This window comes from Pseudogemmobacter sp. TB195 (assembly GCF_058313095.1).
The window spans coordinates 54,219-97,816 of record NZ_JBZEGG010000022.1 but is presented as its reverse complement, the minus strand read 5'-3'; the positions used below and the strand labels follow the sequence as shown (position 1 = coordinate 97,816).

Sequence of the window (43,598 nt, the reverse complement as noted above, 5' to 3'; positions counted from 1 at the left end):
GGAAATCACCCGTGGCCTTCGAACAATGGGCCGCCTAACATGAGCATCTCACCGGAACAGAACCGGAGCAGGTCCAGTTTGTAGCTGAAACTCTTATAGAACAAGGGGTCTGAGCAAATTCAACGCTGTAGGGGTATAATGGCGGATGAGGTGGGATTCGAACCCACGGAGGGTTGCCCCTCGCTGGTTTTCAAGACCAGTGCCTTAAACCACTCGGCCACTCATCCGCAGGCGCGCTTCCGGGGTTTTCACCCCGACGCGACGGTTGCCCGCCCGGTCACGCAGGTCTTGCTTACTGACTGATGAAACAATTTCCAAGCTGATAATGTGAACTCTGCCTCCGGCCTTTTGCCTTAAGGCGCGCCCCCCTGGTGCATCGCCGGGGCGGGCAGCTATGGCCTGAAGGTGCAGCCATCACTCGCGGATAAGCAGAGCCGGCAGGACAGTGTCAGAATATCCGCATCTGAGATACCATGTAAGCATCTGTATTTTATACACAAAACTCAGAAAATCCATCACCATGCCAATCTCCGCCAATCGTGAAAGGCGGGGCCGCCTCGGCTCTTTCCATACTGGGGGGCTCTGGGTATACTGACGAGCAAAAGAGCAGACAGGCAAAGCAGACAGACATTCCCGCAAGCGGGGCGGCCGGCGATACGACCGGCCCGTTCCGAATGCGGGATGAGGGATCCCCGCAGGGTGGTGCCCGGTTTTTTTGTGAACGCCTGAAAAACAATTTAAAAGCGCGGCATTCGAGACCGCGTATGGCGCGAATGAGGGCGGACATGAGCAGATCTGAACAGCCAGCCGATCCGGAGTTGAAGGCTCCCGTCGGTTTTCCGGCCCTGCATGGCGCAGGCCACCTGTCCGGTGCCCCGGCAAATAGCGCTCTGGCCGCGATGGGGCGACTGCGCAACGCCTTGCTTGCCACTGGTGCCTTGCTGGCGCTTGCGGCCTGCGAGCCCGGAACCGGACCCTTCACATCATCGCCCGGCAGCAGCACTGCGACAGCAACCGCGACGAATGCCGCGAAACCGAAACGCTCAACCACGATCGTCGAACGCGATGTCGAAGCCCCTCAGGTCTTCCAGGTCACCGAGGAGGCACTCTGGGACGGGCGGCCATCCCTGGGTGGTGTCTGGGTCGCTTCGCCGAATGTGACCGACCCCGAGCGGGTGATCATGCGCAATCAGGCCAATGGAAAATTCGTCATCGGCGCGCTTTTCAAGCGCGAGGCGGACAATCCGGGGCCGAAACTGCAGATCTCATCAGATGCGGCTGATGCGCTCGGGCTCCTGGCCGGGCAACCGGCAAAGCTTTCGGTGACGGCGCTGCGCCGCGAAGAGGCGCCGCAGACAGCGCCCGGTCAGCCGGTGCTCGACAGCAATGAAAGCCTCGCTGTTGCGGCAGCTCCGGTCACGACGGGTCCGCTGGATGGGGGAGGCGTCACCTCGACCGCCCTGCCCGCCACCGGCGCAACGGTGGCGACCACAGCTGCGGTGGCAGCCCCCGCGCAGCCCGGCAAGAAAAAGACCAAAAGCCAGTTGAAACGCGAGGCGGAAGAGGCCGCGAAACAGGCCGAAGCCAGGCTTGCAGCCGCAGAAACCACTGCCGCAGCAGGTGCCGCCCCGGCAGCGGCGGCGAGCGCCGCGGGTGCGGCCGCCGCAAAACCGGCAGAACCGGCAACATCCCCTGCCCCCGCGCTGGCCGCCGCCAAAGGCCGGTCGATCCAGATCGGCTTCTTCTCGCTAGAGGCCAATGCCACCCGCGCCCAGGGTCAGCTTGCAAAGGCCGGCGTCACCGCCCAGGTTCGCAAGGAAAGCTCGCAGGGCAAGGATTACTGGTCGGTCTTCACAAAAGGCGATGCCGCCACGCTGAAGAAAATCAAAACCGCCGGCTTTGCCGATGCCTATATGCTGAAATAGGATACAGATATGTCCCTGAGACGGCTTTTCTCTTCGCTCAAATACGCCATGGCGGCGCTTGCGACCACCCTGGTGCCGGCTCAGGCCTTTGAGACCCAGGCGCGTGCCGCCTGGGTATATGACGTGACGACGCATACGGTCCTGCTGGACAAGCATGCGTCCGAGCCGCTGCCGCCGGCCTCGATGTCAAAGCTGATGACCATCAATATGGTGTTCGAAGCGCTGAAATCTGGCCGGATGCAGATGACCGACACTTTCCCGGTCTCGGAAAAGGCCTGGAAGATGGGCGGGTCGAAAATGTTCGTCAAACCTGACGACCGGCCCAGTATCGAAGACCTCCTGCACGGGATCATCATCAATTCCGGCAATGATGCCTGTGTGGTTGTGGCCGAAGGCATGGCGGGATCCGAGGAGAATTTCTCCCGCCTGATGACCGAGCGCGCGCGCGAGCTGGGCATGGCGCAGTCGCATTTCGCCAATTCCTCGGGCTGGCCGGACCCGGGCCAGCGGATGAGCGTGCAGGATCTGGGCATCCTCGCGGTGCGATTGATCGAGGAATTTCCCGAATATTATCCGATGTTTGGCATGACGGGCTTTGTCTATAAAGACCGCGTGCCCTCAAACAGCGAGAACCGCAATCCGCTGCTGAGGATCAAGGGCGGCGACTGGAAGGCCGACGGGCTGAAGACCGGTCACACCCAGGAGGCGGGCTTTGGCCTTGTCGGCTCGGCGGTCCATGATGACGGGCGCCGCGTGGTCTTTGTGATCACCGGGCTCGAAACCGATGCGGCACGCGCCCAGGAATCCGAGGCCATCGTCAACTGGGCCTTCCGCCAGTTCGCCGCGAAAACCGTGGTGAAACAGGGCAGCCGGGTTGCCGAGGCCGAGGTCTTCATGGGCGAGGCCGCGACCGTCGGGCTGACCCCGGCAAAGGATCTGACGCTGCTGGTGCCGACCATGGGCCAGACAAATATCAACGCCTCTGTGGTCTATAACGGGCCGATCCCCGCCCCGGTCGAAGCCGGCACCGAACTTGCCGAACTTATCATCCGCGTCCCCGGCCTGCCCGATCACCGCGTGCCGCTGGTGGCTGAGGCACCGGTCGCGAAAGCCGGTTTTGTGCGGCGGCTGACGGTCACCTCGGGCATCCTGTGGAACACATATGTCGCGCCTCCGCCCGCGCCCGCTCCGGCCAGCTGAGGCCGATTTGACGGGACTGTTCCTCTCCTTTGAAGGGATCGACGGATCCGGCAAAAGCACCCAGGCCCGGCGCCTCGCCGAGAGCCTGCGTGCCGAGGGCCGCACGGTCACCCTGACCCGCGAACCCGGTGGCTCGCCTGGGGCCGAAGAAATCCGCCGCCTCGTGCTTGAGGGCGCCACCGACCGCTGGTCGGCCGAGACCGAGATCCTCCTCTTCACCGCCGCCCGCCGTGACCATGTAGAGAAGACCATCCGCCCGGCGCTTGCGCGCGGCGAGGTGGTGATCTGCGACCGGTTTGCCGACAGCACCCGCATCTTCCAGGGCCTGACCCGGGGTGATCTGACGGCAACCGTCGACCGGCTCCATGACCTGATGATCGGGATCGAGCCCGATCTCACCGTGCTCATCGATCTTGCGCCCGAGACCGGCCTCGCCCGTGCTACTGCCCGCCAGGGCCATGAGATGCGGTTCGAGGATATGGGCCTCGCCTTCCAGACCGCCGCCCGCAACGGCTTTCTCGCCCTCGCCGATGCCCATCCGGGCCGGTTCCGGGTGATCAGCGGCGATGCCTCGCCCGACCAGATCGCCGCGCGCATCCGCGAGACCGTGGCGCCGGAACTGCCCCCTTCCTCCTGACCGACATCCTCCGGAAGGGCTTTGTACGGATTGGCCCGCGCAAAGCAGGGGCACTGCGCCTGCCCGCAGCCCCTTTCCCCAGGCTCCCCGACATGCAATGAAAGCCCATGGCTGACGATCCTGATCTTCCGGAACCCGACCGCACCGAAGGTGCGCCCCATCCGCGCGAGACTGCTGCGGTGTTTGGCCAGCAGGCCGCCGAGGCCGGTTTCCTTGATGCCTGGAACCATGGCCGGCTGCATCACGCCTGGATGCTCACCGGCCCCAAAGGCGTCGGCAAGGCCACTCTAGCCTGGAAGATCGCCCGTTTCCTTCTGACCACCCCGGATCCCGGCACGGATGGCGGCCTTTTCGGCGCGCCGGAACCGCCCACCTCGCTCGACACCGATCCCGAAAGTCCGGTCGCGCGGCGGATGCGCGCTTTGGCCGAGCCGCGGCTTTTCCTCTTGCGTCGCGCCCCGAATGACAAACGCAATGCCATCTCGCAGGTGATCACCGTCGATGAGGTCCGGCGGATGAAGAGCTTTTTCGCCCTCTCCGCAGCCGATGGCGGTCGCCGCGTCGCCATTGTCGACAGCGTCGACGAGATGAACCCCAATGCCGCCAATGCGCTTCTGAAACTGCTTGAAGAGCCGCCACCTGGCACCACTTTCCTCATGGTCTCGCATCAGCCGGCGCGACTTTTGCCGACGATCCGTTCGCGCTGCCGCGAGCTGCGCCTGACACCGCTGGCCCCGGATGCGCTTTCCGATGCGCTGACCCAGGCCGGCGGCGTGGCCCAGCCGCATGAGATCGCGGCCCTGAGCGAACTCGCTGGCGGCTCGGCGGGCGAGGCCTTTCGCCTGACCAATCTCGAAGGGCTCGAAACCTATGCCGCGCTGGTGACGCTGTTTTCCACCCTGCCGCGCCTTGACCGCCCGCGCGCGCTTGCGCTGAGCGAGGCCGCCGGGGCCCGGGGCCAGGCTGACCGGTTCGACCTCGTCCTGACCCAGATCGAGCTTTTCCTCTCGCGCCTCGCCCGCGCTGCCGCCAAACGCGAAACCCCGCCCGAGGCCGCGCCGGGCGAAGCGGCGCTCTTTGCCCGGCTCGCGCCCGGAACCGCCGCCGCCCGCCCCTGGGCCGAACTTGCGCAAAGCCTGACGCTGCGCGCCCGGCGCGGCAAGTCGGTCAACCTTGACCCTGCCGCGCTTCTCATGGATATCCTCCTGAGGATCGACGCCATGGCGGGAAGCCTCGCCTCCGGCTGACATGCCGGCCAGAACCGAGACCGGAATACGATGCCCCCCAAAACGCACTCCGAAACACGCCACGATACGCCCGCCGATATGCCCTCTCTGCCGCTGCTGGTTGACAGCCATTGCCATCTCGATTTCCCGGATTTCGAAGGGCAGACTGATGAGCTGATCGCCCGTGCGGCCGCAGCCGGTGTCACGCGGATGGTGACGATCTGCACCAGGATCGCGCGGCTGCCCTTGTGCCAGAGCCTGGCCGAGGCCCATCCCGGCGTCTTCTACACCTATGGCGTCCACCCGCTGCATGTGACCGAGGAACCGGCAATCACCGCGCCGGAGCTGATCGCGCTGAGCCAGCATCCCAAATTCGTGGCCCTTGGCGAAACCGGGCTCGATTTCCACTATACGCCCGAGACCCGCGACGCGCAGCTCGCCTCGCTCCAGGTCCATATCGAGGCCGCGCAGCTCTCTCGCCTGCCGCTGGTAATCCATTCCCGCGATGCCGATGAGGATATGGAGCGTCTGCTGACAGATGGTATGAAGACCGCGCCCTTCAGCTGCGTGATGCATTGCTACACCTCCGGCGCAAGGCTGGCGGAAGTGGCGCTGGATCTGGGCTTTTACCTCTCAATGTCGGGGATCGCCGCTTTCCCGAAAAGCCAGGAGATCCGCGATATCTTCGCCCGCGCGCCGATTGACCGCGTGCTGGTCGAGACCGACAGCCCCTATCTCGCGCCGCCGCCCTATCGCGGCAAGCGCAACGAGCCGGCCTATGTCGCCTATACCGCCCGTGTGGGCGCGGGTCTTTTCGGGCTAAGCGAGGCCGAATTCGCCCGCGCCACCAGCGCGAATTTCGACCGGCTGTTTCCCCGGGCTGCCGCGTTCGGGGCTTTGCCGGGCGACGGCCAGCCCCCCGCCGGGGTCCCGTCGCCAGCCAGCGCCCCGTCGGCGACCGGAGGCCAGCCATGAGCCTCCTGCGCTTTACCATTCTCGGCTGCGGCTCTTCCGGTGGCGTGCCGCGGATCGGCAATAACTGGGGCGATTGCGATCCTTCCAATCCGAAAAACCGGCGCCGCCGCTGTTCGATGCTGGTCGAACGGATCAGTGCCGGGGGCACCACCCGTGTGCTGATCGATACCGGCCCGGATATGCGTGATCAGTTGCTCGATGCCGGCATCGGCACGCTGGATGCGGTGATCTACACTCATTCCCATGCCGATCATGTCCATGGGCTGGATGATCTGCGCCAGATCGTTCTGAACATGCAGCGCCGGCTGCCGGTCTGGGCCGATGGCCCGACCCAGGAGGCACTGTTTTCGCGCTTTGCCTATGCTTTCATCCAGGCCGCCGGCAGCAGCTATCCGCCCATCCTCGAGATGAACACGATCGAGGACGCGGTGGTGATCGAAGGCGCCGGCGGCGCAATCGAATTCATCCCCTTCCTGGCAGAGCATGGCACGATTGACGCACTCGGTTTCCGGATCGGTCCGCTCGCCTATCTGCCCGATGCCGTCGCCCTGCCCGATGCAGCATGGCAGCATTTGCAGGGCCTCGACTGCTGGGTGGTTGATGCGCTGCGCAGGAAGCCACATCCGACCCATGCCCATCTGGCGATGACGCTGGACTGGATTTCCCGTGCGGCGCCGAAGCGGGCCGTTCTGACCAATATGCATCTCGATCTGGATTATGACACGCTGTGCGGCGAATTGCCCCGGCATATCCGCCCCGCCTTTGACGGCATGGTCATAGAATACGACATCCCGGGCTGAGGCCCTGCAAGAGTAGCTGCCATGTCCGCGCTGTTAGACGTTATCCTGCCGGTCTTCATTGTCATCGGATTCGGCTGGCTGGCGGCAAGAACGGGCAAGTTCAGCGAGAGCCATGTCGACGGGCTGATGAAATTCGCCCAGAGCTACGCGCTGCCCTGTGTGCTGTTTCGGGGCGTGGCCGGGCTGGATCTGTCGCTCGCCTACGATCCGGGGATGATGCTCTCTTTCTATATCGGCGCCTTTTCGGGCTTTGCGATCTGCTTTGCCGGAGCGCTGTGGCTGTTCCACCGGCCGCTGACCGATTCCATCGCCATCGGCTTTGCGGGGATGTTCTCGAACTCATTGCTTCTGGGCCTGCCGATCACCGAACGCGCCTATGGGACCGCAGCGCTGGCGGGGAATTTCGCGATCATCTCGGTGCATTCGCCGCTGTTCTACGGGCTCGGCATCTCGCTGATGGAATGGGCGCGTTCACGCGGACAGGGCCTCTCGGCATTTCGACTGTCACGCCAGATCGCGGGCGCGATCCTGCATCAGCCGCTGGTGCTGGGGATCATCTTTGGCTTTGCGGTCAATCTGAGCGGGGTCGCCCTGCCCGGTCCGGTCTGGTCGGCGGTGGATATGCTGGCACTGGCCGCGCTGCCGGCGGCGCTGTTTGGGTTGGGGGGCGTCTTGTTTCGCTACCGCCCCGAGGGGGATCGCTGGACGATTGTGTGGATTTGCTTCACGTCACTGGTGATCCATCCGGCCATCGCCTGGGGGGTCGGGCGCGGAATCTTCGGGATCAGCGATGCGGCTTTGCGCTCGGTGATCCTGACGGCAGCCATGGCGCCTGGCGCCAATGCCTATCTGTTCGCGCATATGTATGGCGTGGCCAAGCGGGTGAATGCCTCGGCGGTGCTGTTTGGTACCGCTTTCTCGATCCTCTCGGTCTGGATCTGGTTGCAAATCCTGCCCTGACGCGGTGAGCCGGAGTTTTAAGGAAAACTCCGGCCCGATTTCTTTCTCAAGAAATCGTCGACGCTTTCAGCGTCCCGTGACACCGCGCATCGCATCCGAGCGGCGGCGCAGTATTTCGATCGTGGTCAGCAACGCGATGGAAATCACAACGAGAATCGTTGCCACGGCAAGGATCGCGGGCGAGATCGCTTCGCGGATGCCATTCCACATCTGGCGGGGAATGGTCTGTTGTTCCGGACCAGCGACCAGCAGGACAGCCACCACCTCGTCGAAAGACGTGACGAAGGCGAACAGAGCGCCCGAGATGACGCCGGGCAGGATCAGCGGCATGATCACCTTGAAAAATGTCGTGCGCGGGTTGGCGCCAAGGCTTGCGGCTGCACGGATCAGCGACTGGTCAAAACCCGACAGGGTAGCCGTCACTGTGATGATTACAAAGGGAATGCCAAGCGCTGCATGGGCGAGGATCACACCGGTATAGGTCGAAGTCAGCCGCCAGGGCTGGTCCTCGGTGCCACAGGTCACGCCGATGACCGAACAGGGGTTCGAATAGAAAAAGAACATCCCCGTCGCCACGATGATGATCGGCACAATCATCGGCGAGATCAGCACCGCCATGATCAGCCGGCGATATGGCATCTCGGGGCGCGACAGGCCAAGGGCTGCGAGCGTGCCCAGCACCGTTGAGAGAATCGTCGCCCAGAAGCCGATGATCACCGAGTTTTTCGCCGCTTTCACCCAGACCGAGTTCTGCCACATATCCGACCACCAGGCCGCGCCGGTGGCGCCGGTCGTTTGCATCCCCTTGACCACCAGCTCGTCATACCAGCGCAGGGAATAGCCCTCCGGATCGAAGCTCAGCATCTTTGAGGTAAAGGTGAAATAGGGCTCTGCGTTGAAAGAGAGCGGCATGATGACAAGGATTGGCGCGATCAGGAAGATGAAGATCAGCGTGCAGATCACGATATAGGCGTAATACCAGGCGCGCTCGAGCGGGTCGGCATAGGTCGGAAGGGCCATGGCTGTCTCCTGACAGGTGGTGTCTTATCTGGCTGCCGCGGGGAGAAAGACGCCGTGGGCGCTTCGCCCCCCGGACCACCAGAGGATATTTAAGGACAGATGAAAGGGACCGGGCTTTTGCCCCTTTCATCGGATTGACGTCAGCCGAGCTTGAGCTTGTCGATGCCGATCAGGCGGTCATAGAGCCAGTAAAGGACCAGCACCCCTGCGAGCAGCATCGCGGCGAGGGCAGCGGCCTGGCTCCAGTTCGATTTGGTCATATGGAACTGGATCTGGTTTGAGAAGAGCTGGCCATCGGCGCCGCCCACAAGCGCGGGCGTGATGTAATAGCCGACCGCCAGAATGAAGACGAGCAGAACCCCTGCGCCGATCCCCGGCAGGGTCTGCGGCAGATAGATCCGGCGGAAGGTGGTCCAGGAGGTGGCGCCAAGCGAGCGCGCCGCGCGGGCATAGCTTGGCGGGATCACCCGCATCACCGAATAAAGCGGCAGCACCATGAAGGGCAGCAGGATATGCACCATCACGATGATCGTACCGGTCTGGTTATAGATCAGCGCGAGCCGCCCGCTGTCATCGATCACCCCCATCGTGACCAGCAGGGAGTTGATCACCCCCTGGCCCTGCAACAACACAATCCAGGACGTCGTCCGCACCAGAAGCGAGGTCCAGAACGGCAGCAGCACGAGGATCATCAGCAGATTGGCCTTCGCCATCGGCAGCGTCGCCAGCATATGGGCAATCGGGAAAGCCAGCAGCAGGCAGATGCCGGTGATCACCGCCGAAAGCAGGAAGGTCCGGACATAGAGCCAGATATAGACGCGGTTCACTTCGGCCACGCGCTCGATACCGCCATCCGCAGAGCGCTGCATATCGATGCCGGAGAGGTAGAAGTCGGTGGTCCAGGGCGATGCCGCCTCCCGCATCGCGACCCACAAAAGCGGCTCGCCCCATTTCCTGTCCTGCTCCAGCAGGGCCTCGCGGTAAGGCGGCTGCAGATCATCCGCCCCGCGCGCAGCCGAGGTGATCAGCGAGCGTGTCCCGGGCACGGAATAGTTGATCCGCGTGCCCGCCTCACCTGCAAGCCGGCTTTCCTTCATAAAAAGCAGGTCGGAGGCGAGTGCGGCATAGGCTGCCTCATCGGGTACGGTGCCGGCCGGATTGGCGGCGAACCAGGCGCCGAGGGCGGGCGAGGCCTTGGAAAACCCGTCATGATAGAAGGAGCGTTGGAGCATCTGCCCGATCGGCAGCGCGAAGGTGATCACGATGAACAGCAAGAGCGGCAGGACCAGCAGGAAGGCCCGCCGTTTCGCCCGCGACTGTGCGGCGGCCAGCGCCACCTTCAGCGGGCGGCCATCGGCTGTCGTCAGCCCGGCGGCGGTGGGATCCATGGTGGTTTCTGCCATAATTCTGTCCTGAAACTTCTGCCCCGCATGTGCAGGGACGCTTATTCTTCTGGTTTGTCCGGCCCGGATCGCGTCTCAGGGCCGGGCGGTCATGGTCCGGTCCTCGAGAGGGCCCGTCGCGGAGTAGGGTCGTCCACGGGCGAGGCCGGTCAGTTGCCGGCGCTGATTTTCAGACCGGCGCGCGCGGCGGGCAGTGCAGCGAATTCGACATCATAAGAGGCGCGTTCTTCCTCACTCATCTGGCTGATCATCACGCGGGTCGTATAGCCGCCTTCGATCACCCCATCGGGCCGAAACCGCATCCAGTCTGAGATCTCGCTTGCGGGGAAAGTCACCGGATCGCCGGCCTTGCCGTGAAAGCCCTGCGGCTGAGCGGCGAGTGTCCCTTCGACAAGACCACCGTGAACACCCGTCAGCACGACCCAGCTGTGTTCGGTGCCAGCATCACCCAGATCAACCGGATGCGCCCATTTCACCATATAGCTGTGATCGGAGAGATCGGATTTCGCAGCCGTCGCCAACACTGATGGCAGGCTCGCACGTGCGGCCTCTATTGCGGCATTCATCGCGATGTCGGCGGTGAGAAAGGCCATCGCCCCCGATTTCGCACCCGTCTCTGCCCCGGTATCTCTGGCCTGCAGCTCGGGCGGAATGGCGAGCACAAGCCCGAGACCAAGAAACAGGGCAGCGGCGATCCGGCTCGGTTGGGCAAAGGTCATCACAGCACTCTGGCGACAGGGAGGGAAATGGCGGCGGTGCGGGAGGATTTGCCCCCCGCACCCCCGTTTCAGCTCAGTTCGACACGAGCCAGGCGTTATAGCGCTCGCCCAGTTCGGTATCGCGGTCGACCCAGAAATCCTGCGACGAGGCCAGCGCATTGCCAAGGTTTTGCGGCGCGGTCGGCAGGTTCGGCAGCATCGGCTTGTCGGTGCCATCGATATTGCCGACGAAAGCTGCGGCCGATTTGCGGGGCGGGCCGTAAGAGATATAAGACGCCGCTTTCGCCGAAACCTCGCTTGAGGTCGCATATTTGATCAGCTCAAGGGCCGCCTCCTCATTGGGGGCGCCTTTCGGGATCGAGAAACCTTCCCATTCATAGACCTGGCCGTCCCAGACGATATCGAAGGGCTTGTTCTCGCCATGGGCCGCGTTGAAGATCCGGCCGTTATAGGCCATGGTCATCACCACCTCGCCATCCGCCAGAAGCTGTGGCGGCTGTGCGCCGGCATCCCAGAACACGGCATCTTTCTTGATCGTATCGAGCTTTGCGAAGGCGCGATCGACGCCTTCCGGGGTCTCGAGCACGGCATAGACCTCGGCCGCCGGAACACCATCCGCCATCAGCGCCATTTCAAGCGTGACTTTAGGGTTCTTGCGAACGCCACGTTTGCCGGGGAATTTCTCGATATCGAAGAAATCGGCGATCGTCTTCGGCCCGGCGCCTTCGGCGAATTTCGTGGTGTCATAGCCGATGATGGTCGCAAAAATATCAGCTGCAACCATGCATTCGGTCACGGTGCCGGGAAGGAAATCGTCCATCGCCTTGGTGCCATCGGCGCCATCAGGCAGATCGGCGCCATCGATCTGGACCAGCTGGCCTTCGTCGCACAGACGCACGGCATCGGCAATTTCAAGCACAGCGACATCAACGGTCACATTGCCCGCATCGACCTGCGCCTTGACCGGGATCGCCGGATTGTCTGAATCGATTGAATTGACCTTGATGCCGGTCTTTTCGGTGAAGGGTTTGAAATAGGCTTCGATCTGGCTGTTGGCATAGGCGCCGCCCCAGCCCATGACCGTGACCTCCTGCGCCAGTGCTGGCAGCGCGAACCCGCCAAGTGCGGTGGAGAGGACGAGCAGTTTTTTCATTATCAGTCTCCCGTGTTGAAAATGGTCCCCTTGCGGGGAAAACAGTGACCCCGGAGCCGCGCGGGTCTTATGCCCGTTTTCGCAGCCTCTGAGGCAAGGCCCCGGTATACCGGGGGGCGCTTACACGCGGCGGTTCTCAGACCGCGTCAAGCGCGCGGGCATCCTGCGGATGCCAGCCAACCTTGATCTTTTCGCCCGGGCTCAGCCGGGTCTGATCCAGGGTATTGCGGCATTTGACCACAAAATCGTCGGTCCCGGCGACGCGCATCCGGGTGCGCAGGATGTCGCCCATATAGATGACCTCCAGCACTTCGGCATCCAGCGTCAGCGCGCCTGGCGGCATCAGCGAGGGCTTGAACTCGATCCGTTCCGGCCGGATCGAGACCAGCGTCTTCTGACCGCTGGCGTTGACATTCACCGGCGTCGCGTCGATCAGCTCGCCGGTCGAAAGCCGCACCCGTGCCTTGCCGCCGCCGATCTCTTCAATCGTGCCCGGCAGCTTGTTGTTCTCGCCGATGAACTGCGCGACAAAACTGTTTTCGGGGCGTTCATACAGATCGGCGGGCGGGGCAAGCTGCTGGATGCGGCCATCATTGAACACCGCGACCCGGTCGGACATGGTCAATGCCTCGCCCTGGTCATGGGTCACATAGACGACCGTGATGCCGAGGGATTCGTGCAGGCGCTTGATTTCAAACTGCATATGCTCGCGCAGCTGTTTGTCGAGCGCGCCGAGCGGCTCGTCCATCAGCACCAGTTTCGGGTCGAACACCAATGCCCGCGCAAGCGCGATACGTTGCTGCTGCCCGCCTGACAATTGCGCCGGGCGCCGCGCGATAAAGGCCCCCATCTGCACCATATCCAGCGCGCGTTTCACCCGCGTCTCGCGATCATCCTTACCCATGCCGCGCACTTCCAGCGGGAAGGAGAGGTTCTCCCCCACCGTCATATGCGGGAAAAGCGCGTAATTCTGGAACACCATCCCGATGCCGCGCTTATGCGGCGGCACCTGATTGATCGGGCGGCCATCCAGAAGGATCTCGCCATGGGTCGCCGTCTCGAACCCCGCCAGCATCATCAGGCAGGTGGTCTTACCCGATCCCGATGGCCCGAGCATGGTCAGAAATTCGCCCTTGGCGATATGGAGGTTCAGATCCTTAACGACCAGCGAGACACCGTCATAGCTTTTTTGAACATGCTCGAAAGCGACGAAAGCGTCGTTCTTCGGATCAACCGTCACTCAGTTCTCCCTGACTTCAGTGCTGGCATTGCCAGCCGAATTCTGCGGCGGATTAACCGCTCTCTTGCCACAGACGTAAGCAAATGCGGCAGCGCAATGCAACGGGCAATAAAAGATCCCGACCGCCAAAGCGATGCAACCGGGGCGCGCAGGAAATCTGCCTGAAAAAGCGCCTGAGAAAAGGAACTCCGCCGCAATGAGGGCCGGTCTTCGGGCCAGGGCAGCACAGTGCAGCAGCCAGGCGTCGAGAGAGGTGCTTACAGACGCCGTGATTTTCCGCAGAGGAAAGGTTGATTCTCGATGCAGCGCCGGCCGATCGGAGAGTTTTCGCCTTAAAACGAGGCAGAATCCGCCCTAACTGATCAGGAAGCGCGCGGCCACTCCGCTATGATCCTGACTGAAGGATCAGTTCGACAGAGCGACCTGCGCGGCCCGTATGTCTCAGACCCGGCTGAACCAGGCCTGCAAGAACCGCACCGGGATATCCAGGCCCGGCTGACAGGCTTCTGGCGGCTTACTCTGCCGCCACCCGCCGCGGCTTCAGCATCGGGCCCAGATAGCGCCCGGTATGGCTGGCCGCGACCTTGGCCACCGCTTCGGGCGTGCCACTGGCAACGATCTGCCCCCCGCCATCACCGCCCTCGGGGCCGATATCAATGACCCAGTCGGCGGTCTTGATGACGTCGAGATTATGCTCGATCACCACCACGGTATTCCCCTGATCAACCAGAGAATGCAGCACCTCGAGAAGCTTCCTCACATCCTCGAAATGGAGGCCCGTGGTCGGCTCGTCGAGGATATAGAGTGTGCGGCCCGTCGCGCGACGGCTGAGTTCCTTCGACAGCTTTACCCGCTGCGCCTCGCCGCCGGAAAGCGTCGTCGCCTGCTGGCCGACCTTGATATAGCCAAGGCCCACCTCACAAAGCGCATCCATCTTTTCCCGGATCGAAGGCACAGCCTGGAAGAAATCGCGCGCATCTTCGCAGGTCATATCAAGAACATCGGCGATGCTTTTGGTCTTGAACTTGATTTCCAGCGTCTCGCGATTGTAGCGCTGCCCTTTGCAAGTCTCGCAGGTGACATAGACATCGGGGAGGAAATGCATCTCGATCTTGATGACGCCGTCGCCCTGACAGGCCTCACATCGCCCGCCTTTGACGTTGAACGAGAACCGCCCCGGCCCATAGCCGCGCGCTTTCGCCTCGGGCAGGCCGGAAAACCAGTCGCGAATATGGGTAAAGGCGCCGGTATAAGTCGCCGGATTGGACCGCGGCGTTCGCCCAATGGGGCGCTGGTCGATATCGATGACCTTGTCGAGATGCTCGAACCCTTTGATCGTCTCGCAGGGCGCCGGTGTCTCATGCGCGCCATTCAGCTTGATCGCAGCGGTTTTGTAGAGTGTCTCGATGGTCAGGGTCGATTTTCCGCCCCCCGAAACCCCCGCGACACAGACAAACTCGCCCAGCGGGAATTCGGCGGTCACGTCTTTGAGGTTATTCCCGGAAGCCTTTACAACGGTGAGCTTTTTCCCGTTCCCCTTGCGACGCTCCTTGGGCACTGCAATCTCGCGCTGCCCCGAAAGATACTGGCCGGTCAGGCTGTCGGGATTGGCCGCGATCTCGGCCGGAGTGCCGCGCGCGATGATCTGGCCACCATGGACGCCAGCCCCCGGGCCGATGTCGAAAACATAATCCGCCTCGCGGATTGCATCCTCGTCATGTTCGACCACCAGCACGGAATTGCCCTGATCGCGCAGCCCTTTCAGGGTCGTCAGCAAGCGGTCATTGTCGCGCTGATGCAGCCCGATCGAGGGCTCGTCCAACACGTAAAGCACCCCCGTCAGCCCCGAGCCGATCTGTGAGGCGAGCCGGATCCGCTGGCTCTCGCCGCCGGAAAGCGTGCCGGCATTCCTTGCCATCGTCAGGTAATTCAGCCCGACATTCACAAGGAATCCAAGACGTTCGCGGATTTCCTTCAGAATTGCCTTTGCGATTTCATTCTGCTGCCCGGTCAGCGATTCATGCGCGGTCGAGATCCAGTCAAACGCCTCCTGGATCGATTTCTGCACCACCTGGCCGATATGCAACCCGGCGATCTTCACTGCCAGCGCCTCGGGTTTCAGCCGGTAGCCATTGCAGGAAGAACAGGGGCGATTATTCTGATACCGCTCCATTTCCTCACGCGACCAGGAACTGTCGGTCTCGCGGTAGCGGCGTTCCATATTGGGGATGATGCCTTCGAAAAGACGGCGCACCTTATAGACGCGACCATTCTCATCATAGGTGAAGTCAATCTCCTCCCCCTTTGATCCGTAAAGGAAAAGCTGGCGGATCTGCTCCGGCAGGTCGCGCCATTTGGTCTTTTTGTCAAAGCCGTAATGCTTCGCCAGACAATCGACGGTCTGGGTAAAATAGGCTGATTTCGATTTCGCCCAGGGGGCTATCGCGCCCTGCAGGATCGAAAGGCCCTGATCGGGCACAACGAGACGCTCGTCAAAAAACAGCTCGACACCGAGACCGTCGCAGGAGGGACAGGCCCCGAAGGGCGCGTTGAAGGAAAACAGCCGCGGCTCAATCTCGGCAATGGTAAAGCCGGAAACCGGGCAGGCGAATTTCTCGGAATAGGTTTTGCGCTCGGCGCCCTCGTCGGCCATTTCGATGACCGCTATGCCATCGGCGAGGTTCAGCGCGGTGCGGAAACTGTCGGCAAGCCGCACCTCCAGCCCCTCGCGCACCACGATGCGGTCGACCACCACGTCGATATTATGGCGGAATTTCTTGTCGAGTGTCGGCGGTTCTTCCAGCTCGTGGAATTCGCCATTCACCTTGACCCGCTGGAAGCCCTGTTTACGAAGTTCCAGGAATTCCTTTTTATATTCGCCCTTACGGTCGCGCACGATGGGGGCCAGAAGATAGGCGCGAGTGCCTTCCGGCATTGCCATCACCGCATCGACCATATCCTGCACCTGCATCGCGGTGATCGGCAGCCCGGTCGCCGGGGAATAGGGCACGCCGACACGCGCGAACAACAGACGGAGGTAGTCGTAAATTTCGGTAACCGTCCCCACCGTCGAACGCGGGTTCTTCGACGTGGTCTTCTGTTCGATGGAGATCGCCGGGCTCAGACCCGAGATATGGTCAACATCGGGCTTTCCGGCCATGTCGAGGAACTGGCGCGCATAGGCCGAGAGGCTCTCGACATAGCGGCGCTGCCCTTCGGCATAGATCGTGTCAAAGGCCAGCGATGATTTACCCGAGCCCGACAGCCCGGTGATCACCACGAACTGATCGCGCGGAATATCAAGATCGACGTTCTTCAGATTATGTTCGCGCGCGCCGCGCACTTCGATAAACTTATGCTCGGCCATCATCACACCGCCATCTCGACACTCAGGGGATAAACGCGAAAGAGAGATAGGGTAAAAACTGCGCCGCGCCAACTGCAATTCGTGAACGAAATATGAACATTATTCAACTTAGCGGGGCCTGCGCATTTTGTCGCCGGCGCCCACGCAGGCGATGCCCCCTCAGACTGCACAGGCCGGCCTGGCTGTGAAACCTGCACAACAAGCGGACCGTGACAGATGTATCGCGGAGTCTCTGCACAGGCCCGGTCCTGTGGGACATTATCGGGCGCAGCCTGGCGATGATGCAGCAGGGCTCGGATGAGCCTGGTCATATCACCAGTCTGCCGACCTCCATCGCGACGGGTCTCGCGCGATTTGGCCTCGGCCCCGTGATGCTGCCGCTGCTCGACCGCGACGCCGAGGGTGATGACCTGATCCGTGCCTGGCGTCAGCACCCGGTTCGCGCTGCGATCAGAAGAATTGCCGACCGACCGCTATCTGGCGGTCGAAGGCGCGAACGGGCTGATCGCGCCGGACGGCGAACTGATCTAAGCGCTGCTCGCGGGAATCGCCGTTTCACAGCTGTTTCGCGCGACCGATCTCATGATCGTGCCGGCCAGCCCCGGCAAGGCCGGCAGACTGCGCCCGTTCCTCGCCCATCCCGGCGCGACGCCATATCTCAATTTCTAAGAGGCCGGACTCCTGGCAGGTGGCGCTTTTGAGAACGCGGCGCTATGCGGGCTCTGGTCACCGATGGCGGCCGCCCGGCGGCCGAGGCCTGCCGTTTGAGACCCAGCGATTCCGGCTGCCCGCCGCAGATCCTTGTGACCCGGGTGATCCCCGCCAGTGACACTTTCATGGCCGCCCATATCGCAGACGAACTGCGCGCGCGGCCCCGCGAGGCGGCTTTGCACGCCGCCCTCCTGGCCGCCTCCACCTGTGTTTCCGAAGATATCAACTGATGACTCAATCCTGCGGACCTACTCGCGCGAGGTAGCCCTGTCCCGCAAAAACGGTACGCCCATGGTTGCCCTGCAATCGACCATCCTCACCCATGGCATGCGCTGGCCGGAAAATGTCGGAATTGCCGCCAGGGTCGGGGCTGAAATCCGCGCCGCCGGAGCCGTGCCCGCGACCATGGCGGTGCTACAGGTCCGCATCCATATCGGGCTGTCTGATTCAGAGCTGAACACCCCAGGCCAGTTCACCGATCTGGCGAAGCTTTCGCGTGCCGATCTTGCGGCCTGCCTGGTCCGGGGCGGCAATGGCGCGACGACGGTGGCGGCGACGATGATCTGCACACGGCCTGCGGGGATCTCCACTTTCGCGACCGGCGGCATCGGCGGCGTGCATCGTGGCGCCGAGGCCTCGTTCGATTTCTCTGCCAATCTCCAGGAGCTCCCCCAGACCCCGGTAAAGGTGGTGGCGGCGGGTTGCCAAGGCGATTCCAGACCTGCCGAAGCCCCTGCGCTATCCTGAAACCGCCGGCGTGCCGGCGATCGCTTGCGGCCAGGACGATCTGCCGGCCTTCTGGTCGCGCGACACGGCCCTGAAGGCGCCCCCGCGAATTGATGATCCGGCGCAAATCGCGGCAGCGGCGGCCATGCGCGCGGTCCTCGCGCATTCCCGGCGGCCAGCTGGCTGTCAACCCGATCCCCCAGGAACGTGAGATCCCGCTGACCGAAATCATGCCCATCTCGAGGCCGCGCTGGTCGAGGTCGCGGCGGGTCACATCAAAGCAAAACAGGTGATGCCCTGCCCTCTCGAGCGGATCTGTGAGCTGACCGGCGACCACGGACTGGCCGCGAACATCGCACTGGTGCTGAACAATGCCCGGTTCGCCGCCCGGATCGCGACGGGTTCGGTAAAACATGCCTGATCTCTATGGATTTTCCCTGATCGCCCATTGCGCGGGGGGCATCCCCCCCCCTAGATTAGCGCTATCAGGGAGTTAGTATGTCCGATCCGATCCTGCCCGTTCCGCCCCAAAAGCGCGGCTTCTTCGCAAGCCTGAGGGCCAGCTTTCTCACCGGCCTCGTCGTCGTCTTGCCGGTCGGGCTGACGCTCTACCTCGTCTGGGCGGTGATCGGCTGGATCGACGGCTGGATCCTGCCGTTGATCCCGGCCTATTGGCAGCCCGATGCGGTGCTTTTGCGCTATCTCGGGCCGGAATATGAATTCCCGGTGCGCGGTGTCGGTGTGCTGGTGTTCCTGATTTTCACCATCCTCGTCGGCTGGATCGCCAAGGGGCTGATCGGGCGTTCGATCATCCGCAAGGCCGAGACGATGGTCGACCGGATGCCGGTGGTACGATCTGTTTACGGTGCGATCAAACAGGTGGCAGAAACCTTCTTCAACAAGAAGGAAACCAGTTTCGACAAGGCCTGCCTGGTCGAGTTTCCCCGCCCCGGCTCCTGGGCGCTTGGTTTCATCTCAACGCGCCCGAAAGGCGAGATCGCGGAACGCCTCGCCACGCTCGGCGGCGAGATGTCGGCGGTGTTTGTCGGGCTGACGCCCTTCACCAGCGGCATGCTGATCTTTGTTCCGACGCGCGAGCTGGTGATCCTTGATGAGACCGGCGTCGATGATGCGGCCAAGCTGATCGTCTCGGGCGGGCTGGTCTATCCGACCCCGAAAGAGCCGGCCTGATCACGGTAAAGCAGTCTCAGCCGAAAAGAGCCGCCAGGTCCACGGAAGATTCGCGCCCGATCTTATCCGCACACTTGCTCACAAACCCCTCGGCAGAGGCGCGGCCAGCTTCGAACAACCGTTCAATCAGCGCAGCGGAGGGCTGCAGTTTTGAACTTGCCGAAAGCTCATTCATCAGCAGATCGTCAAGAACCATATGGAGGCGCAGATCCTTCATCTGGTCCGGCTGGACCCGTCCCTCGGCAATCAGCCGTCTGACAAAAGCAATCGAGCGCAGTTCTGACAGAAGCGTCGCATTGAAGCTGATCTCATTGATCCGGTTCTGGATCTCGAGCGGCGTCTCGGGCAGATCCTCGCGCCGCAGCGGGTTGACATGCACGATCAGAATATCGTCGGGCAGCGCCCGGTCATAAAGCGGCCAGAGCGAGGGATTGCCGGCGAAACCGCCATCCCAATAGGCCTCGCCACCGATCTCGACCGCCTGGAAAACCGAGGGCAGGCAGGCCGAGGCCATCAGCGCCTCGGGCGTAATCTCGTCGCCCCGGAAGACGCGAGCCTTGCCGGTACGGACATTGGTGGCGCCGATGAAAAGCGCGGGGCCGGCATTGGCACAGACATGGCTGAAATCGAGATCACGGATGACCGGCTCTAACGGATTGCGCCAGGCGGCGCCCCAGGAATAGGGGCTGTAGATCTGTGCCGCCATTCCCTGCGGGCTGACGGGCATCAGCGCCTCGGTCACATCCTGGACCATGCGCATCATCGGCAGGAAGGGCTGAAACAAGGGCAGCAAAATACGAAAGTCACCGATATCAGCGATATCGTCCCAGAGCCGGCGCAGCCGCTTGCGCGCCGCCTCGCGGCCGCCCGCAACCAGACCGGCCTTCAGGGCCGCGCCATTCAGCGCCCCCGCAGAGGTGCCGCTGATGGCGGCGAACTCCAAGTCCCGCTCCTCGAGAAGCCGGTCAAGAACCCCCCAGGTATAGGCGCCATGCGCGCCTCCCCCCTGCAATGCAAGGCTGATGGCCGTCATAGATCTACCTCTTTTGCTGCCCTGACGTCCCGCCGCCGCGTCAGCGCCGTTTCCTGCACAGGAAACGGTCCGGATCCTGTGCAGGATCCGGGGCGCGCGCGCCCCGCGTCGTGCTGTCGTAACCTCCTAAAGCGCGGTCCAGCCTCCGTCGACAGAGATCGTCGTCCCGGTCACCTGGGACGCATAATCCGAGCACAACCAGACCACGGTGCCGCCGATCTGTTCGGTGGTGACGAACTGACGCGAGGGCTGGCGGTCGAGCATTACCTCACGGATCACGGTGTCGCGATCCATATTGTGAACCTTCATCTGATCGGGGATCTGCGCCTCGACCAGCGGTGTCAGCACATAGCCCGGGCAGACCGCGTTACAGGTGATTCCCTGGCCCGCCGTCTCCAGCCCGACGGTCTTTGTCATGCCCACCACCCCGTGTTTCGCAGTGACATAGGCCGATTTGAACGGGCTCGCCGTCAGCCCATGCGCCGAAGCGATATTGACCACCCTGCCCCAGCCCTTTGCCCGCATCCCCGGCAGCGCCACTGCCGTGGTATGGAAGGCCGAGTTCATGTTGATCGCGATGATCCGGTCCCAGGTCTCGACCGGAAACTCATCGATCGGGGCCACATGCTGGATGCCCGCATTGTTGATGAGGATGTCGCACCCGCCGGCCTCTTCCACCAGCGCCCGCGCCTGCGCGCCCGAGGAAAGATCGGCCTGGATATAGCGCGCCTTCACGCCGAATCTTTTGGTGAAACTCTTCGCGAGATCGTGATCCTCCGCGCGATCGGTAAAGCTGTTGAGGATAATTTCGGCCCCCGCCTTCGCAAGTTCCTCAGCGATTCCGAGACCGATTCCCGAATTCGAACCGGTGATCACCGCGCGTTTTTCCCTCAGATCCATGACCCGATACTCCATGCTGCACCTGCAAGGAACTCTAGCGTCTGAACCCGGGAATTCCAGCAAGGATTGGTAAATCTATGGTGTTCTCAGGCTGCCTGCTCTTGCATCACATATGGCCTTTGGGCCAAAAAAAACGCCGGCGCTAGGCCGGCGTTAAGTCGTTGAGGCAGGTTTCATACAGGCAAGAAACCTATCGAGCAGTGAGTCTTATATAGTCCTCTCTGCGCCGATGGCCAAGCTAAAAGTTTGAAAACCCTGGCCCCTCGGCTTAGGGTCACGCCAATACACCATGACGGCCCAGGGATTGTTTCCACTATGTCGACCGAATCTCCCCTGCGACCGATGCGCCGCAACCCGGCTCTTATGGGGGCTCTTGCAGGCCTGGTTCTGGCGGCTTTGCTGCCGCACCCTGCAGTTGCAGAACCAAAGCATGGCATAGCTATGTATGGAGAGCCCGGGCTCCCCCCGGATTTTGTGTCACTCCCCCAGGTCAACGCCGATGCGCCCAAGGGCGGCGCGATCACCATTGCGCTTCCTGGCACCTTTGACAGCCTCAATCCTTTCATCACTTCGGGCCAGCCGGTGGTCAGCGTCTCTCCCCTGGTGACCGAGACGCTGCTGGGTCGAAATTACGACGAACCCTTCTCGCTTTACGGGCTGCTGGCCGAATCGGTTGAGACGGATGCGGCACGGACATACGCAGAATTTACCCTTCGTGAGGCGGCCCGATTCTCTGACGGATCGCCGGTGACCCCTGAAGATGTGCTCTGGTCTTTCGAGACGCTCGGGACCGATGGCGCGCCGCGCTATCACACCGCCTGGAAAAAGATCGCCAAAGCCGAACAGACCGGCCCGCGCAAGGTGCGATTCACCTTCACCACCGAAGACCGTGAATTGCCGCTGATCCTCGGCCTGCGCCCGATCCTGAAAAAGGCCAGCTGGGACGGGCGCGATTTTACCGCGACCAGCTTTGATCCCCCGCTTGGCTCCGGCCCCTATCTTGTCGAAAAAGTCGAACGCGGCACCAGCGTCATCTATCGCCGCAATCCCGACTGGTGGGGCAAGGATCTGCCCTTCAACCGGGGTCAGTGGAACTTTGATGAGATCCGCTATGAGTATTTCGCCAATCCCCAGGCGATTTTCGAGGCGTTCAAATCCGGCTTCATCACCAGTTTCCGCGAGACCAACCCGTCGAAATGGGCGACCGCCTATGACTTTCCGGCGCGGCTTGCGGGCGATGTGGTGAAATCGGAAATCCCGCATCACCGGCCCTCGGGAATCGAAGGCTTCGTGTTCAATACCCGCAACCCGCTGTTTCAGGACTGGCGGGTGCGCGAGGCGCTGATCCAGGCCTTCCATTTCGAATTCGTCAATCAGGTGATCAATGGCGGTGTGCAGCCCCGGATCGAAAGCTATTTCTCGAACTCGCCGCTTGGCATGATCCCCGGCACACCGGCCGTGGGGCTGGAACGCGCGTTGCTGGAGCCTTTTGCCGACAGCCTCATCCCCGGCACGCTGGAAGGGTATCGGCTGCCCTTTGCCAGTGATGAGCGCGATTACCGCCGCAAACTCAGGGGTTCGGCGCGGCTCATGGAAGAGGCCGGCTGGCTGGTCGATGACCGGGGCGTGCTGCGCGATGCCGACGGCACACCGTTCCGCTTCGAGATCCTTCTGAGCGTCGGCCAGGACGAGCTGATCGCGGTCGCCTCGATCTGGGTCGAGGCGCTGAAACAGCTGGGCGTCGAGGCGCGGGTCTCGATCATCGACGCGGCCCAGATGCGCGAACGCACCAAGGATTACAATTTCGAAGTCACCCATTACATCCGCTCGCTCTCGCTCTCGCCCGGGAATGAGCTGGTGCTTTATTGGGGTTCGGGGGGCGTCACGAGCCCGGGCAGCGGCAACTGGATGGGGATGAACTCGCCCGCCGCCGATGCAATGATCGCGGCCCTGTTGCGCGCCGACAATCCGGAGGCCTTTCAGGCCGCCGTCCGGGCGCTGGACAGGATCCTGACCGCCGGGCGCTATGTCATGCCGATCTGGTATTCCGACCGCGCCCGCATCGCGCATCGCAAAGAGCTGCGCTATCCGGCAAAAATCCCACTCTATGGCGACTGGAACGGGTTCCAGCCGGATACATGGTGGTATCAGGCCGATTGAGTGGCTATATTCTCGCGCATAAAATCGGGTTCGGGACCGCGCAGATGGTCCGGCCTTTGGGCAGAAAGGCAGTAAGATCATGAAAAAGCTTCTTCTTCTTGGTGCGCTTGTCGCAGGGCTTGCAGGCTGCAACACGGTTGCGGGCGTGGGCGACGATGTCTCTGGCGGCGCGCGCACCGTGCAGGGCTGGTTCTGAGGCGCTTTCGGTCAAGGCCTTCCGGCTCTGACCTGAGCGCATCTGCGACGACCGCGCCCTTTGGGAGAGCAGTTTCCTGACTTTCCCGAAGCCACGGTGACCATCCCCTTCATGCGCTGTCAGACTGCGTACCGGCCACAGGGCTGTGGCATGACGTCGGGGCTGAATTCCTTGCGGGGACGCTAAGTCCCCATGCCTGTGACAACCCGCTCCCTGGCTTGTGCCGGGCCGGGCTGCGGATTATGCCGGACGCAGCCGCCCTGCCCCTGCATCCCGCGCCCGGAGGCCGTCGCAATGATGGACTTTACCGACCCCAGCCGTTTCAACCTCGCCGGACATGTGCTGCGCGCCGGGGCGGCAACGCCCGACAAAGTTGCACTGGCGGTTCTGAGCCTGACGGGTGCGACTCGCTGGAGCTATGCGCGGCTGATCGCCTCGGTCCGGGGGCTTGCGGGCTGGCTGCTGGATGAAGGGCTGCGGCCCGGCGACCGGCTGCTCCTGCGGCTGGGGAATACGCCGGATTACCCGCTTTGCTATCTTGGTGCGATGGCGGCCGGGATCGTGCCCGTCGCGACCTCGCCCCTTCTGACCGGGCCTGAAATCACCCGCATGGCCGCGCAGGTCAGCCCGAAAGCGGTGATCGCCGGTGAAGGCATCGCCTGCCCCGAGGGGCTGCGCTGCCTGACCGTGCCGCCCGCGCCCGAGACCCTGCCCCCCGCCGACTGGCACCCCGGCCCGGCCGGGCGCGAGGCTTATATCGTTTTCACCTCCGGCACCTCAGGCACGCCGCTGGCGGTGCGCCACGCCCATCGCGCCATTCTCGGCCGCCAGCCGATGCATGACGGCTGGGAGGGACTGCGGCAAGAGGACCGGCTTTTGCATTCGGGCGCTTTCAACTGGACCTATACGATGGGAACCGGTCTGATGGACCCCTGGACGGTCGGGGCGACCGCGCTGATTGCCGCGCCCGATATCGCGCCGGAACAGCTCGCCCTGGTGCTCAGACGCCATGATGCGACGATCTTCGCCTCGGTGCCCGCGATCTTCCGCCGTCTGCTGCGGGGGCCGCTGCCCGCGCTCCCGCGCCTGCGCCACGCGCTTTGCGCCGGTGAGGCACTGCCCCCCGCTTTGCGCAGCGACTGGCAGGCGAAGACCGGAACCGACATCCATGAAGCCCTGGGGATGAGCGAGATCTCGACCTTTCTCTCGGGCAGTCCCGCCCGCCCCGCGCCCCCGGGAAGCTGCGGCTTTCCGCAACCCGGCCGCCGCATCGCAGTGCTGGATGATGCCGGCCAGCCGGTCGCCCCGGGCGAGACCGGCCATCTGGCCATCGCAACCGATGATCCGGGGCTCATGCTGTCTTATGAGGGATCCGCTGCCCCCTCAGGGCCGTGGTTCACCACCGGCGATCTTGTCGCGACCGATGCAAGCGGCGCCTTCCATTACCAGGGCCGCGCCGACGAGATGATGAATGCAGGCGGCATCCGCGTCAGCCCGCGCGAAGTCGAAATCGCATTGGCAGGCCTCCCCGGGATCACCGAACTGGCCGTGGCTGAAATCGAGCCGCCAGGCGCCACCCCGGACAGCGGCACCCGCATCATTGCGTGTTTTTACGCAGGCGAGGCTGTGTCTGATCGCACCGCAAATGGCTTTGCAGCCGCGCGCCTCGCGCGCTATAAGTGCCCGCGCGCCTGGATACCGCTCTCAACCCTCGGGCTGACGGAATTGCCGCGTGGTCCGACCGGCAAAGTGCTCCGCCGCCGTCTCGTGGCCTTGTATATGGAGACGGGTTGTCATCCCCCCCGAGCCGGAAAGCCTCACAATGACCATCGACGCAACCCGGCCTGACGTCAGGCTGGACATCTTTATCGACCCCGTCTGCCCCTGGTGCCATATCGGGATGCAGAACCTTGAACGTGCGCTTGCCGCCGCGCCAGGGCATCCGTTTCGCCTGCAATGGCATCCGTTCCGGCTGAACCCCGATATCCCCGCCGAGGGTGTCGACAAGCGCAGCTATCTCGCCGCCCGTTTCGGGGGCGAGGAGAAAGTCAGTGAGGTCAATGAACGTCTGCGCCAGGTGGCCCGTGACGCCGGCGGCGAAATCGACCCTGACCGTCCGTCCCGCATTCCCAATACGCTTGACGCGCATCGGCTGATCGACTGGGCCGGGATCGAAGGCGTGCAGCATGAGGTTGTCACCCTCATCCTCCAGGCCTATTGGGACGAAGGCCGTGACATCGGGGATGCCGAAGTGCTGGCCGATATCGCCGCCAGTGCCGGCATGAACCGAGAGGCGACGCTGCGGCTTTTGCAGTCGGATGCCGATAAATCAGAGCTGATTGCCCGAGAGACCGAGGCCCGCCGCAAAGGTGTGAATGCGGTGCCCACCTTCCTCGTTGCACAGCAATATGTCGTAAACGGAGCACAACCCCCTGAATTCTGGGGGAATGTGATCCAGGAAATAACAAAGACCTGAAATATGAAAACTCCGAACAGCCCGCATGCGCCGGGCCCCAATCACGCGAAACCGGCGCTGAGCCAGCCCGAATTCATCGCGCTGATTGCCATGCTTTTCGCGACCATCGCGCTTTCCATCGACGCGATGCTGCCCGCGATCACCGATATCGGCAAGCTCCTCTCCCCCGAGGCGCCCAACCGCGCCATGCTGATCATCGGCGCCTTCTTCCTCGGGATGGGGCTGGGCACCTTTGTCTCCGGCCCCCTCTCTGATGCCTGGGGCCGCAAACCGGTGATGATGATCGGCGGCGCGGTCTATTGCGCGGCCTCGCTGGTCTGCTACTTCGCAGGTTCACTCGAAATGCTGATCGTGGCCCGCGTGGTCCAGGGCATCGGCGCCGCGGGCCCGCGCACGGTGTCGCTTGCCATGGTGCGCGACATGTATAGCGGCCGCGAAATGGCCCGGATCATGTCCTTTGCGATGATGATCTTCATGGTCGCCCCCGCCATTGCCCCGCTGATGGGTCAGGCCGTGATCCATCTTGCCGACTGGCACGCGATCTTCCTCGTCTTCGTGGTGTTTTCGCTGGTCAGCCTTGTCTGGCTCGGCCTGCGGCAGCCCGAAACCCTGCCGGTGCGCGACCGCATCCCGCTGAATGTGCCCCGTCTGATCGCTTCGGCAAAGGATATGTTCTCGCATCGCGTCGTGGTGGTGACGATCCTGATCCAGACGCTGGTGATGGCGGTGCTGGTCGCGCTGCTCTCCTCGATCTCGCCGGTCTTCGAACAGCATTTCGAACGCGGCGCGGAATTTCCGCTCTGGTTCGCCCTGGCGGCCGGGTTCTCGGCGATGGGCTCGCTTGCCAATGCGCGCCTCGTGATGACCGTGGGCATGCGCCGCGTGATCACGCTGACCTTTGCGGCGGTTTTGCTGGTCTCGGTCCTCGTGCTGGCCTCGCTGCTCTGGATCGCGCTGCCGCAGGAGCTGGAATTTGCCCTGTTCATGATCTGGATCATCAGCCTCTTTTGCATGATGAGCCTGACCATGGGCAATCTCAACGCCCTTGCGATGGAACCGGTGGGCCATATCGCAGGCTTCGCCGCCTCGATCATGGCGGGGGTCTCGACCGTCCTGTCGGTGGTCATCTCGCTGCCGGTCACCCAGAGCTTTTCCGGCAGCCATCTGCCGCTGGTGGCGGGTTCGGTGGTCTTCCTCGGCCTCGCGCTGGCTCTGATGCGCCTCACCAGACGCTGATCCCTGATCGGGACCAGCTCTTTCCCCTGATAAAAACATTCCGGCCAGAGGCATCCGGTATCAGAAATAAGGCGCGCGGTTACTTATCGCGCGCCTTTTCTGCTAGATCACGGGCAATGGCGAAAGCCCCCCGGATCCGCTCGGCCTCGGTTTTCATCTCGCCCAGCAGCACGATCTTATTGCCCTGCACTTTCGCAGCCGGCCCCTGGGCTTTCAGGAACTCCACCAGCCCCGCCGGATTGGCAAATCGGTCATTCTGGAAGGTCAGCGTCGCGCCTTTTGGCCCGGCATCCAGCCGGTTTATCCCCGCCTTTTTCGCCATCGCCTTGATGCGCACGATCAGCATCAGCGTATTGACCTCTTTCGGGATCGCGCCGAACCGGTCGATCAGCTCGGCGGCAAAGCCCTCCAGCTCCACCTTGGACGAAAGCCCCGACAGCCGGCGATACAGCCCCAGCCGGATATCGAGATCGGGAATATACGTCTCCGGGATCATCACCGGCACATTGAGGTTCAGCTGCGGTGACCAGTCATCCGAGACATCCGCCAGCCCGTCGATCTCGCCCGATTTCAGCTTGGCAATCGTCTCTTCCAGCATGTGCTGATAGAGCTCATAGCCGACCTCGCGGATATGGCCAGACTGTTCCTCGCCAAGTAGATTGCCGGCCCCGCGCAGATCGAGATCGTGGCTGGCCAGATTGAACCCTGCGCCAAGGCTGTCAAAACTCGCCAGCAATTTCAGGCGTTTTTGCGCCTGCGGTGTCAGGATCATCCGGGGCCGCGTTGTGAGGTAACAATAGGCGCGGGTCTTGGACCTGCCCACCCGCCCCCGGATCTGATAGAGTTGCGACAGGCCGAACATATCGGCGCGATGCACGATCATCGTATTCGCGGTCGGGATATCCAGACCGGATTCGACGATGGTCGTCGCCACCAGCACATCGAACCGCCCGTCATAGAACTGGTTCATCCGCTCATCGAGATCGCCCGCCGCCAGCTGGCCATGCGCGATGACATAAGACACTTCCGGCACATGCGCCTTGAGGAATTCCTCGATCTCGGGAATGTCGGAAACACGCGGCACCACGAAGAAGGATTGCCCGCCGCGATAGCGTTCGCGCAGCAGTGCCTCGCGCAGCGTCACCGTGTCGAATTCAGAGACATAGGTGCGGATCGCCAGACGGTCCACCGGCGGCGTTGCGATGATCGACAGATCGCGCACCCCGGTCAGCGACAGTTGCAGCGTGCGCGGGATCGGCGTCGCCGTCAGCGTCAGCACATGCACCTCGGAGCGCATCTCTTTCAGGCGTTCCTTATGCGACACGCCGAAATGCTGCTCCTCGTCGATGATCAGAAGGCCGAGGTTCTTCAGCGACACGCCCTTGGCCAGCAGCGCGTGGGTCCCTACGACGATATCGACGCCGCCCTCGGCGAGGCCCTTCCTGGTCTCTGCCGCCTCTTTCGCGCCGACAAAGCGCGACAGGGGCCGCACATTCAGCGGAAAGCCCCGGAACCGTTCAGCAAAACTGCGGTAATGCTGGCGCGCGAGCAAAGTGGTCGGGCAGATCACGGCGACCTGCATCCCCGCCATCGCCGCCACAAAGGCCGCGCGCATCGCAACCTCGGTCTTGCCAAAGCCCACATCGCCGACGATCAGCCGGTCCATGGGCGAGCCCTTTTCCAGATCCGCCACCACATCGGCAATCGCCGAAAGCTGGTCATCGGTCTCGGGCCAGGGGAAGCGGGCGGCAAAGGCCTCCCATGCCGAATGCGGCGCCTCAAGAATCGGGGCCGAACGCAGCATCCGCTCTGCCGCGACCCGCATCAGCTTGTCGGCGATCTCACGGATGCGTTCCTTGAGTTTCGCCTTCTTCGCCTGCCATGCGCCGCCGCCAAGCCGGTCCAGAAGCCCCTCTTCATGGCCATAACGCGACAGAAGCTCGATGTTCTCGACCGGCAGGTAGAGTTTCGCCTCTTCGGCATATTCGATCATCACCATCGCATGGGGGGCCCCAAGCGCGGTGATGGTCTCGATCCCCAGATAGCGCCCGACGCCATGTTCCACATGCACGACCAGATCGCCCACGGAAAGACTGTCGACCTCGCGCAGGAAATTCTCGGCCTTGCGCTTGCGCGCCGGTTTGCCGACCAGCCGGTCGCCCAGCACATCCTGTTCCGAGATGACGGCAAGGCCTTTGGCGGTGAACCCCGCCTCCAATGCCCAGATCATCTGCGACACATGGCCGCCCACTTTTCCCTGGCCCTTTGCCGGCAGCTGATCCAGATCGCGCAGATCGCGGATCGTTTCGGTCGCGATCTTCTGATCCGACAAAAGCCCCCGCAGACGCTCCATCGCGCCTTCGGACCAGGAAGCCAGCACGACATGACGATCCGCGCGCAAAGCGCGGATGTGATCGGCCAGGGCCTCGAAGAGATTGATGCTTTCCTGCTGGCGTTCGGGGGCGAAAGACCGCCCCGCGCGCGCGCCCGCATCCAGCACGCCCGGCCCCGGGCTTTGCGCCAGAGGCGACAGCCGGATCTCGCGCCGGTCGGCCAGGGCCGCCTTCCAGCCGGCCTCGTCGAGATAGAGCCCCTGCGGCTGCACCGGCTTATAGGGGCTGTCCATCTTTGCCCGGGCCGCCATCGCGTCATTGCGGGCGTCATAAGCATCCTCGACCGCCTCCCAGCGGGCGAGCTGCATCGGGACCACCTGGTCATCCAGCATCACGGTGGCATCGGGAAGGTAGTCGAACACCGTCTCCAGCCGCTCATGGAAAAAGGGCAGCCAATGCTCCATCCCCTGATGTTTGCGCCCCGCGCTGACCGCTTCGTAAAGCGGATCATCCGAGCCTCCGGCGCCGAATTCCACCCGGTAATTCTGCCGGAACCGGCTGATCGCAGCCTCGTCAAGTATCACCTCGGACATCGGCGAGAATTCAACCGATTTCAGCTTTTCCGTGGTGCGCTGACTTGTCGCGTCAAACCGGCGGATGCCGTCAAGCTGATCACCGAAGAAATCCAGCCGCACCGGCCCGCCAACCCCGGGCGGCCAGATATCGACGATACCGCCCCTGAGCGCGTAATCCCCGGTTTCGGACACGGTCGAGACCGGCGTGAACCCCATCCGGGCCAGAAAATCCCTGAGCCGCTTTTCATCGACCCGGTCGCCAAGCCTCGCCTGGAACGAAGACGCCCGGACCACATCGCGTGCCGGAATCCGCTGCGTGGCGGCATTCAGTGTGGTGATCAGGACAAAGGCGCCCGCCATGCCATCGGCCAGCGCCGCCAGCACCGACATGCGGCGCGCGGATGTCTCGGGATTGGGCGAGACCCGGTCATAGGGCAGACAATCCCAGGCCGGGAAGCTCAGGACCGGCACGCCCGGCGCGAAAGCCGCGAGCGCCACCCGCATCGCTTCAGCCCGCTTGTCATCGCGTGCAACAAAAATCACCGGCGCCCCGCGCTCCAGCTCACGCGCAAGCAGGTGCCCGTCATAGCCCTCGGGGGCGCCTCCGAGAATGATCGGCAGACGTGTGGTCATGGCAGGTCAGATAAGCTCATCAGAAGTCAGTGGAAAACGGTATAGGACAGATTGCGCCACATGCCGAACAGCGAGGTGATGAAGATCGCGAACATCCCCAGAACCTGCACCAGGCGGCGCAGGATCATCAGGCGGCGGTTGAGCGCCTCACCGATATTCTCGCCCGCCTCGATCCTGAGCGCAGTCCAGAGCGACATCCACCCCACCGGCACCAGCCAGACCGTCAGCAAGAACAGCGCCTGGGCGAATTCAAGCCAGTACCAGAAGGCCAGCATCGCAAGCGTGGTGAAAAAGAAAGCCACGCCGAAGAACAATGGAACAGCAGCGGTACGGGTGACATTCAGCATCCGGCGGCTGTTGATCGCGACCATGGCCTCGACATCCAGCTGCGCCTGGCCGCCGCTCCGGCGCCCGCGCGTGATCAGATCATAGGGCACGCCCAGAACCCAGTGACTGGCCGAAGACCACAGCACCGCCAGGACAATCCAGTACCACAGGTTAGAGAAGGATCGCAGGTCGATCACTTCAGAGAGAATGCCGTAAAGCTCCAAGCGCGAAGAATCCTTCGTCTGTCCGATGCCGATCCCGACGGGTCTCGCTTGAAGACCCGCCCCATTCCATGGCAGGCAAGGGCACGGGCCGCAAGCCCCCAGGACAAGAGACACAAAGCAAGGCAGCCTGTCCGGCATGATCTGTGACCGTGCCGCCATCCTGCAGGATCCGATATGCACCCGATTCAGGCCGATTTCCCCGCCACCCGCCACCGCCGCACCCGCCGGACGCCAGCGCTTCGGGCGCTGACGCGTGAGAATGAGCTTTCCGTGAATGACCTGATCTGGCCGGTCTTCATCCGCGAAGGGAGTGGCGTCGAAGAGCCGATCCATTCACTGCCCGGGGTGAACCGGCTGTCTCTGGACCGGCTGCTTGTGCGCGCAGAAGAGGCCGCAAAGCTCGGGATCCCCGCGATCTGCCTCTTTCCCTATACCGATGCGGCGCTGCGCACCGAGACCTGTGAAGAGGCGTGGAACCCAGAAAACCTCACCAATCGCGCGATCCGGGCGCTGAAACGCGAGATCCCGGATCTGGCGGTGATGACCGATATCGCGCTTGATCCCTATAATGCCAACGGGCATGACGGGTTTGTCGTGAAAGGCGAGATCCTCAATGACGAGACTGTCGCGGCGCTGGTGAAAATGGCGCTGGCCCAGGCCGAGGCGGGCGCGGATATCCTGGGGCCGTCCGACATGATGGATGGCCGGATCGGCGCGATCCGCACCGGTCTCGAGGCCGCAGGCCACCGGAATGTCTCGATCATGTCCTATGCCGCGAAATATGCGAGCGGTTTTTACGGCCCCTTCCGCGATGCGGTGGGCGCATCCGGGCGGCTGGTCGGCGACAAAAAGACCTATCAGATGGACCCGGCCAATGGCGATGAGGCGATCCGTCTGGTGGCGCGCGACCTCGCCGAGGGTGCCGATATGGTGATGGTAAAGCCCGGGATGCCCTATCTCGACATCTGCCACCGGGTGAAACAGGCATTTGGGGCGCCGACCTTCGCCTATCAGGTCTCGGGGGAATATGCGATGATCCGGGCGGCGGCGCTGAATGGCTGGATCGATGGCGAAAAGGTGATGCTGGAAAGCCTTATGGCGTTCCGGCGCGCTGGCTGTGATGGCGTGCTGACCTATTTCGCCCCCGAGGCCGCCCGGCTTTTGCGCGGCTGACCGCCGGCCCGCGCAGGATCGGCGGGAAATGCCGCCGATCCTGCGGAGAATTGCGCATAACCGATGACAAACCGCAGATCCGCCGCTAGATTTAGCGGGAACGGGGCCGCAGAGCCTCTGCCGGATATGCCGGCAAAAACCATTGAGGGCAGAGCCATGGAAAAGATCACAAGACGCGCAATGCTGGCCGGAGCCGGCTCGGCCACGCTGCTGACCGCCGCCTGCGGCAATGGTGTCGGCTCGAATGGTGCGGCGCAGATCGATGCGCGGGTGGATGCGACGCAGAACTATCTCTTCGGCCGCTACCCCGGCACGCGCGAGCTGGCGTCGCGTGCCAATGGCGTGCTTTATATGCCGCTGATGACCGAAGCGGGTCTGGTCTGGGGCGGCGCGTTCGGGCGCGGCGCGCTCAGGATCCAGGGCGCCACGGTGGATTACTATTCCGCGACCAAGGCCAGTGTCGGGTTGCAGATCGGCGCGCAGCAATATGCCCATGCGCTGTTCTACATGACGCCGAACGCGCTGGAGGATTTCCGCCGCTCGACCGGCTGGGCCGCCTCGGCGGATCTGCGCTATGCCACGCCCGAGGAAGGCGCCTCGATCGGCAAGGCAACCACGGAAAGTGACCCGGTGGTCGCGCTGATCTTCGGCCAGCAGGGGCTGATTGCCGGCGCAACGCTTGCGGGCGTCAAATATACCCGCATCATTCCCTGATCTGCGATGCCCCTTGAGGGCCTCCTGTCCCGCTGGGGTCTCGTCGCGGTCTTCTGGGGCTGCTTTTTCGAAGGCGAAACCGCCGCCATTCTTGGCGGCGTCATCACCCATCACGGGCTGAGCCATTGGGAGCTGACCGCGCTGAGCGCTTTCGCCGGCGCCTTCCTTGCCGATCAGATCTGGTTCCTGCTGTCCCGGCAAATGCCGCGCGAGGGGCGCATCGGCAGCTGGCTGTGCCGGATGGCTGACAGGACAAAGGCAAGCTGGCTGCATCAATGGCTCGCGCGCCATCCGGACGGGCTGACGCTTGCCTTCCGCTTTGTGCCGGGGACGCGGATCGTCGGGCCGGTCCTGCTGGCGCAGACCGCGATGGGCTGGCGGCGCTTTACCGCATTGAATGCGCTGTCCTGCGCGGTCTGGGCGGTGCTGTTCACCGCGCTTGGCTATCATTTCGGGCGCGCGGTTACGCTGGTGATGGGGCGGCTGCACGGGCTGCATCTGGGGCTGATGCTGATGATTGTCGCCGGCATCGGCCTTGCGCTGCATCTGATCCTGCAACGCAAGGCAAGACGTTAATCAGCGCGGCAGGCGGCGGATCAGGCTTGAGGTGTCATTCCTGCCGCCGCCCATCAGCTGAACATCCTTGTAGAACTGATCGATCAGCGCGGTCACCGGCAGGCTTGCGCCGATCTCCTCGGCGGTTTCCAGGCAGATGTTCAGATCCTTGCGCATCCAGTCGACGGCAAAACCGAAATCGAACCGGTCCTCCAGCATGGTCTGATGCCGGTTTACCATCTGCCAGCTGCCCGCCGCGCCCTGCGAGATCACCTCGACCACGGCCTTGCCATCAAGCCCGGCCTTTGATCCGAAGGCCAGCGCCTCGGAAAGACCCTGCATCAGCCCGGCGATACAGATCTGGTTGACCATTTTCGCAAGCTGCCCTGCCCCCGCATCGCCGATCCTGCGGCAGATCCGGGAATAGGCATCGATCACCGGGGCCGCACGGTCGTAATCGGCCTGAGACCCGCCGCACATGACCGAAAGGACGCCATTTTCGGCCCCCGCCTGGCCCCCCGAGACCGGCGCATCAACATAGCCAAAGCCGCGCGCCGCTGCGATCACTGCCAGCTCTCGCGTCACCTTCGCAGAAACGGTGGTGTGATCGACAAAGATCGCGCCCTGCCCCATGCCGGCAAAAGCGCCCTCTTCGCCCAGACAGACCTCGCGCAGATCCTCGTCATTCCCGACACAGGCCATGACGAATTCCGCGCCTGACGCCGCCTCTTTCGCACTCAGCGCCACCCGGCCTTTGAACTTCGCTCCCCAGGTTGCGGCCTTGGCCCCGGTGCGGTTCCACACCGTCACCTCATGACCCTGCGCTGCAAGATGCCCGGCCATCGGGTACCCCATCACCCCCAGCCCGAGAAATGCCACCTTTGCCATGATCCGCTCCTGTCGCCGTGAATTGCCCTTGGTTTCGTGATGGACTAGGAACCCTTTGGACCAAGGACGTCAAGGACAGGCCCGATGCTCACCCTCTTTCGCTGGCTGATGCGGATTACCGCCGGGCTGCTTTTACTTGCGGGCCTTGCAGTGCTGATCGGCTACTGGTTCCTGTCGCGCTCGCTGGTGGATTACAACGAGGGCTTCACGCTTGAGGGCATCTCGGCCCCGGTCGAGGTGGTCAGGAACAATGACTCGGTGCCGCATATCTTCGGCAAGAACGATCATGACACCTATTTCGCACTTGGCTTTGCCCATGCCCAGGACCGGCTCTGGCAGATGACCATGCTGCGCCGCACGGCCCAGGGGCGGTTGTCGGAAATTTTCGGCGAGCGGACGCTGGCGGTGGATGAGCTGATCCGGCGCTACGATCTTTACGGCCTCGCGCTGGAATCGGTGAAGGCGCAGGATCCCGAGACGCTGGCGGTCCTCGAGGCCTATGCGGCCGGGGTGAACGCCTGGATCAGTGAAGTGAACTCAGGCGCGCGCGGGCGTGGCGCGCCGGAATTCTGGTTTTTCGCACCCGAGATCGCCGCCTGGGCGCCGGCCGATTCCATTGCGATTCTAAAGCTGATGGCGCTGCAACTGACTGGCATGGGGCAAAGTGAAGTCCTGCGCGCCCGCGCCTCGCTGGTGCTGCCGCCTGAACGGCTGGCCGATATCCTGCCGGAAGACCCGACCAAAGGCATCACCTCACCCAGTTACGCGAGCCTGATCCCCGGCGTGCAGCCTGGCGAAAAGCCGGTTGATTTCGCGCTCGGGCCGCTGTCGCCTCTGGTGGAGCCGGCGCTTTCGGGCGCGTCAAACGCCTGGGCTGCGATGGCGGGACGCTCGGCTGCGGGCGGCGCGCTTCTGGCCAATGATCCGCATCTGGGCTTTACCGCGCCGACGATCTGGTATCTGGCGCGGCTGGAACTGCAAAAAGGCGGCGTGATCGGCGCAACGATCCCCGGCATTCCGGTGGTGATGATCGGGCGCAGCGAAGAACTCGGCTGGGGCCTGACCACGGCCTATCTTGATGACCAGGACATCGTCATCGAAAAGCTGAACCCGGAAAACCAGGAAGAATATCTGCTCCCCGATGGCACATATGAGCGCTTTATCACCCGCCAGAGCGTGGTGCGGGTCAAGGACGGTGCGCCGATCACGCTGACCCTGCGCTGGTCGAGAAATGGCCCGGTGCTTTCGGGCAAGCAATATGATCTGCAATCGGTGACCCCCACCGGTCATGTCGCGGTGATGTCCTGGACCGCGCTTTCCCCGGCAGATACCTCGATGACGGCTGCCGTGCGGCTGATGTCGGCAAACACGGTCGCGGATGCGATCGAGGCCGGGCGGCTCTATGTCGCACCGGCGCAGAACCTGATGCTGGCGGGAAAGGACGGCATTGCGCTGCAGCTGATCGGCGCCATGCCGATCCGTGACGCGGCCCATCCGAGCCAGGGCCGGATGCCGTCCCCCGGCTGGGTCGAGGCCACCGGCTTTAAGGGGGTCTTCCCCTATGAGGAAAACCCGCGCTTCGTGAACCCGCCCGAGGGTATTCTCGGCAATACCAATAACAAGACGGTCGACCGTCCCTTCCCCAATCATGTCAGCTTTACCTGGGGAGATACGCAGCGCATCCAGGCCTGGCTCGCGCTGATCCGCACCCGCGAGGTCCATACCCGCGAAAGCTTTATGGAGGCGCAGCTGGATACGATGAACCCGACGGCGCGGCTGTTACTGCCGCTGATCGGGGCGGATCTGTGGTTCACCGGAGAGGCAGCGGAAACGGGCACGGCAGAGGAATTCCGCCAGCGCGCGCTGAAGCTGCTGGCGGCCTGGAATGGCGAGATGAGCGAACATGCGCCCGAACCGCTGATCGCCGAAGCCTGGCTCAGGGTGTTGATGGAGCGGCTGATCCGGGATGAACTCGGGCCGCTGGCGCAGAATTTCCGCCGCATCGATCCGGTCTTCCTCGAACGCGTCTATCGCAATATCGATGGTGCGGCAGTCTGGTGTGATGTGGTGCAATCGGCTCCGGTCGAGACCTGCACCGATATGGCGCGGATGGCGCTGGACGAGGCGCTGATCGAGCTGAGCGAGACCTATGGGCGCAATATCGAAAGCTGGCGATGGGGCGATGCGCATCAGGCAACGCATGACCATCCGGTGCTGGGAAATATTCCCTTTGTCAGGTGGTTCGTGAATATCCGCCAGTCGACATCCGGAGGCGATGACACGCTGATGCGCGGTGTGACCAAGGGATCGGGGCCGGAGCCCTATCTGAACGTCCATGGCGCCGGCTATCGTGGGGTCTATGATTTCGCCGACCCTGACAGCTCGATCTTCATCACGGCGACCGGACAGTCGGGCCACCCGCTGTCGCGCCATTATGACGATCTGGGCGAGCTGTGGCGGCGCGGTGAATATATCCCCATGTCGCTGGACCCCGATCTTGCCCATGCGGCGGCGGCGGGGGTGATGCTGCTGACACCTGCTGTTCCGGCCGAATGAGCCACCTCTGCCCTGCCGGAGAATGCGTCCGGCGGGGGAGTATCTGGGTCAGGAGAAGTGATAGGGCCGCGTCTCAAAGCGGCCGCGGCGCGAGGATCCAGAGCACGAAGGCGGCGGTCAGTGCAGCAATCAGGCTGAACATGCCGCTGCTGTAAAACAGCGAGAACCCGTCTCCCCAGCCGACGGTTCTGCCGCCGGTGGCAGCGATAAGTGTGCCGAGGCGGGCGCCGCCCCAGGCCCATGTCGCGAGAAAACCAAGGCTCATCAGGAAGCGCCCGGCAAAGACAGTGAGCGCGACCACCGGCAGAACCGGCAGCGCGGCGATCAGGCATTCGAGGGCGAGCCCGCCCGCCGTCAGCGGCAGGCCGGGTGTTTGCGGCAGCCCCTGACCGGAGCCGATCAGGCCGCGTGCCACACCGGAGGTCAGGGTCATGAAATGCACGCCGGTCGCGAGGGCGGTGCCGATCAGACCTGCCGCGACGGCCTGCGTGAGCCTGGTCAGAGCCGCGCCCATTCCTGCGCCTGCCTTTCATTCCATTGCACGGTGATCTGCCAGCCCTCATCGGTCTGATCCTCGCGGACCACGACACCGGTCTGATGCAGCCAGGCGCGCTTGCGGCCCTCGCTGAAGCCAAGCGCCAGCTCTTCCTCGCGGCGCTCGGCCTCGAAACTGGCGGAGATTGCGGTCAGAAGATCCGGCACCCCCTCACCTGTCAGCGCCGAGATTACGAAAGTATCGGGGCGGGTTTCAGCCTGCGCCGCAAGCGCCTCGCGGGCGCTCGGATCGACGAGATCAAGCTTGTTCCAGATCTCGAATTTCGGCGTCTCTGGCGGCACGCCGAGCGAGGTCAGGATCTCTTCGACATCGGCGGCCTGTTCGGCGGTCTCGGGATGCGAGATGTCGCGGACATGCAGGATCAGATCGGCAGAGAGCACCTCTTCCAGCGTGGCGCGGAAGGCGGCGACCAGCTGGGTCGGCAGATCCGAGATGAAACCCACCGTATCCGAGAGGATCACGCGGCGACTGCCACCAAGAGCTCCGGGGATTTCCAGCGCCCGCATCGTCGGGTCGAGCGTGGCGAAAAGCATGTCTTTCGCCAGCACTTCTGCCCCGGTCACCCGGTTGAACAGCGTCGACTTGCCAGCATTGGTATAGCCGACCAGCGCCACGATCGGGAAAGGCACCTTGGCCCGGGCCGCCCGGTGCAATTCCCGGGTGCGGACCACTTTCTCAAGCTGGCGGCGCAGCCGGATCGCCTGTTCGTCAATGGCGCGGCGGTCGTTTTCGCGCTGTGTCTCGCCTGGGCCGCCGACGAAACCGAAACCGCCACGCTGGCGTTCAAGGTGAGTCCAGGCCCGCACGAGGCGGGTGCGCTGATAGTTCAGCGCGGCCAGCTCCACCTGCAACACGCCCTCGCGGGTGCGGGCGCGGTCGGCGAAAATCTCGAGAATCAGCGAGGTCCGGTCAAGGAGCTTGACCTTCCAGTCCCGTTCGAGATTGCGTTGCTGTACCGGCGTCACAGGCCCGTCGATAAAGACGAGACCGATATTTTCCGCCTTCAGCCTTTCGCCGATCTCTTCGACCTTGCCAGGGCCGAACAGCGTGGCGGGCACGGTTTTCGAAACCTTAACCACCTGGGACCAGACCACATCCATATTCGGAAGCGCTGCGGCAAGGCTGACGGCTTCGGCCAGACCATGTTCGGGAAGACGGCGGGTCTGGCGGCTGCGGATATCGGGATGCAGAACAACTGCCCGCGTCTTTTCAGTCGCGGTCAGTTGCCATTTGCTCCGCTCTGCCCTGAGCGCGGACAGGTCGGAGAACAGATCATCATCTTCCATCCAGCCGGAAGATCCGGGCGCGTCCTGAAATTCTGGCCCTTCTGAATTTTCAGGGGGATCGGATGCGGGATCGGAGGGCTTATTAATCAATCTTCGCCTTCATAAAGATTGATGGGCGCACCGGGCATGATGGTCGAAATCGCGTGTTTATACACGAGTTGCGATTGACCGTCGCGCCGCAGCAGCACGCAGAAATTGTCGAACCAGGTGATCACACCCTGCAGTTTGACCCCGTTGATCAGGAAGATCGTCACCGGAACCTTGGCCTTGCGGACATGGTTCAGGAAGGCGTCCTGGAGGTTCTGTTTATCGCCAGCCATTGTTTGTTTTGCCTTGCGCCTGGGCCCGCTTCACTTGCGGGTTTGAGAAATCCGGTGAGGCCGGCGGAACACCCGCATCAAGCCCACCTCGCCCGGATGCGGAAAAACCGACCGGGTTGCGCGAATAATAGGAATGTTGCGCATGGTTTCCAGAGATGAAATGCAGAATCTGCACCTGGTTGTGACCTGAGAGCGTCAGACTGTTGCGCAAAAGCCCGTCAAAGCCCCGACTTCTCAGCGCCCTGCCTTGCCCGACCATGGGGCTGACCAGCCTCCCGACCAGTTGCCCGGTGCGATCAGCGCGATCAGCGCCAGTGTCTCCACCCGGCCAAGCACCATGGTCAAAGCGAGAATCACCTTCACCGGGGCGGACAGCGCCGCCCAGGACAGCGGCTCGGCCCCGGCAAGCCAGGCGAGCTGGCCTGTTGTGGTCAGGGCTGAAAGGCAGAAGATCAGCGCCTCGGTGAACCGCAGTCCGAACAGGGTCAGCGCGGCGGTGATCAGGCCGACCGATATCGCGAAAAGCATAAAGAAAATCCAGGCGAACCAGGCGCCGCGCCCGGCAAGCCTGCGCGCCTCGGCGCCGCTGCCGATGGAATGCGGGTGGATGATGCGCTCCAGCTCGCGCTTACCCTGGAGGCCAAGCGCCCAGACCCGAAGAAGCGTCACCCCGCCGGCGGTCGTCGCCACCCCGCCGCCGATGATCGCAAGCCCCATCAGCATCAGCCCCGGCGATCCCATCCCCGCCCAGTTGCGCGCCGAACTCCACCAGATGCTTTCATAGCCGGTGGTGGTCAGGAAGGAGGCGGCGGTAAAGAGAGATCCCCAGAAGGCGCGGATCAGCGCGGCAAGGCTCTCCTCGCCGCCCGCTCCGGCATCCGCCACCAGATGGCGGAGCAGCAGGACAACGACCACAAGCGAGATCAGGATCAGGCCGAGCCGGATCTCGGGATCCTTGCGCAGCGATCCATGCACCTGGCCTGGCAGGTTGAACGGCATCAGATGGCGGCTGAGCGCCAGCAGGAAGAAAAAGAAGATCAGCACCTCGCCCGCGAGGCCGGAATATAGCACCGCCTGCCCCGTCCCCGCCGAGATGCCGCTGGTCGAAAGCGTCCCCATCGCATGGGTCAGCGCAATCAGCCCGTTTTCGCCCGCGATCAGCAACATGATCCACAGCGCGAAGGTCAGCCCGGCATAGACCGGCAGGATCGCCGAGGAGGCACGGGTCAGCCGCTCGCGCGGGTCGGTCAACCCGCCGGCGCGGCCGATCAGCTGGCTCTTTTGCCCCGGAAGCTGCCCCGAGATCACCTCGGCCCCGCCAAGGTTCAGAGGTGCGAGCACCGCCCAGGCCGCGATCAGCACGAAATAGCCGCCGAGCCAGCCCGCCATCGCCCGCCACAGATGGACAGAAGCCGGCAGCCGGTCGGGCGCATAACCGGTGGCGCCGGTGGTGGTGAAAGACGAGATCATCTCGAACCACAGATTGAGCAGCGTGGTGTCGCGGATCAGCGGCACCAGCGGCAGGGCGAAGGCGACAGGCAGAAGAGCATAGGTTCCCGCCAGTGCTGCCAGCTGACTATGGGCGGAATGGCGGCGCTTTGGGTCGCGGGTCACCATGGCCAGCATCACGGTCAGCACGACAAGGAGGAGCCCGGAATAGAAAAAGCTCTGCGCCGTGCGGTGATCACTCAGGCTTGCGGCATGGGCCGCCGGGATCCAGCACAGGACCCCGACGACGCCCAGAGCCAGCACCAGAAGCGGCACATCCCATAACAGCGGGCGCCTGCCACCCCGCGGGAGCCCGGCCAGCGGCCGCATCAGAAGAAATCAATCGAGACCTGGAACAGGCGCTCGACCTCGGGCACATCTTTCACCAGGGCAAAGACCGCGACCAGATCACCAGGCTCGATCCGCGTATCGGGTTCAGGTTTCAGCATCCGGTCGCCCTTCATCACGCCGCCGACCAGCACGCCTTCAGGGAATGCAATATCGCGGATCATCTTGCCAGAGATCGGAGAGGTCGACATCACCTGGGCCTCGATCATCTCGGCCTCGCCATCGCCGAGCGAATAGACGGCGCGAACGCGGCCATGCCGGATATGGCGCAGGATCGACGAGACCGTGGTCGCGCGCGGATTGATCCATGCGTCGAGATCCAGCGCCGCCATCAAAGGCGCCATGGTCGGGTCATTGACCAGCGCGATGGTCAGCGGGCAGCCCGCCTGTTTGGCACGCACCGAAACCAGCAGATTGGTCTTGTCATCATCGGTGACCACCAGGACCGCATCGGCGCGGTCAACGCCTGCCTCGGCCAGCAGATCCATATCCATCCCGTCACCATTCAGCACGATGGTGCGCGACAGCTGATCGGCGGCGGCCTCGGCGATCTGGCGGTTCTTCTCGATCATCCGCACCCGGACCCGGTCGGACCGCGCCTCCAGCGCCCGCGCCACCGTCAGCCCGACATTGCCGCCGCCGACTATGACGATCCGGTCCTGCTTATGTTCACGCTTGCCAAAGATGCCGAGGCTGCGGCTCATATCCTCGGTATGGACGAAGAGATAGATCTGATCATCTTCCAGCAGCTGATCTTCGGGATGCGGCGCGAAGAGCTTCTCATTGCGGCGCACCCCCACCACGATCGCCCGGAGCGAGGGAAAGAGGTCATTGAGCTGGCGCAAAGGCGTGTTCAGCACCGGGCATTCCGGACCAAGGCGGATCCCCAGCAGATGCGCGCGCCCCGACATGAAAACCTCGGTGTCAAAGGTTTCGGGCGCGGCAAGCCGCTGCAGCGCGGCCTCAGCCACCTCAAGCTCCGGGCTGATGATCACATCAATCGCCAGCCGGTCAGTGTTGTAGAGATCGGAATAGCCGGTCTCGAGGTAGTTCTGCGCCCGGATCCGCGCGATGCGGCGGGTGACATTAAAGGCCGAAGCCGCGATCTGACAGGTGACCATATTCACCTCGTCGGAATAGGTCGCGGCGATCACCATATCGGCATCGCGGGCGCCGGCTTTTTCCAGAATGTCGGGATGGCTTGCAAAGCCCACAACGCCCTGAACATCCAGAACCTCGGTCGCGCGGCGGATCAGATCGGCATTGGTGTCAACGATGGTGACATCGTTTTTCTCACCGGCCAGCTGGCGCGCAATCTGCCAGCCGACCTGGCCGGCGCCGCAGATGATGACCTTCATAGGGTTCTCCTCTGGCCTCGCCCGCCGTCATTTGCCCTGTTTCGCAAAGCGCTTCCGAAAGGTCAATTCCCCCCGCCGGAGATGCTGCCCGGGCCGTGCTCAGCCCGCCTCGCCGTCCTGGAAGTCGTCATCGAAATAGGCGCTGCGGGTGCCGGATTTCGACGAGGTCACCACGCCGAGGCTTTTCAGCTTCCGGTGAAGCGCCGACCGTTCCATGCCGACGAAATTCGCCGTCCGCGAGATATTGCCGCCGAAGCGGTTGATCTGGGTCAGGAGATATTCGCGTTCAAAAAGCTCGCGCGCCTCGCGTAAGGGCAGCGTCGCCACCGCGCCGCCCAGCACCATGGTCTCACCGGCGCCGCTGGCCCCTTCGGCCCCGGGAAGCTCACGCGCTTCAATCTCGTCGGTGCCCTCGCCGAGGATCAGCACGCGTTCGATCATATTCCGCAGCTGACGGATATTGCCCGGCCAGGACATGGTCTGCAGCATCGCCTCGGCATCAGGGCTGATCGGGCGCAAAGGCAGGCCCTGGCTGCGATGGAACCAGGCCACGAAATGGCGGGCGAGTTCGGGAATGTCATCGCGACGATCTGCCAGCGAGGGCACCGGAATTGGCACCACGTTCAGGCGGTCAAACAGCTCCTGGCGGAAACGCCCGGCGCGGATTTCCCCCGGCAGATCGCGCGAGGTCGAGGAGATCACGCGCAGATCGACCCGCACCTTGTCGCTGCCGCCGGCGCGGTTGAATTGCTGTTCGGTCAGCACGCGCAGGATCTTGGATTGCGTGCCGGTCGGCATGTCGCCGACCTCGTCAAAATAGACCACACCGCCATGCGCCTGTTCCAGAAGACCAGGCTCGATGCCACGTTCCGGCGTTTCGCGGCCGAAAAGCACCTCCTCCATGCGCTCTGGCTCGATGGTTGCCGAAGACACGGTGATGAAGGGCGCCGAGGCGCGGTTCGAGTTGAGATGGATGTAGCGCGCCGCCAGTTCCTTGCCCGATCCCGGTT

The 43,598-nt window shown here is 63.2% G+C and carries 35 protein-coding genes, 1 tRNA gene and 2 pseudogenes (1 of these 38 only partly in view); 20 read left to right on the top strand and 18 right to left on the bottom strand.

The features are described 5' to 3' along the window. Positions 1–139: 139 nt before the first annotated feature. Positions 140–227: transfer RNA gene (locus AC4FS3_RS20655), tRNA-Ser, on the bottom strand. A gap of 558 nt (positions 228–785) precedes the next feature. Between AC4FS3_RS20655 and AC4FS3_RS20650 the strand changes: the two genes are divergently transcribed. The 7 genes from AC4FS3_RS20650 to AC4FS3_RS20620 all read left to right on the top strand — a co-directional run bounded on the left by AC4FS3_RS20650 (position 786) and on the right by AC4FS3_RS20620 (position 7,723). Next, positions 786–1,925 carry an SPOR domain-containing protein gene (locus tag AC4FS3_RS20650; RefSeq protein WP_491022101.1) on the top strand — a complete coding sequence of 380 codons (1,140 nt, stop codon included), beginning with the start codon at positions 786–788 and terminating at the stop codon, positions 1,923–1,925. Between the two features lie 9 nt (positions 1,926–1,934). Further along, on the top strand, positions 1,935–3,125 hold the full coding sequence (locus AC4FS3_RS20645; RefSeq protein WP_491022100.1) for a D-alanyl-D-alanine carboxypeptidase family protein: 1,191 nt from the start codon (positions 1,935–1,937) through the stop codon (positions 3,123–3,125). Continuing rightward, complete coding sequence (tmk, locus tag AC4FS3_RS20640) at positions 3,088–3,762, top strand: dTMP kinase (protein ID WP_491022099.1); 675 nt, start codon at positions 3,088–3,090, stop codon at positions 3,760–3,762. Before AC4FS3_RS20645 ends, tmk begins: the two co-directional genes overlap by 38 nt. Positions 3,763–3,869: 107 nt before the next feature. After that, positions 3,870–5,009, top strand: a complete 1,140-nt coding sequence (locus AC4FS3_RS20635; RefSeq protein ID WP_491022098.1) for a DNA polymerase III subunit delta' — start codon at positions 3,870–3,872, stop codon at positions 5,007–5,009. 78 nt (positions 5,010–5,087) lie between these two features. Beyond that, positions 5,088–5,963 (top strand): TatD family hydrolase, encoded by an 876-nt coding sequence (locus tag AC4FS3_RS20630; protein ID WP_491022105.1) that lies wholly within the window; start codon positions 5,088–5,090, stop codon positions 5,961–5,963. Next, the gene (locus AC4FS3_RS20625) at positions 5,960–6,763 is read left to right on the top strand and encodes an MBL fold metallo-hydrolase (RefSeq protein WP_491022097.1); all 804 of its coding nucleotides are present in this window, start codon (positions 5,960–5,962) and stop codon (positions 6,761–6,763) included. Before AC4FS3_RS20630 ends, AC4FS3_RS20625 begins: the two co-directional genes overlap by 4 nt. A gap of 21 nt (positions 6,764–6,784) precedes the next feature. Beyond that, the gene (locus tag AC4FS3_RS20620; protein WP_491022096.1) at positions 6,785–7,723 is read left to right on the top strand and encodes an AEC family transporter; all 939 of its coding nucleotides are present in this window, start codon (positions 6,785–6,787) and stop codon (positions 7,721–7,723) included. Between the two features lie 66 nt (positions 7,724–7,789). On the opposite strand, the gene AC4FS3_RS20615 is transcribed toward AC4FS3_RS20620, so the two are convergent. The 6 genes from AC4FS3_RS20615 to uvrA all read right to left on the bottom strand — a co-directional run bounded on the left by AC4FS3_RS20615 (position 7,790) and on the right by uvrA (position 16,625). Further along, the gene (locus tag AC4FS3_RS20615; RefSeq protein WP_491022095.1) at positions 7,790–8,743 is read right to left on the bottom strand and encodes an ABC transporter permease; all 954 of its coding nucleotides are present in this window, start codon (positions 8,741–8,743) and stop codon (positions 7,790–7,792) included. 140 nt (positions 8,744–8,883) lie between these two features. After that, positions 8,884–10,146, bottom strand: a complete 1,263-nt coding sequence (locus AC4FS3_RS20610; RefSeq protein ID WP_283178051.1) for an ABC transporter permease — start codon at positions 10,144–10,146, stop codon at positions 8,884–8,886. Between the two features lie 149 nt (positions 10,147–10,295). Further along, positions 10,296–10,865, bottom strand: a complete 570-nt coding sequence (locus AC4FS3_RS20605; protein ID WP_491022094.1) for a DUF2314 domain-containing protein — start codon at positions 10,863–10,865, stop codon at positions 10,296–10,298. Between the two features lie 73 nt (positions 10,866–10,938). Next, positions 10,939–12,018, bottom strand: coding sequence for an ABC transporter substrate-binding protein (locus AC4FS3_RS20600; protein ID WP_491022093.1), 1,080 nt, complete (start codon positions 12,016–12,018; stop codon positions 10,939–10,941). A 136-nt stretch (positions 12,019–12,154) separates the two neighbouring features. Further along, positions 12,155–13,258, bottom strand: coding sequence for an ABC transporter ATP-binding protein (locus AC4FS3_RS20595; RefSeq protein WP_491022092.1), 1,104 nt, complete (start codon positions 13,256–13,258; stop codon positions 12,155–12,157). A 514-nt stretch (positions 13,259–13,772) separates the two neighbouring features. Further along, a complete protein-coding gene (gene uvrA, locus AC4FS3_RS20590; protein ID WP_491022091.1) occupies positions 13,773–16,625 on the bottom strand; it encodes an excinuclease ABC subunit UvrA in 2,853 nt (950 codons plus the stop codon). 209 nt (positions 16,626–16,834) lie between these two features. Between uvrA and AC4FS3_RS20585 the strand changes: the two are divergent. The 4 genes and pseudogenes from AC4FS3_RS20585 to AC4FS3_RS20570 all read left to right on the top strand — a co-directional run bounded on the left by AC4FS3_RS20585 (position 16,835) and on the right by AC4FS3_RS20570 (position 19,253). Beyond that, positions 16,835–17,566, top strand: a pseudogene (locus tag AC4FS3_RS20585) (carbohydrate kinase family protein). A gap of 61 nt (positions 17,567–17,627) precedes the next feature. Further along, positions 17,628–18,083 carry a pseudouridine-5'-phosphate glycosidase gene (locus tag AC4FS3_RS20580; RefSeq protein ID WP_491022090.1) on the top strand — a complete coding sequence of 152 codons (456 nt, stop codon included), beginning with the start codon at positions 17,628–17,630 and terminating at the stop codon, positions 18,081–18,083. A gap of 10 nt (positions 18,084–18,093) precedes the next feature. After that, a pseudogene (locus AC4FS3_RS20575) lies at positions 18,094–18,483 on the top strand (pseudouridine-5'-phosphate glycosidase). A 77-nt stretch (positions 18,484–18,560) separates the two neighbouring features. Then, positions 18,561–19,253: a DUF502 domain-containing protein gene (locus tag AC4FS3_RS20570; RefSeq protein WP_283178055.1), complete on the top strand. Its 693-nt coding sequence runs from the start codon at positions 18,561–18,563 to the stop codon at positions 19,251–19,253. A gap of 16 nt (positions 19,254–19,269) precedes the next feature. Here the strand turns inward: AC4FS3_RS20570 and AC4FS3_RS20565 are convergent, their stop codons facing one another. Together AC4FS3_RS20565 and AC4FS3_RS20560 are read right to left on the bottom strand one after the other, a co-directional pair. Then, positions 19,270–20,286, bottom strand: coding sequence for a patatin-like phospholipase family protein (locus AC4FS3_RS20565; RefSeq protein ID WP_283178056.1), 1,017 nt, complete (start codon positions 20,284–20,286; stop codon positions 19,270–19,272). A gap of 126 nt (positions 20,287–20,412) precedes the next feature. Beyond that, positions 20,413–21,186, bottom strand: coding sequence for a 3-hydroxybutyrate dehydrogenase (locus AC4FS3_RS20560; RefSeq protein ID WP_283178057.1), 774 nt, complete (start codon positions 21,184–21,186; stop codon positions 20,413–20,415). A gap of 315 nt (positions 21,187–21,501) precedes the next feature. Here AC4FS3_RS20560 and AC4FS3_RS20555 point away from each other — a divergent pair, with 315 nt between their 5' ends. From AC4FS3_RS20555 to AC4FS3_RS20535, 5 genes are all read left to right on the top strand, one after another. After that, positions 21,502–23,346, top strand: coding sequence for an extracellular solute-binding protein (locus AC4FS3_RS20555; protein WP_491022089.1), 1,845 nt, complete (start codon positions 21,502–21,504; stop codon positions 23,344–23,346). A gap of 79 nt (positions 23,347–23,425) precedes the next feature. After that, positions 23,426–23,542, top strand: coding sequence for an entericidin EcnA/B family protein (locus AC4FS3_RS20550; RefSeq protein ID WP_092897888.1), 117 nt, complete (start codon positions 23,426–23,428; stop codon positions 23,540–23,542). A gap of 294 nt (positions 23,543–23,836) precedes the next feature. Further along, positions 23,837–25,390, top strand: coding sequence for a class I adenylate-forming enzyme family protein (locus AC4FS3_RS20545; RefSeq protein ID WP_491022088.1), 1,554 nt, complete (start codon positions 23,837–23,839; stop codon positions 25,388–25,390). After that, positions 25,365–26,018 (top strand): DsbA family oxidoreductase, encoded by a 654-nt coding sequence (locus tag AC4FS3_RS20540; protein ID WP_283178058.1) that lies wholly within the window; start codon positions 25,365–25,367, stop codon positions 26,016–26,018. The genes AC4FS3_RS20545 and AC4FS3_RS20540 overlap by 26 nt, the downstream gene beginning before the upstream one ends. 3 nt (positions 26,019–26,021) lie before the next feature. Further along, positions 26,022–27,254: a multidrug effflux MFS transporter gene (locus AC4FS3_RS20535; protein WP_491022087.1), complete on the top strand. Its 1,233-nt coding sequence runs from the start codon at positions 26,022–26,024 to the stop codon at positions 27,252–27,254. Positions 27,255–27,333: 79 nt separating this feature from the next. On the opposite strand, the gene mfd is transcribed toward AC4FS3_RS20535, so the two are convergent. Both mfd and AC4FS3_RS20525 read right to left on the bottom strand, forming a co-directional pair. Continuing rightward, complete coding sequence (gene mfd / locus AC4FS3_RS20530) at positions 27,334–30,795, bottom strand: transcription-repair coupling factor (RefSeq protein WP_491022086.1); 3,462 nt, start codon at positions 30,793–30,795, stop codon at positions 27,334–27,336. A 26-nt stretch (positions 30,796–30,821) separates the two neighbouring features. Continuing rightward, positions 30,822–31,346 (bottom strand): component of SufBCD complex, encoded by a 525-nt coding sequence (locus AC4FS3_RS20525; protein WP_491022085.1) that lies wholly within the window; start codon positions 31,344–31,346, stop codon positions 30,822–30,824. Positions 31,347–31,520: 174 nt separating this feature from the next. Here AC4FS3_RS20525 and hemB point away from each other — a divergent pair, with 174 nt between their 5' ends. The 3 genes from hemB (at position 31,521) to AC4FS3_RS20510 (ending at position 33,809) form a co-directional block, all read left to right on the top strand. Beyond that, positions 31,521–32,519 (top strand): porphobilinogen synthase, encoded by a 999-nt coding sequence (hemB, locus tag AC4FS3_RS20520; protein WP_491022084.1) that lies wholly within the window; start codon positions 31,521–31,523, stop codon positions 32,517–32,519. Between the two features lie 156 nt (positions 32,520–32,675). Beyond that, on the top strand, positions 32,676–33,233 hold the full coding sequence (locus AC4FS3_RS20515) for a lipid-binding SYLF domain-containing protein (protein ID WP_283178063.1): 558 nt from the start codon (positions 32,676–32,678) through the stop codon (positions 33,231–33,233). Between the two features lie 6 nt (positions 33,234–33,239). Further along, positions 33,240–33,809, top strand: a complete 570-nt coding sequence (locus tag AC4FS3_RS20510; RefSeq protein ID WP_491022083.1) for a DedA family protein — start codon at positions 33,240–33,242, stop codon at positions 33,807–33,809. On the opposite strand, the gene AC4FS3_RS20505 is transcribed toward AC4FS3_RS20510, so the two are convergent. Next, positions 33,810–34,676, bottom strand: coding sequence for an NAD(P)-dependent oxidoreductase (locus AC4FS3_RS20505; protein WP_491022082.1), 867 nt, complete (start codon positions 34,674–34,676; stop codon positions 33,810–33,812). It abuts the gene before it with no gap. A gap of 84 nt (positions 34,677–34,760) precedes the next feature. On the opposite strand from AC4FS3_RS20505, the gene AC4FS3_RS20500 reads away from it, so the two are divergent. Further along, complete coding sequence (locus AC4FS3_RS20500; RefSeq protein WP_491022081.1) at positions 34,761–37,232, top strand: penicillin acylase family protein; 2,472 nt, start codon at positions 34,761–34,763, stop codon at positions 37,230–37,232. A 73-nt stretch (positions 37,233–37,305) separates the two neighbouring features. On the opposite strand, the gene AC4FS3_RS20495 is transcribed toward AC4FS3_RS20500, so the two are convergent. The 6 genes from AC4FS3_RS20495 to ntrX all read right to left on the bottom strand — a co-directional run. After that, positions 37,306–37,746, bottom strand: coding sequence for a hypothetical protein (locus AC4FS3_RS20495; RefSeq protein ID WP_491022080.1), 441 nt, complete (start codon positions 37,744–37,746; stop codon positions 37,306–37,308). Beyond that, positions 37,731–39,074 (bottom strand): GTPase HflX, encoded by a 1,344-nt coding sequence (gene hflX, locus AC4FS3_RS20490; protein ID WP_491022079.1) that lies wholly within the window; start codon positions 39,072–39,074, stop codon positions 37,731–37,733. The genes AC4FS3_RS20495 and hflX overlap by 16 nt, the downstream gene beginning before the upstream one ends. 86 nt (positions 39,075–39,160) lie before the next feature. Beyond that, positions 39,161–39,394, bottom strand: a complete 234-nt coding sequence (gene hfq / locus AC4FS3_RS20485; RefSeq protein WP_023664101.1) for an RNA chaperone Hfq — start codon at positions 39,392–39,394, stop codon at positions 39,161–39,163. 234 nt (positions 39,395–39,628) lie between these two features. After that, positions 39,629–41,212: a potassium transporter TrkG gene (locus tag AC4FS3_RS20480; RefSeq protein WP_491022078.1), complete on the bottom strand. Its 1,584-nt coding sequence runs from the start codon at positions 41,210–41,212 to the stop codon at positions 39,629–39,631. Beyond that, complete coding sequence (gene trkA / locus AC4FS3_RS20475; protein WP_283178070.1) at positions 41,212–42,588, bottom strand: Trk system potassium transporter TrkA; 1,377 nt, start codon at positions 42,586–42,588, stop codon at positions 41,212–41,214. Before trkA ends, AC4FS3_RS20480 begins: the two co-directional genes overlap by 1 nt. A gap of 99 nt (positions 42,589–42,687) precedes the next feature. After that, positions 42,688–43,598 carry the 3' portion of a nitrogen assimilation response regulator NtrX gene (ntrX, locus tag AC4FS3_RS20470; protein ID WP_491022077.1) on the bottom strand. 505 nt of this gene lie beyond the right edge of the window, so only the last 911 of its 1,416 coding nucleotides appear in the window; its start codon lies beyond the right edge, outside the window; the stop codon is at positions 42,688–42,690.

What these genes read in the sequence shown, in the direction of transcription:
- AC4FS3_RS20650 (WP_491022101.1), top strand. Translation starts at nt 786, where the DNA reads ATGAGCAGATCTGAACAGCCAGCCGATCCGGAGTTGAAGGCTCCCGTC.
- AC4FS3_RS20645 (WP_491022100.1), top strand. Translation starts at nt 1,935, where the DNA reads ATGTCCCTGAGACGGCTTTTCTCTTCGCTCAAATACGCCATGGCGGCG.
- tmk (WP_491022099.1), top strand. Translation starts at nt 3,088, where the DNA reads ATGTCGCGCCTCCGCCCGCGCCCGCTCCGGCCAGCTGAGGCCGATTTG.
- AC4FS3_RS20635 (WP_491022098.1), top strand. Translation starts at nt 3,870, where the DNA reads ATGGCTGACGATCCTGATCTTCCGGAACCCGACCGCACCGAAGGTGCG.
- AC4FS3_RS20630 (WP_491022105.1), top strand. Translation starts at nt 5,088, where the DNA reads ATGCCCTCTCTGCCGCTGCTGGTTGACAGCCATTGCCATCTCGATTTC.
- AC4FS3_RS20625 (WP_491022097.1), top strand. Translation starts at nt 5,960, where the DNA reads ATGAGCCTCCTGCGCTTTACCATTCTCGGCTGCGGCTCTTCCGGTGGC.
- AC4FS3_RS20620 (WP_491022096.1), top strand. Translation starts at nt 6,785, where the DNA reads ATGTCCGCGCTGTTAGACGTTATCCTGCCGGTCTTCATTGTCATCGGA.
- AC4FS3_RS20615 (WP_491022095.1), bottom strand. Translation starts at nt 8,743, where the DNA reads ATGGCCCTTCCGACCTATGCCGACCCGCTCGAGCGCGCCTGGTATTAC.
- AC4FS3_RS20610 (WP_283178051.1), bottom strand. Translation starts at nt 10,146, where the DNA reads ATGGCAGAAACCACCATGGATCCCACCGCCGCCGGGCTGACGACAGCC.
- AC4FS3_RS20605 (WP_491022094.1), bottom strand. Translation starts at nt 10,865, where the DNA reads ATGACCTTTGCCCAACCGAGCCGGATCGCCGCTGCCCTGTTTCTTGGT.
- AC4FS3_RS20600 (WP_491022093.1), bottom strand. Translation starts at nt 12,018, where the DNA reads ATGAAAAAACTGCTCGTCCTCTCCACCGCACTTGGCGGGTTCGCGCTG.
- uvrA (WP_491022091.1), bottom strand. Translation starts at nt 16,625, where the DNA reads ATGGCCGAGCATAAGTTTATCGAAGTGCGCGGCGCGCGCGAACATAAT.
- AC4FS3_RS20580 (WP_491022090.1), top strand. Translation starts at nt 17,628, where the DNA reads ATGGTTGCCCTGCAATCGACCATCCTCACCCATGGCATGCGCTGGCCG.
- AC4FS3_RS20570 (WP_283178055.1), top strand. Translation starts at nt 18,561, where the DNA reads ATGTCCGATCCGATCCTGCCCGTTCCGCCCCAAAAGCGCGGCTTCTTC.
- AC4FS3_RS20565 (WP_283178056.1), bottom strand. Translation starts at nt 20,286, where the DNA reads ATGACGGCCATCAGCCTTGCATTGCAGGGGGGAGGCGCGCATGGCGCC.
- AC4FS3_RS20560 (WP_283178057.1), bottom strand. Translation starts at nt 21,186, where the DNA reads ATGGATCTGAGGGAAAAACGCGCGGTGATCACCGGTTCGAATTCGGGA.
- AC4FS3_RS20555 (WP_491022089.1), top strand. Translation starts at nt 21,502, where the DNA reads ATGTCGACCGAATCTCCCCTGCGACCGATGCGCCGCAACCCGGCTCTT.
- AC4FS3_RS20550 (WP_092897888.1), top strand. Translation starts at nt 23,426, where the DNA reads ATGAAAAAGCTTCTTCTTCTTGGTGCGCTTGTCGCAGGGCTTGCAGGC.
- AC4FS3_RS20545 (WP_491022088.1), top strand. Translation starts at nt 23,837, where the DNA reads ATGATGGACTTTACCGACCCCAGCCGTTTCAACCTCGCCGGACATGTG.
- AC4FS3_RS20540 (WP_283178058.1), top strand. Translation starts at nt 25,365, where the DNA reads ATGACCATCGACGCAACCCGGCCTGACGTCAGGCTGGACATCTTTATC.
- AC4FS3_RS20535 (WP_491022087.1), top strand. Translation starts at nt 26,022, where the DNA reads ATGAAAACTCCGAACAGCCCGCATGCGCCGGGCCCCAATCACGCGAAA.
- mfd (WP_491022086.1), bottom strand. Translation starts at nt 30,795, where the DNA reads ATGACCACACGTCTGCCGATCATTCTCGGAGGCGCCCCCGAGGGCTAT.
- hemB (WP_491022084.1), top strand. Translation starts at nt 31,521, where the DNA reads ATGCACCCGATTCAGGCCGATTTCCCCGCCACCCGCCACCGCCGCACC.
- AC4FS3_RS20515 (WP_283178063.1), top strand. Translation starts at nt 32,676, where the DNA reads ATGGAAAAGATCACAAGACGCGCAATGCTGGCCGGAGCCGGCTCGGCC.
- AC4FS3_RS20510 (WP_491022083.1), top strand. Translation starts at nt 33,240, where the DNA reads ATGCCCCTTGAGGGCCTCCTGTCCCGCTGGGGTCTCGTCGCGGTCTTC.
- AC4FS3_RS20505 (WP_491022082.1), bottom strand. Translation starts at nt 34,676, where the DNA reads ATGGCAAAGGTGGCATTTCTCGGGCTGGGGGTGATGGGGTACCCGATG.
- AC4FS3_RS20500 (WP_491022081.1), top strand. Translation starts at nt 34,761, where the DNA reads ATGCTCACCCTCTTTCGCTGGCTGATGCGGATTACCGCCGGGCTGCTT.
- AC4FS3_RS20495 (WP_491022080.1), bottom strand. Translation starts at nt 37,746, where the DNA reads ATGGGCGCGGCTCTGACCAGGCTCACGCAGGCCGTCGCGGCAGGTCTG.
- hflX (WP_491022079.1), bottom strand. Translation starts at nt 39,074, where the DNA reads ATGGAAGATGATGATCTGTTCTCCGACCTGTCCGCGCTCAGGGCAGAG.
- hfq (WP_023664101.1), bottom strand. Translation starts at nt 39,394, where the DNA reads ATGGCTGGCGATAAACAGAACCTCCAGGACGCCTTCCTGAACCATGTC.
- AC4FS3_RS20480 (WP_491022078.1), bottom strand. Translation starts at nt 41,212, where the DNA reads ATGCGGCCGCTGGCCGGGCTCCCGCGGGGTGGCAGGCGCCCGCTGTTA.
- trkA (WP_283178070.1), bottom strand. Translation starts at nt 42,588, where the DNA reads ATGAAGGTCATCATCTGCGGCGCCGGCCAGGTCGGCTGGCAGATTGCG.